This is a genomic window from Acinetobacter sp. YH12058 (assembly GCF_013419805.1).
GTDB lineage: Bacteria > Pseudomonadota > Gammaproteobacteria > Pseudomonadales > Moraxellaceae > Acinetobacter > Acinetobacter towneri.
On record NZ_VOZL01000004.1, the window covers coordinates 57672 to 115342 of the forward strand.

Annotated in this window: 49 protein-coding genes and 2 pseudogenes (1 of these 51 only partly in view); 27 read left to right on the forward strand and 24 right to left on the reverse strand. The window is 42.8% G+C overall.

What is annotated here, in order from left to right; genetic code table 11:
* Nucleotides 1-101 precede the first annotated feature (101 nt).
* The 8 genes from sdsA (at nucleotide 102) to FTU09_RS04175 (ending at nucleotide 10825) form a co-directional block, all read left to right on the forward strand.
* Complete coding sequence (gene sdsA, locus FTU09_RS04140; protein WP_104853134.1) at nucleotides 102-1079, forward strand: All-trans-nonaprenyl-diphosphate synthase; 978 nt, start codon at nucleotides 102-104, stop codon at nucleotides 1077-1079.
* A 12-nt stretch (nucleotides 1080-1091) separates the two neighbouring features.
* Nucleotides 1092-3152, forward strand: coding sequence for a site-specific recombinase (locus FTU09_RS04145; RefSeq protein WP_004972279.1), 2061 nt, complete (start codon nucleotides 1092-1094; stop codon nucleotides 3150-3152).
* Between the two features lie 142 nt (nucleotides 3153-3294).
* Nucleotides 3295-3912, forward strand: a complete 618-nt coding sequence (locus FTU09_RS04150) for a phosphatase PAP2 family protein (protein ID WP_004972280.1) — start codon at nucleotides 3295-3297, stop codon at nucleotides 3910-3912.
* A 21-nt stretch (nucleotides 3913-3933) separates the two neighbouring features.
* Entirely contained in the window at nucleotides 3934-5196 is a 1263-nt protein-coding gene (locus FTU09_RS04155; protein WP_180005767.1) for an efflux RND transporter periplasmic adaptor subunit, read from the forward strand.
* Between the two features lie 13 nt (nucleotides 5197-5209).
* Complete coding sequence (locus FTU09_RS04160) at nucleotides 5210-8389, forward strand: efflux RND transporter permease subunit (RefSeq protein ID WP_180079593.1); 3180 nt, start codon at nucleotides 5210-5212, stop codon at nucleotides 8387-8389.
* Nucleotides 8389-9834 (forward strand): multidrug efflux RND transporter AdeIJK outer membrane channel subunit AdeK, encoded by a 1446-nt coding sequence (gene adeK / locus FTU09_RS04165; RefSeq protein ID WP_180079649.1) that lies wholly within the window; start codon nucleotides 8389-8391, stop codon nucleotides 9832-9834. Before FTU09_RS04160 ends, adeK begins: the two co-directional genes overlap by 1 nt.
* A 141-nt stretch (nucleotides 9835-9975) precedes the next feature.
* Nucleotides 9976-10332 (forward strand): YbjQ family protein, encoded by a 357-nt coding sequence (locus tag FTU09_RS04170; protein ID WP_004972285.1) that lies wholly within the window; start codon nucleotides 9976-9978, stop codon nucleotides 10330-10332.
* 31 nt (nucleotides 10333-10363) lie between these two features.
* Nucleotides 10364-10825 carry a YbjQ family protein gene (locus FTU09_RS04175; RefSeq protein ID WP_004972286.1) on the forward strand — a complete coding sequence of 154 codons (462 nt, stop codon included), beginning with the start codon at nucleotides 10364-10366 and terminating at the stop codon, nucleotides 10823-10825.
* Nucleotides 10826-10852: 27 nt separating this feature from the next.
* On the opposite strand, the gene FTU09_RS04180 is transcribed toward FTU09_RS04175, so the two are convergent.
* From FTU09_RS04180 to FTU09_RS04190, 3 genes are read right to left on the reverse strand one after another with little or no spacing between them, the layout of a single operon-like run.
* Nucleotides 10853-11650 carry a hypothetical protein gene (locus FTU09_RS04180; protein WP_180072203.1) on the reverse strand — a complete coding sequence of 266 codons (798 nt, stop codon included), beginning with the start codon at nucleotides 11648-11650 and terminating at the stop codon, nucleotides 10853-10855.
* A gap of 56 nt (nucleotides 11651-11706) precedes the next feature.
* Complete coding sequence (locus tag FTU09_RS04185; RefSeq protein ID WP_004972288.1) at nucleotides 11707-12513, reverse strand: SDR family NAD(P)-dependent oxidoreductase; 807 nt, start codon at nucleotides 12511-12513, stop codon at nucleotides 11707-11709.
* Between the two features lie 42 nt (nucleotides 12514-12555).
* The gene (locus FTU09_RS04190; protein WP_004972289.1) at nucleotides 12556-13224 is read right to left on the reverse strand and encodes a hypothetical protein; all 669 of its coding nucleotides are present in this window, start codon (nucleotides 13222-13224) and stop codon (nucleotides 12556-12558) included.
* Between the two features lie 251 nt (nucleotides 13225-13475).
* Between FTU09_RS04190 and FTU09_RS04195 the strand changes: the two genes are divergently transcribed.
* Nucleotides 13476-16370: a valine--tRNA ligase gene (locus FTU09_RS04195; protein ID WP_179996903.1), complete on the forward strand. Its 2895-nt coding sequence runs from the start codon at nucleotides 13476-13478 to the stop codon at nucleotides 16368-16370.
* A gap of 64 nt (nucleotides 16371-16434) precedes the next feature.
* Nucleotides 16435-17010: a hypothetical protein gene (locus FTU09_RS04200; protein WP_136144609.1), complete on the forward strand. Its 576-nt coding sequence runs from the start codon at nucleotides 16435-16437 to the stop codon at nucleotides 17008-17010.
* A gap of 148 nt (nucleotides 17011-17158) precedes the next feature.
* Here FTU09_RS04200 and FTU09_RS04205 read toward each other — a convergent pair.
* Nucleotides 17159-17547, reverse strand: a pseudogene (locus tag FTU09_RS04205) (endonuclease domain-containing protein).
* A gap of 149 nt (nucleotides 17548-17696) precedes the next feature.
* On the opposite strand from FTU09_RS04205, the gene FTU09_RS04210 reads away from it, so the two are divergent.
* Nucleotides 17697-18374 carry a YetF domain-containing protein gene (locus FTU09_RS04210; RefSeq protein WP_131260696.1) on the forward strand — a complete coding sequence of 226 codons (678 nt, stop codon included), beginning with the start codon at nucleotides 17697-17699 and terminating at the stop codon, nucleotides 18372-18374.
* Nucleotides 18375-18644: 270 nt separating this feature from the next.
* Here the strand turns inward: FTU09_RS04210 and FTU09_RS04215 are convergent, their stop codons facing one another.
* On the reverse strand, nucleotides 18645-19928 hold the full coding sequence (locus tag FTU09_RS04215) for an MFS transporter (protein ID WP_179996290.1): 1284 nt from the start codon (nucleotides 19926-19928) through the stop codon (nucleotides 18645-18647).
* A 226-nt stretch (nucleotides 19929-20154) separates the two neighbouring features.
* On the opposite strand from FTU09_RS04215, the gene FTU09_RS04220 reads away from it, so the two are divergent.
* The 5 genes from FTU09_RS04220 (at nucleotide 20155) to putP (ending at nucleotide 24974) form a co-directional block, all read left to right on the forward strand.
* The gene (locus FTU09_RS04220; RefSeq protein ID WP_180079595.1) at nucleotides 20155-20808 is read left to right on the forward strand and encodes a 1-acyl-sn-glycerol-3-phosphate acyltransferase; all 654 of its coding nucleotides are present in this window, start codon (nucleotides 20155-20157) and stop codon (nucleotides 20806-20808) included.
* A gap of 62 nt (nucleotides 20809-20870) precedes the next feature.
* Nucleotides 20871-21788, forward strand: a complete 918-nt coding sequence (locus tag FTU09_RS04225; protein ID WP_096902052.1) for a patatin-like phospholipase family protein — start codon at nucleotides 20871-20873, stop codon at nucleotides 21786-21788.
* Between the two features lie 129 nt (nucleotides 21789-21917).
* Nucleotides 21918-22403, forward strand: coding sequence for an NfeD family protein (locus FTU09_RS04230; RefSeq protein WP_096902094.1), 486 nt, complete (start codon nucleotides 21918-21920; stop codon nucleotides 22401-22403).
* Between the two features lies 1 nt (nucleotide 22404).
* Nucleotides 22405-23262: an SPFH domain-containing protein gene (locus tag FTU09_RS04235; RefSeq protein ID WP_004972306.1), complete on the forward strand. Its 858-nt coding sequence runs from the start codon at nucleotides 22405-22407 to the stop codon at nucleotides 23260-23262.
* A 221-nt stretch (nucleotides 23263-23483) separates the two neighbouring features.
* A complete protein-coding gene (gene putP, locus FTU09_RS04240) occupies nucleotides 23484-24974 on the forward strand; it encodes a sodium/proline symporter PutP (protein ID WP_154320988.1) in 1491 nt (496 codons plus the stop codon).
* A 99-nt stretch (nucleotides 24975-25073) separates the two neighbouring features.
* On the opposite strand, the gene bfmS is transcribed toward putP, so the two are convergent.
* Together bfmS and bfmR are read right to left on the reverse strand one after the other, a co-directional pair.
* Nucleotides 25074-26741, reverse strand: a complete 1668-nt coding sequence (gene bfmS / locus FTU09_RS04245) for a sensor histidine kinase BfmS (protein ID WP_096902056.1) — start codon at nucleotides 26739-26741, stop codon at nucleotides 25074-25076.
* Nucleotides 26742-26803: 62 nt separating this feature from the next.
* Nucleotides 26804-27520 carry a response regulator transcription factor BfmR gene (gene bfmR / locus FTU09_RS04250; RefSeq protein ID WP_096902057.1) on the reverse strand — a complete coding sequence of 239 codons (717 nt, stop codon included), beginning with the start codon at nucleotides 27518-27520 and terminating at the stop codon, nucleotides 26804-26806.
* A 589-nt stretch (nucleotides 27521-28109) separates the two neighbouring features.
* Between bfmR and FTU09_RS04255 the strand changes: the two genes are divergently transcribed.
* The 3 genes from FTU09_RS04255 (at nucleotide 28110) to FTU09_RS04260 (ending at nucleotide 33016) form a co-directional block, all read left to right on the forward strand.
* Complete coding sequence (locus FTU09_RS04255; RefSeq protein WP_180051977.1) at nucleotides 28110-30932, forward strand: ribonucleoside-diphosphate reductase subunit alpha; 2823 nt, start codon at nucleotides 28110-28112, stop codon at nucleotides 30930-30932.
* A gap of 526 nt (nucleotides 30933-31458) precedes the next feature.
* On the forward strand, nucleotides 31459-31593 hold the full coding sequence (locus FTU09_RS13940) for a hypothetical protein (protein WP_004972322.1): 135 nt from the start codon (nucleotides 31459-31461) through the stop codon (nucleotides 31591-31593).
* Nucleotides 31594-31732: 139 nt separating this feature from the next.
* Nucleotides 31733-33016: a ribonucleotide-diphosphate reductase subunit beta gene (locus FTU09_RS04260; protein ID WP_004972324.1), complete on the forward strand. Its 1284-nt coding sequence runs from the start codon at nucleotides 31733-31735 to the stop codon at nucleotides 33014-33016.
* 326 nt (nucleotides 33017-33342) lie between these two features.
* Here FTU09_RS04260 and lysM read toward each other — a convergent pair whose 3' ends face one another.
* From lysM to FTU09_RS04290, 6 genes are all read right to left on the reverse strand, one after another.
* Nucleotides 33343-33816, reverse strand: a complete 474-nt coding sequence (lysM, locus tag FTU09_RS04265; RefSeq protein WP_167845825.1) for a peptidoglycan-binding protein LysM — start codon at nucleotides 33814-33816, stop codon at nucleotides 33343-33345.
* A 250-nt stretch (nucleotides 33817-34066) separates the two neighbouring features.
* Nucleotides 34067-34303, reverse strand: a complete 237-nt coding sequence (gene acpP, locus FTU09_RS04270; RefSeq protein ID WP_001279871.1) for an acyl carrier protein — start codon at nucleotides 34301-34303, stop codon at nucleotides 34067-34069.
* 83 nt (nucleotides 34304-34386) lie between these two features.
* Nucleotides 34387-35121 carry a 3-oxoacyl-ACP reductase FabG gene (gene fabG / locus FTU09_RS04275; protein ID WP_004972328.1) on the reverse strand — a complete coding sequence of 245 codons (735 nt, stop codon included), beginning with the start codon at nucleotides 35119-35121 and terminating at the stop codon, nucleotides 34387-34389.
* Nucleotides 35118-36104: an ACP S-malonyltransferase gene (gene fabD, locus FTU09_RS04280; protein ID WP_180079597.1), complete on the reverse strand. Its 987-nt coding sequence runs from the start codon at nucleotides 36102-36104 to the stop codon at nucleotides 35118-35120. Before fabD ends, fabG begins: the two co-directional genes overlap by 4 nt.
* Nucleotides 36105-36308: 204 nt before the next feature.
* A complete protein-coding gene (gene rpmF / locus FTU09_RS04285; protein WP_004972331.1) occupies nucleotides 36309-36491 on the reverse strand; it encodes a 50S ribosomal protein L32 in 183 nt (60 codons plus the stop codon).
* A 76-nt stretch (nucleotides 36492-36567) separates the two neighbouring features.
* The gene (locus FTU09_RS04290) at nucleotides 36568-37125 is read right to left on the reverse strand and encodes a DUF177 domain-containing protein (RefSeq protein ID WP_131260705.1); all 558 of its coding nucleotides are present in this window, start codon (nucleotides 37123-37125) and stop codon (nucleotides 36568-36570) included.
* Nucleotides 37126-37223: 98 nt separating this feature from the next.
* On the opposite strand from FTU09_RS04290, the gene FTU09_RS04295 reads away from it, so the two are divergent.
* The 6 genes and pseudogenes from FTU09_RS04295 to rluB all read left to right on the forward strand — a co-directional run.
* Nucleotides 37224-37886 carry an elongation factor P hydroxylase gene (locus tag FTU09_RS04295; RefSeq protein WP_004972334.1) on the forward strand — a complete coding sequence of 221 codons (663 nt, stop codon included), beginning with the start codon at nucleotides 37224-37226 and terminating at the stop codon, nucleotides 37884-37886.
* A gap of 91 nt (nucleotides 37887-37977) precedes the next feature.
* Nucleotides 37978-38595 carry an L-threonylcarbamoyladenylate synthase gene (locus FTU09_RS04300; protein WP_004972336.1) on the forward strand — a complete coding sequence of 206 codons (618 nt, stop codon included), beginning with the start codon at nucleotides 37978-37980 and terminating at the stop codon, nucleotides 38593-38595.
* Nucleotides 38596-38663: 68 nt separating this feature from the next.
* The gene (locus tag FTU09_RS04305) at nucleotides 38664-38936 is read left to right on the forward strand and encodes a hypothetical protein (RefSeq protein ID WP_180079599.1); all 273 of its coding nucleotides are present in this window, start codon (nucleotides 38664-38666) and stop codon (nucleotides 38934-38936) included.
* Between the two features lie 227 nt (nucleotides 38937-39163).
* Nucleotides 39164-39958: a ScpA family protein gene (locus tag FTU09_RS04310; RefSeq protein ID WP_180062397.1), complete on the forward strand. Its 795-nt coding sequence runs from the start codon at nucleotides 39164-39166 to the stop codon at nucleotides 39956-39958.
* Nucleotides 39955-40548 carry an SMC-Scp complex subunit ScpB gene (gene scpB / locus FTU09_RS04315; protein WP_180079601.1) on the forward strand — a complete coding sequence of 198 codons (594 nt, stop codon included), beginning with the start codon at nucleotides 39955-39957 and terminating at the stop codon, nucleotides 40546-40548. Before FTU09_RS04310 ends, scpB begins: the two co-directional genes overlap by 4 nt.
* Nucleotides 40549-40589: 41 nt before the next feature.
* A pseudogene (rluB, locus tag FTU09_RS04320) lies at nucleotides 40590-41510 on the forward strand (23S rRNA pseudouridine(2605) synthase RluB); the annotation flags it as partial.
* A gap of 368 nt (nucleotides 41511-41878) precedes the next feature.
* Here rluB and bioD read toward each other — a convergent pair.
* From bioD to bfr, 6 genes are all read right to left on the reverse strand, one after another.
* A complete protein-coding gene (gene bioD, locus FTU09_RS04325; RefSeq protein WP_096902081.1) occupies nucleotides 41879-42529 on the reverse strand; it encodes a dethiobiotin synthase in 651 nt (216 codons plus the stop codon).
* Nucleotides 42526-43335, reverse strand: coding sequence for a malonyl-ACP O-methyltransferase BioC (bioC, locus tag FTU09_RS04330; protein WP_179988531.1), 810 nt, complete (start codon nucleotides 43333-43335; stop codon nucleotides 42526-42528). Before bioC ends, bioD begins: the two co-directional genes overlap by 4 nt.
* An 8-nt stretch (nucleotides 43336-43343) precedes the next feature.
* Complete coding sequence (locus tag FTU09_RS04335; protein WP_180079605.1) at nucleotides 43344-44501, reverse strand: 8-amino-7-oxononanoate synthase; 1158 nt, start codon at nucleotides 44499-44501, stop codon at nucleotides 43344-43346.
* A complete protein-coding gene (gene bioA / locus FTU09_RS04340) occupies nucleotides 44498-45781 on the reverse strand; it encodes an adenosylmethionine--8-amino-7-oxononanoate transaminase (protein ID WP_180079650.1) in 1284 nt (427 codons plus the stop codon). Before bioA ends, FTU09_RS04335 begins: the two co-directional genes overlap by 4 nt.
* Nucleotides 45782-45880: 99 nt before the next feature.
* The gene (locus FTU09_RS04345; RefSeq protein ID WP_096902085.1) at nucleotides 45881-46612 is read right to left on the reverse strand and encodes an alpha/beta fold hydrolase; all 732 of its coding nucleotides are present in this window, start codon (nucleotides 46610-46612) and stop codon (nucleotides 45881-45883) included.
* Between the two features lie 188 nt (nucleotides 46613-46800).
* A complete protein-coding gene (bfr, locus tag FTU09_RS04350; protein ID WP_004972356.1) occupies nucleotides 46801-47265 on the reverse strand; it encodes a bacterioferritin in 465 nt (154 codons plus the stop codon).
* Nucleotides 47266-47589: 324 nt separating this feature from the next.
* Here bfr and FTU09_RS04355 point away from each other — a divergent pair, with 324 nt between their 5' ends.
* A complete protein-coding gene (locus FTU09_RS04355) occupies nucleotides 47590-48651 on the forward strand; it encodes an aldehyde reductase (protein WP_180079607.1) in 1062 nt (353 codons plus the stop codon).
* Between the two features lie 86 nt (nucleotides 48652-48737).
* Here FTU09_RS04355 and ligA read toward each other — a convergent pair whose 3' ends face one another.
* The 5 genes from ligA to FTU09_RS04380 form a co-directional block, all read right to left on the reverse strand.
* Nucleotides 48738-50774: an NAD-dependent DNA ligase LigA gene (ligA, locus tag FTU09_RS04360; protein WP_004972359.1), complete on the reverse strand. Its 2037-nt coding sequence runs from the start codon at nucleotides 50772-50774 to the stop codon at nucleotides 48738-48740.
* 184 nt (nucleotides 50775-50958) lie between these two features.
* Nucleotides 50959-52008 carry a cell division protein ZipA C-terminal FtsZ-binding domain-containing protein gene (locus FTU09_RS04365; protein WP_179988528.1) on the reverse strand — a complete coding sequence of 350 codons (1050 nt, stop codon included), beginning with the start codon at nucleotides 52006-52008 and terminating at the stop codon, nucleotides 50959-50961.
* A gap of 1 nt (nucleotide 52009) precedes the next feature.
* Complete coding sequence (smc, locus tag FTU09_RS04370; RefSeq protein WP_180079609.1) at nucleotides 52010-55474, reverse strand: chromosome segregation protein SMC; 3465 nt, start codon at nucleotides 55472-55474, stop codon at nucleotides 52010-52012.
* A gap of 10 nt (nucleotides 55475-55484) precedes the next feature.
* Nucleotides 55485-56180, reverse strand: coding sequence for a GntR family transcriptional regulator (locus tag FTU09_RS04375; protein ID WP_004972365.1), 696 nt, complete (start codon nucleotides 56178-56180; stop codon nucleotides 55485-55487).
* Nucleotides 56181-56399: 219 nt separating this feature from the next.
* Entirely contained in the window at nucleotides 56400-57209 is an 810-nt protein-coding gene (locus tag FTU09_RS04380) for a sulfite exporter TauE/SafE family protein (protein ID WP_004972366.1), read from the reverse strand.
* A gap of 28 nt (nucleotides 57210-57237) precedes the next feature.
* Between FTU09_RS04380 and FTU09_RS04385 the strand changes: the two genes are divergently transcribed.
* Nucleotides 57238-57671: the 5' portion of a biotin--[acetyl-CoA-carboxylase] ligase gene (locus tag FTU09_RS04385; protein ID WP_004972369.1), read on the forward strand. Its footprint extends 334 nt past the window's final position; 434 of the gene's 768 nt are visible here — the first part of the coding sequence; the start codon lies at nucleotides 57238-57240; its stop codon lies off the right edge, out of view.

Below are 57671 nucleotides of genomic sequence, written 5' to 3' on the forward strand. Positions count from 1 at the left end.
TTGCGTTATTTTCGCAGACTTAAGCAGTTTTCTTGGCTGTAACATAAGTTACAACTGATTCAACTAAGTTGTCATTCAATATTATTGAGGTTTCTCTTCACATGACCATCGACTTTAAGCAAGACATTCTCGCCCCTGTTGCTTCTGATTTTGCCGCGATGGATACATTTATTAATGAAGGGATTACCTCTAAAGTCGCGTTAGTGATGGCGGTTAGTAAGCATGTGGTCGAAGCTGGCGGTAAGCGCATGCGTCCAATTATGTGCTTACTTGCTGCCAAAGCTTGTGGTGCAGAAGATTTAGAGCGTCAACGTAAACTGGCTGCAATTATTGAAATGCTGCATACCGCAACTTTGGTGCATGATGATGTGGTGGATGAGTCTGGTTTACGTCGTGGTCGACCTACTGCTAACGCCACTTGGAATAACCAAACAGCGGTTTTAGTCGGTGACTTTTTAATCTCCCGCGCCTTTGACTTATTGGTCGATTTAAACGATTTGGTATTGCTAAAAGACTTTTCTACAGGGACTTGTGAAATTGCCGAAGGTGAAGTTTTACAATTACAGGCACAGCATCAACCTGACACTACAGAACAAATTTATTTAGACATTATTCACGGCAAAACTTCACGTTTATTTGAACTTGCCACTGAAGGTGCAGCAATTTTAACAGGCACGCCACAGTACCGTGAGCCGTTGCGTTTATTTGCAGGACACTTTGGCAATGCCTTCCAAATTATTGATGATATTTTAGATTACACATCAGACGCTGAAACATTAGGTAAAAATATTGGCGATGATTTAATGGAAGGCAAACCAACTTTGCCTTTAATCTCTGCATTAAGAAATACCACTGGCGAACAACATCAAATTATTCGTCGCAGTATTGCGACAGGTGGTACTTCTGACCTCGATCAGGTTATTGCCATTGTGCAGTCCTCTGGCGCTCTCGATTATTGCCGCCAACGTGCCACAGAAGAAACAGAAGCCGCTATTGCCGCTTTAGAAGCACTGCCAGACTCGGAGTATCGTCAGGCCTTAAAGAATTTAGCCTTATTGGCTTTACATCGCATTCAATAATTTAAGCAGCTTATGCATATAAAACTCAACGATTTATTTAGAAAAATGCAAGAACAGCTGGATACACCAAAAGCTGTTCTGGATGAAAATCTGCTGATTGAACTGGTCAATCGTATCCGTCCAAGTGACACTCAAGATTTAGAAGAAACTCATCAAAAGTTTCAAGCTTTCTTACAAGCCTTGCTGCTGACACCCGATGCCAGCTCAACCTTGCAACATTTTGTTTTACGTCTAATCAATCAATACAAACAAACCAGTTTATATGCCGACACGGGAATTTTATCGCTCGATGGTTTTTGGAATCAGTTGTTTCAGCGTTTGGGCGCGCACTTTTTACCGCTGATTAATGATGAAAGCCAACTGCAAGATTTAGTCCGTCGAGTTTTTCCACTACGTAGTGATAAATACTGGCTCGACAATATTGAAGATACCGAATGGCAGCAATTATTTACTTTACTGAATCGCGGACATGGCGGACAAACACAAAAACGCCTGATTCGCAGTGAAATTATTAAAGCTCTAACAGTGCTGTCATATCGGGTCAGCGGCATTGGTTTATATCCTGAATTTATTAGTGCCTATCCTGAACTAAGTGAATATGATTCACCTTTTTTGGCACAAAACCGCGAAATCAACGAGTTTATTCAGCTTTATAAAGTTGCCGATCAACAACACGATCAAATCAGTGCCATTCAACCACCCGATGCCTCTCAAGCTTTGGTGATGATTGACCAATGTCATGATGTCAGCAGTAAAATTCGTCGTGCCACCAAACGAACTGGCGTCAGCATCAGTCTGACCTACTTATTGTCTTTACTTGAACAATGTTTAGAGCGGATTGAACTGTTGCTGAATTTAATCGTGGCGCAAGACAAAGTCCGTTATGTTTCGGCAGGACAATTACTGGTAGATGTAACTGCGGCATTGTATAGCGAACGCAGTGTACGCTCCTTGCTTGCAGAAAACAGTGAGTTAATTGCCTTACAAGTCACTGAAAATGCCAGTAAAACGGGTGAGCATTATGTAAGTACCGACAAAGACGGCTTTTGGGGCATGTATAAAGCTGCGGCAGGTGCAGGTGTTTTAATTGCCACGATGGCGACTTTAAAAACCCTCGCCTCGCGTTTAGTGCTCGCTCCGATGATGCAGGCCATCATCAACAGCATGATTTATTCATTTGGTTTTATGCTGATTCATGTCTTGCACTTTACTGTTGCCACCAAACAACCCGCAATGACTGCTGCAGCATTGGCTTCTACGGTACAGCATCGTAAAGGCTCTAAAATGGCACAAATTGCCGAACTTGCTGCCTTAATTATTAATATTATCCGCACGCAGTTCGTCGCCATTTTGGGCAATATCTCGATTGCCATTCCAGTCGCAGCCTTAATTGCTTTTAGTTGGGATGCCATGTTGCATGAACCGTTGATGTCACATGCCAAAGCATCCAATATGCTGCACGACTTGAATCCGTTTACTTCACTTGCCATTCCACATGCCGCCATTGCAGGGGTATTTTTATTTCTGTCTGGTTTGATTGCAGGTTATTTCGATAACATGGCCGTGTATCGTAAAGTCGGGCCACGCCTAAAAGCCCATCTGCATTTAAAAAAGCTACTCGGGCAAGAACGTCTCAATATATTTGCCAATTATATAGAACGAAACTTAGGGGCTTTGGCAGGTAATTTCCTGTTCGGGATTATGCTCGGCAGTACCGCCACACTGGGTTATATTTTGGGTTTACCGATTGATATTCGCCACATTGCCTTCGCTTCTGCCAACTTTATTCAGGGTTTAATGAATATTAATGGCTCACCTGAAATTGGCCTGATTATTGTGTCCTTTTTAGGCGTACTGCTAATTGGTTTAACCAACTTATTTGTCAGCTTTACTTTAACCATTATTGTGGCATTGCGTGCGCGTCGGGTACGTTTTGAACAGTGGAAACCTTTGGCAAAATTGGTGCTGACTCACTTCTTAACCCGTCCAAGTGATTTCTTTTGGCCACCGAAACAACCAATTACAGTGGATGACGATTCATCCTCAAATACTGAACGAAATGCTAAAATTTAGTACACATTTACATTGCGCACAAAGTAACAAAAAAAGAAATTCTTCTCATTTACATTGGCTTGAAATAAAGTGTACTGACTAGTACACTTTATTCCATTCATCAACCGTGCTCAAATCGGTTAAACTTACAGGGATTTTTAGCATGCCTAAAATACTGCTTTATCTCGGTAGTTTACTATTTATAATCAGTGTGTTAGTGCTAAACATTCCAAGTTGGCAACAATTTGATGTTGCCAGTGTGGAGTTTTTAAGTACCCAGCGCACCGCACATTTGAATCAATTGGCAATCACACTTTCTGTATTAGGTGGCATGCCATTTGTATTATTTTTAACCTGCCTATGGTGTTTCTATTTGGCATGGTATAAAAAATACACAAAAATTGTTTTTATCAGTGTAGGACTGGTCGTAAGTATTGCGCTTTCATGGCTGCTCAAATACCTATTCGCGCGACCCCGCCCGCCTGAAGCATTGCATTTGGTGGAAACTTTTGGCGCATCATTTCCAAGCGCTCATAGTTTTTATGCTGCAACTTTAGGTTGTTTGGTGATTTACCTGAGTTTGCAACATCCAGCGCATAAAATTTTGTCTGTGTGCGCGTGGTTATGGATGTTGCTGATGGGCATTTCCCGTGTGTATCTGGGAGTGCACTATCCTTCAGATGTCCTCTCTGGTTGGAGCATAAGTTTTATTTGGATCACATTGTGGTATCTGTTTTGCGCTCAATATCTGCAAGACAAACCAATACATAAGTTTAGATAAAAATCTAATAGAGGTGAAAGAATGATGTCTGCAAAGCTTTGGGCTCCTGCCCTGACTGCTTGCGCATTAGCCACAAGTTTAGCACTTGTGGGTTGTAGCAAAGATCCAAAAGATGCACAGCAAGCAGGTGCAGCTCAGCAAATGCCACCGACTGAGGTTGGCGTACTGGTGGCACAGCCACAAAGCGTGGAACAGTCTGTAGAACTGTCTGGACGTACCACAGCCTTTGAAATTTCAGAAGTTCGCCCACAAACCAGTGGTGTGGTTCTGAAACGTTTATTTACCGAAGGCAGCTACGTGCGTGAGGGTCAGGCGCTTTATGAAATTGACTCACGTACCAACCGTGCCAGTCTAGACAGTAGCCGTGCAGCACTCACCCGCCAGCAAGCGCAATTGAATGTGTTACGCATTAAAGAAGGTCGTTACCGTCAGTTGGTAGGCAGCAATGCAATCTCTAAACAAGAATATGATGACATTGTGGCACAGGTAAAACTTGCCGAAGCCGATGTTGCTGCGACTCAAGCAGAAGTACGCAATGCCGAAATTAACCTAGGCTATTCGACTGTACGTGCCCCAATTTCAGGGCAAACTAACCGCTCTACTGTGACTGCAGGTGCATTGGTTACTGCGAGTCAGGCGGAACCGTTGGTGACGATTCAACGCTTAGACCCAATTTATGTAGACATCAATCAGTCCAGCGCAGAGTTACTACGTTTACGTCAGCAATTGAGTCAAGGTAGTTTAAATAGCAGCAACAACACCAAAGTAAAATTAAAACTTGAAGATGGCAGCTACTACCCTGTTGAAGGTCGTTTGGCTTTTTCTGATGCCAGCGTGAACCCAGAAACAGGCACCGTGACTTTACGCGCCGTGTTCCCAAATTCAAATCATTTATTATTGCCAGGTATGTTTGCCACTGCGCAAATTGTGCAAGGTGTGATTCCTAACGCAATCTTAATTCCACAAGCTGCGATTAGCCGTACCCCAACAGGTCAGGCAATGGCAATGATTGTGAATGCCAAAGGTATTGTTGAACCGCGTCCTGTGACCACAGTTGGTACGCAAGGCAGCAACTGGATTGTGACTGAAGGTTTGCAAACTGGCGATAAAGTGATTGTCGAAGGTATTGCCAAAGTAAAACCTGAACAGCAAGTGGTCGCTAAGCCGTATCAACCGCAAGGCGCTGCTCCACAAGCCGCACCTGCTGCACCAGCAAAATCGGGTGATGCCCAACCAGCCTCAGAAGCCCAAGCCACTGAACCAAAAGCTACTTCAAATGCATAAGGAGTAGACGTTAATGGCTCACTTTTTTATTCATCGCCCCATTTTTGCATGGGTGATTTCATTGGTAATCATGTTGGCGGGGATTATTACCCTCACCAATATGCCAATTGCCCAATATCCGACCATTGCACCGCCAACGGTCACCATTGCTGCAACCTATCCGGGTGCATCTGCTGAAACTGTGGAAAACACAGTAACGCAAATTATTGAACAACAAATGAACGGTTTGGATGGTCTGCGCTATATTTCATCCAACAGTGCGGGGAACGGTTCTGCATCCATTACGTTAAACTTTGAACAAGGTATCGACCCAGATATTGCACAGGTTCAAGTACAGAACAAATTGCAATCTGCTACGGCGCTCTTGCCTGATGATGTGCAACGTCAAGGCGTGAAAGTGACCAAATCAGGAGCGAGCTTCTTACAGGTTCTCGCTTTTTATTCACCTGATGAAAGCCTGTCTGCCGATGATATTAAAGACTATGTTAACTCTAACATTTCTGAACCGCTGAGCCGTGTTGCAGGTGTGGGTGAAGTACAAGTCTTTGGTGGCTCATACGCAATGCGTATTTGGATGGATCCTGCCAAAATGGCAAGCTTGCAAGTCACACCAAGTGATATTGCTCAAGCGATTCGTACCCAAAACGCACAGGTTGCGGTAGGTCAATTGGGCGGTGCGCCTGCAATTCAAGGTCAGGCTTTGAATGCTACGGTAACTGCACAAAGCTTGCTGCAAACACCTGAACAATTCAGCAATATTTTTCTAAAAAATACCGCTTCGGGCGCTCAAGTGCGCTTGGGTGATGTCGCACGAATTGAACTTGGTGCAGACAACTATCAGTTTATTTCTAAATACAACGGCAAGCCTGCGGGCGGTGTCGCAATTAAATTATCTACAGGTGCTAACGCCCTAGATACCGCTGCTGCTGTAGAAGAACGCCTTAAGCAATTACGTCCTAACTACCCTGCGGGTTTAAAGGATGAGTTGGCTTTTGATACCACGCCATTTATTGAACTTTCAATTAAGAGTGTTGTTAAAACCTTAATTGAAGCGATCATTTTGGTCTTTATTGTGATGTTCCTGTTCTTGCAGAACTGGCGTGCCACAATTATTCCAACCATGGCCGTGCCTGTAGTGGTACTGGGTACCTTTGCCGTGATCAACATGTTTGGCTTCTCGATTAACACCCTGACCATGTTTGCCATGGTACTGGCGATTGGTCTATTGGTCGATGACGCAATTGTCGTGGTGGAAAACGTAGAACGTGTCATGGTCGAAGAACATCTTGACCCTGTGGCGGCGACTGAAAAGTCGATGAAACAGATTTCAGGCGCACTGATCGGGATTACCTCGGTATTGTCTGCGGTATTCGTACCTATGGCATTCTTTGGTGGGACTACAGGCGTTATTTATCGTCAATTCTCAATTACGCTTGTGACTGCAATGGTGTTGTCACTGGTCGTAGCGTTGACCTTTACCCCTGCCCTATGTGCCACGATTCTTAAACAACACGATCCAAACAAGCCTGAAAGCAACGGTATTTTTGCGCGTTTCTTCCGCTGGTTTAACCGCAGTTTCGATAAGCTCTCGGTTAAATATCAAGGTGGTGTTAACCGCATGACGCATCATAAAATCTTCTCGGGGGTTTTATATGCAGTGGTACTGGGCATTATTGTGCTAGTGTTCCAAAAACTACCATCATCATTCTTGCCTGATGAAGATCAGGGCGTGGTGATGACATTGGTACAACTCCCACCAAATGCAACTTTGGAACGTACTGACGCCACCATGACCAGCATGACCAACTTTTTCAGAGAAAATGAAAAAGAGCATGTGCAGTCGGTATTTAGTGTTTCAGGCTTCTCTTTCTCAGGCGTTGGTCAAAACGCAGGTATGGCGTTCATTAAGTTAAAAGACTGGAGTGAGCGTACAAGCCCTGAATCTCAAGTTGGTGCAATTATCCAGCGTGGTATGGCACTGAACATGATTGTGAAAGATGCCACTTACATCATGCCATTACAGCTTCCTGCGATGCCAGAATTAGGTGTCAGCTCAGGCTTTAACTTGCAACTGAAAGATGCTGCGGGCAATGGTCATGAAAAACTCACCATGGCACGTAATATTGTGTTGGGTGAAGCGTCTAAAGACCCTCGCTTAATGGGCGTACGTCCAAATGGTCAAGAAGATACACCACAGTACCGTATTATTATTGACCAAGCGCAAGCAGGTGCGGCAGGTGTCAGCATTGCTGAAATCAACAGCACCATGGGCATGGCTTGGGGTGGTTCGTACATCAATGACTTTATTGACCGTGGTCGCGTGAAAAAAGTCTATGTGCAAGCCGAATCTGATTCACGCATGATGCCTGAAGACCTGAACAAGTGGTATGTCCGCAACAACCGTGGTGAAATGGTGCCATTCTCAGCCTTTGCAACAGGCGAATGGACTTATGGTTCACCTCGTTTGGAACGCTATAACGGCGTATCTGCCAAGAACATTCAGGGTGCGCCTGCGCCAGGTGTCAGCTCTGGTGAAGCCATGCAAGCGATGGAAGAAATTGTCGCAAAACTACCATCTGTGGGCTTAAACGGCTTTGACTATGAATGGACAGGTTTATCACTTGAAGAACGTGAATCGGGCGATCAGGCACCATTCCTCTATGCACTGTCATTACTGATTGTATTCTTGTGTTTGGCAGCCTTGTATGAAAGCTGGTCTATTCCATTCTCGGTGCTGTTGGTGGTACCGTTGGGTATTGTCGGAGCATTATTGCTTACCTTCGGGGGCATGATCTTGTTCAAAAACCCGAACCTATCCAACAACATTTACTTCCAAGTGGCGATTATTGCCGTGATTGGTTTATCTGCCAAAAACGCGATTTTGATTGTGGAGTTTGCCAAAGAGCTACAAGAAAAAGGTGAAGACCTGTTTGAAGCGACCTTGCATGCTGCAAAAATGCGTTTACGTCCAATCATTATGACCACTTTAGCCTTTGGTTTTGGTGTATTGCCGCTTGCACTTTCTTCAGGTGCAGGTGCAGGTAGCCAACACTCGGTCGGTTATGGTGTTTTAGGTGGTGTGATTAGCTCAACCTTGTTAGGGATCTTCTTTATTCCTGTATTCTATGTCTGGATTAGAAGTATCTTTAAATACAAACCAAAACAACAAAATAATCAGGAGCATGTATCGTGATGCAAAACTTATGGTCGCATACAGGCCGTGGTATTGCGGTTTCTGCCCTCGCGCTTGCTTTGACAGCTTGTCAAAGTATGCGTGGGCCAGAGCCCGTCGCTCAGGCAAGTATTCCAAGCAGCTATACTGCTGCTGCATCGGGTACTTCAGTGGCTGAACAAGGTTATAAAGATTTCTTTGCCGATCAACGCTTATTACAAGTTTTGGATATGGCATTGAACAATAACCGTGATTTACGCACAGCGACGCTGAATATCCAACGTGCCCAACAAGCCTATCAAATTACCGAAAACAACCAGTTACCCACAATTGGTGCTAGCGGTGGCGTACTACGTCAAGATCAAGGTACTGCTTTAGGAACTCACACACGCTATAACGTTGGTTTAGGTGTCACTGCCTACGAGCTAGATTTTTGGGGACGTGTACGTAGCTTAAAAGACAATGCCCTGGACAGCTATTTAGCCACTCAAAGCTCGCGTGATGCCACACAAATTGCCTTGATTGGTCAGGTGGCGCAAGCATGGCTCAACTATTCTTTTGCCAATGCCAATTTAAAACTGGCAGACCAAACCTTAAAAACACAGCTTGAGTCTTATAACCTCAACAAAAAGCGTTTTGATGTCGGCATTGATAGTGAATTACCTGTCCGTCAGGCACAAATTTCTGTTGAAACTGCACGTAATGATGTCGCCAACTACAAAACCCAAGTCGCGCAAGCACAAAACTTGCTGAACTTGTTGGTGGGCGAACAAGTTCCAAGTGCGTTATTGCCATCACAACGTGTGACACGTATTACCAAAACCACCGCAATTGGTGCAGGTTTACCAAGTGACTTGCTGAATAACCGTCCTGATATTCGTACTGCAGAGTATCGACTGTCGGCTGCGGGTGCCAATATTGGTACAGCAAAAGCACGTTTATTCCCAAGCATTAGCCTCACGGGCAATGCAGGCTATGCATCAACTGACTTGAGTGATTTGTTTAAATCGGGCAGTTTTGTTTGGGCAGTGGGCCCGAGCATCGACTTGCCAATTTTTGATTGGGGCACACGCCAAGCCAACATCAAAATTTCAGAAACGGATCAACAAATTGCTTTGGCTGACTATGAAAAATCAATTCAGTCTGCATTCCGTGAAGTGAATGATGCTTTGGCAGTTCGTCAAAATATTGGTGATCGTTTAGCGGCACAAAAACGCTTGGTTGATGCGACCAATACCACTTATAAATTATCTAATGCACGCTTCCGCGCAGGCATTGACAACTATTTAACCGTGTTGGATGCACAGCGTACGTCTTATGCAGCAGAACAAGGTTTATTGTTGTTGGAACAAGCCAATTTGAACAATCAGGTGGAGTTGTATAAATCTTTGGGTGGCGGTGTGAAAGCCAATACTTCAGATGCCACATCACAACCTGCATCATCGGCAGAACGTAAAGCGCAATAAGTCTTTGCGTCTACCTTAAATTTGCTGCTTAACAGCTCAGATATAAAGACTAAATCAGCTCACTTCGGTGGGCTTTTTTATTGCTTTTTGCAAGCACATTTCATATCTTCAATACGTCTTGTTTTTAAATATTAGAATCTTATGTTGCTTAGTAATCTTGAATCTGTACCAGGTCATCGTATTTCACGGCAAATTGATGTGGTCTATGGCAGCACCGTACGCAGTAAGCATGTGGGGCGTGACTTCTTGGCAGGACTCAAAAATATTGTCGGTGGTGAATTAACGGCTTATACCGAATTACTAGAAGAATCACGCCAAGAAGCGATGGATCGTATGATTGCTAAAGCACGTGGTTTAGGTGCCAATGCTATTGTTGGGATTCGCTTTTCTACTTCAAATATCGCTCAAGGTGCTTCGGAATTGTTTGTTTATGGTACAGCAGTGGTGGTCGAGGCAGATATTCCTAAACTTCCAGACCCATTTCCAGCATCACACTAAAGCAAAGATTATTGAACAGGAATAACATCACATGGATAATTTAATTCTGCAAATTGTTGTCTTTGCGATTTTATTTGCCGTAGGCTTTGGTTTTGGGCGACACAACGAACGCAAACATTTCAAATATTTAGCCGAGCAAGAACTGCGTTTAAGTTATATTCAGATTGATAATAACCGCTTCCAGACCAGTCCCAATTTTGGGCAATTGATACACAGCAATGTGGTCATTTCTCATGATTATTTTAAGTTTGTGATTGCCAATATTCAGAACTTCTTTGGCGGGCGCTTGACCAGTTATGAAAGTATTGTCGAGCGGGCGCGTCGTGAAGCCATCGTCCGTTTAAAATTAGAAGCTGAAAAAATGGGCGCAAATCATATTATGGGGCTGCGTTTAAGCACCACAGAATTGGGGATGCAAGGCGGCATGGTCGAAGTCTTTGCTTATGGAACGGCGGTTCAAAATAGCGTTAGTCAATTCTCTGCAAAACGCTGAGTACATCTTTCAGCGTTTGTAAAGAATTTAGTATAAATACTGATCTCGATAAGGCTGAGGAATTTGATATTGCCGACCATCAAATTTTAAAGTGAAACGCTGTTGAGTAGACACGCGTTTAGTTTCTTTGCAATTTTCTAAATCGCCCGACATTTCATAATGTTGAATACGATCACGTAATTGCATATCAAAATATTGTCGAGTTGTATTTCGCAAGATCATTAAAATAGCTTTGCTTTCTATTACTTTGGCATTACAACGTGTATCGGTTTCTGCCTGATAACGCGCTACGATTAAGCCGTTTAAAATTTTCTTGTTATGTTGTAAATCATATAAATCGAGTACTTGCGCCGAAAATGGATTGGCACTTGAACGTCCTGCATAATTCCTTCTTAAACCAATTGCCCTTAAGCTTTCAGAAACTTGATACGGCGCCAAATCTAATTGGATAGAACGCAGTTCAATTGCATCTGAAGGCAAAAGCTCTTTCACGTGATAGATTGAATGAAGCTTTTGCGTTTTACTATTTACGGTTAAAAAAGTCAGCTGATAATCATCTACAGGTTGATCATCTTTTGTCTGAGTTTCAGCATAAGCAATTAAAGTTTGTTCAGGAACATTGGGGAAATCCGCACAAGCCAAAAAGTCCTCATTCACTGTGGTTGTATTTGTGTGCTGTCGTAAAATCTTTTCAATATATTCAGGTTGTTTACACAACGAATCATCGTTTGTTTGTAATTTGGCAAATGTCGTTTGAGTCATCCCTAAGAAAGCGAAAAGCCACGCGCTGATAAATAAAAAAATACCTTTCATCATTAAACGCATGGCTCATCCTTCTTTTTGTTTTTATTATTTTATTTTGAAGTCACTTTGATTAAAAATTACTTCACTTTGGTTTTACGAATCATTTTATATAAAGTACTTGGCGATAAACGCGACACCAACACGCCCAGTTTTTCTTTAGCGCCCCCGACCACGATATATTCATCGCCTGCCATGAGTGCTTTAACTGTATTTTTAGCAAAAACATCAGCATCTAAACCATTTTCAATGGCTTCATCTTGATGTCCTTGTGGTTTGCCTTCACCATTCAACGCATTAAAAGACACATTGGTATTCACAAATCCTGGGAAAACAACTGAAACCTGTACGCCCTGCTCCGCTACTTCGGCACGCAAACTATTCGCCCACATGTGAATGGCACTTTTCGCTGCAGAATATGACGCGCGATATTGCGTACCCAATAATGCTGCAACACTAGATACAAAAATAATGCGACCATGTTTTTGCTGTAAAAAGGTCGGCAAGACAGTTTTGGTCAGAAAGACCTGAGAAAAATAATCCACTTCCATAATGGTGCGTTCAGTCTGCATGGTCGTATCAGCAATTAAAGCGCGCTGACTTAAACCTGCATTATTAATTAGCCAGTCAATGCGTCCTTTACGTGCCAAAACTTGTTCATACGCATGTAACACCTGACTTTCATTGGTAATATCTGCACATACAGAAAGATGACGTTCAGGATTCAGCAAACTCACGCGTACTTTTTCAAGTTCTTCATAACGACGTGCGGTTAAAATCACTTGTGCACCTTGTAAAGCACACTCTTTTGCCAATGCCTTACCAATGCCAGAAGATGCACCTGTAATCCACACCACTTTATGTTCCAAGTTTTCCCGTTTTGCCATAACCGTTTGTCCGCGTTATTTAAAAATTTAAGTCATCAAAATTTAAGTCTTAGGTTTTGCAGGATGCTGCAAAAACCCAAGAAAATGGTTTAAATATATCTCTGCACTTTCCAAATCGAATTGCGCACCCATTTTTTCTAGGCGTTTATACCCCAGTTGCGTAGTCAAATGAATCACGCCGTTTAAAGTTTTATCGACCACCAAATTAAATTTCAGCATTTTTTTCGGATCACGAATTAAATAACCCACGCCCTGATCAATAATTTGAGTAAACCCTTTAAATGCAGGCGCAATACATGCACTGTTGCCCTGCCGAATTTGCTCAATACAACCCAACGTTTCTTTCATAACAATACTATCGACAGGATAAGTCACAAAACCTTGCCCTTCCTGCTGATACATCATGCTTGCCAGATAATTCACCATAGGCGTTAAGCGTTCATTGCCAAAAAACGACACCGACCATGGCATATATTTTTGCATGGTTTGTATGACTTGCTGAATAATTTTTTCAGATTCACCATCCAGTGAATGACTAGAACGTGACAATTCACCAAAAAGTTGCTCAATAATTTCACAAGAAATATCGGTCAGTACCGCCCCCAAAGCTTTAGATAAACTTTCCGATTCACCTGCATTGAGTTGTTGATGAATGTGTTGAAATCTTTGATATGTTTCTGGTTTTAATTTTAAAGATACAGCATAAGTCATAACTGAACTTGCCTATTTTGACCGCATTGATGTGTTTTCATCTATTTTAAAATCCATTGCTTAAACCCAGTTTAAAACAGTGTTACAGGCAACGGAGAACTTGAAGTTTTTATCATACTTGTCGCCCATCATACGATGAGTTTGCCCAACTGCCAATTGCGATAAGTTTGGCTGAGTTGAATCTCGCTTAGCGGGCAATTTTTTTGCTACAATAGTTGCAATTTTTTATTCACTTTTAACCTGTTCTTACTATGACTGATTCAGCGCAAAATATTGCTACAACCTACGATCCTACCGAGATCGAGAAAAAATGGTACAAGACTTGGGAAGAAAACGGCTACTTTAAGCCGTCTGAAAAAGGCGAATCATTCTGTATCATGATTCCGCCGCCAAACGTCACAGGTAGCTTGCACATGGGTCATGGTTTTAACAACGCCATTATGGATGCCCTCACGCGCTTTAACCGTATGTCGGGTAAAAATACCTTATGGCAACCGGGTACAGACCACGCGGGTATTGCCACACAAATGGTAGTAGAGCGTCAATTGGGCGCGCAAAATATCAGCCGCCATGACTTAGGTCGTGAAAAATTCATCGAAAAAGTCTGGGAATGGAAAGAACAATCTGGCGGTAACATTACCCGTCAAATCCGCCGTTTAGGTTCTTCGGTAGATTGGTCACGTGAACGCTTCACTATGGACGAAGGCTTATCGAATGCGGTGAAAGAAGTTTTCGTGAAACTACACGAAGAAGGTTTAATTTACCGCGGCAAACGCCTTGTAAACTGGGATCCAAAATTACAAACTGCCCTTTCTGACTTAGAAGTTGAGTCGGATAAAGAAGAACAAGGTTCATTGTGGCACTTCAAATATTTCTTTGAAGATAAATCACTACGCACTCACGATGGTAAAGATCACATTGTAGTGGCAACCACTCGTCCTGAAACATTGCTGGGTGATACTGCGGTTGCGGTTGCCCTTGATGATGAGCGTTACTCGCACCTTGTTGGTCAAAACATCATCCTCCCAATTACAGGTCGTGCCGTTCCAATCGTAAAAGATGAGTATGTCGATAAAGAATTCGGTACAGGTTGTGTAAAAATTACCCCTGCACACGACTTCAATGACTATGAAGTGGGTAAACGCTGCGAATTGCCAATCATCAATATCTTCAACAAAAATGCTGAAGTATTGGCTGAGTTTGAATATATTGCGAAAGCAGGCGAACAAATTTCTAAAACCATTCCTGCACCTGCAGACTACATTGGTTTAGAGCGTTTTGAAGCACGTAAAAAATTAGTTGAACAAGCGGAAAGCGAAGGTTGGTTAGATCAAATCCAACCGTACACCTTGAAACCACCTCGCGGTGACCGTTCGGGCGTAATTGTTGAGCCATTATTGACCGACCAATGGTATGTCAAAATTGCACCGTTGGCGCAGCCTGCAATTGAAGCAGTGAAAGATGGTCGCATCAAGTTCGTGCCTGAGCAATACAGCAATATGTATATGGCGTGGATGAACAACATTCAAGACTGGTGTATCTCGCGTCAATTGTGGTGGGGTCACCGTATTCCTGCTTGGTACGATGCTGAAGGCAATGTTTATGTAGGTCGTAACGAAGAAGAAGTTCGTACGAAAAATAATATCCCTGCCGATGTTCAATTAAACCAAGACGAAGACGTACTGGATACATGGTTCTCCTCTGCACTTTGGACATTCTCGACCTTAGGTTGGACGGGTGATGCCAAGAAAGATGCAGAAAACTACTTCTTAAATACCTTCCACTCCACTGATGTATTGGTGACAGGTTTTGACATCATCTTCTTCTGGGTGGCGCGTATGATCATGATGACCATGCACTTCATGAAGAATGAAGATGGCACGCCACAAGTACCGTTCAAAACAGTTTACGTTCACGGTTTGGTACGTGACAGCGAAGGTCAAAAAATGTCGAAGTCTAAGGGCAACGTGCTTGACCCATTAGACTTGATTGACGGTGTAGATCTTGAAACTTTAGTACAGAAACGTACGACGGGTTTGATGAACCCGAAACAAGCAGCGAAAATTGAAAAATCGACCCGCAAAGAATTCCCAGAAGGGATTCAGGCTTATGGCACAGACGCGGTTCGTTTTACCTTCTGCGCATTGGCAAATACAGGTCGTGACATCAAGTTTGATATGAAACGTGTGGAAGGTTATCGTAACTTTGCCAACAAAATTTGGAATGCTACCCGTTTTGTATTGATGAATGTTGAAGGTCAAACGGTTGGTCAAGAGGCACGTCAAGACCTTTGGGAATTGCCTGAACAGTGGATTGTGAGCCGTTTACAAAAGGCAGAGCAAGCTGTTCATCAAGCGTTTGCAACTTACCGTTTAGACTTGGCTGCGCAAGCGATTTATGACTTTATTTGGAATGAATACTGCGACTGGTATGTAGAGCTAACCAAACCTGTTCTGAATGATGAGTCTGTTTCTGAAGAACGCAAAGCCGAAGTTCGTCGTGTATTGCTTGCGGTGATGGAAGCTTCTTTACGTCTTGCTCATCCAATCATGCCGTACTTAACTGAAGAAATTTGGCAAACCCTTGCGCCAATGATTGGCTTGGGTGGCGAAACCATTATGTTGGCAAACTACCCTGTTGCAGATGAAGCCAAAATCAACGAACAAGCCGAAGCAGATATGCAATGGCTACAAGGTTTGATTGGTGCGGTGCGTAACATTCGTGGTGAAATGGGTCTAGGTAATGCACGTTTATTGCCTGTACTTTTACAGAACACGACTGAAGCAGAAAAAGCACAAATTTCTCGTATTGAACCGTTGTTTAAAGCATTGGCGAAAGTTGAAAGCATTACCTTCTTGGCAGATGGTGAACAACCACCATTGTCTTCTTCTTCTGTAGTCGGTCACGTGTCTGTATTCGTTCCAATGAAGGGTTTGATTGACCCGAAAGCAGAATTGGGTCGTCTACAAAAAGACTTAGACAAGGTTCAAAAGCAGCATGACCAAATTGCAACTAAACTTGCAAATGAAGGTTTTGTGGCGAAAGCCCCTGCGGCTGTGGTTGAAGGCGAGAAAGTGAAACTTGCTGAATTTGCAGATCAGTTAGCGAAAATTAAAGCGAATATGGAGCAGATTGCAGCGCTTTAATGTGTTGTTAGCTTGATCTAATTTGTGTATAAAGGGCTGATTATTCAGCCCTTTGTTTTTCAATATGAGCCAAGATGACATCAATAAATATAAAATTCTATTTGAAGTTTCCAAGCATGAATATCAACTAGAGATCGATAGAAGTAAATCACTGGATGATAAAGCAATTAAATATTCAACAATGGTTGGTATTGTGATAGTTGCCTACTCAGCAGCACTAACCAAGTTAGAAACTTTTACTGCTTATGCTTGCACTTCATTAACTAAATGGATTTTATATATTTTATGTGTAATCTTGTTTATAGCAATTCTAAGCTGTTGGTATAAAATTGCAAAAGTACTTAGTCTTTCTGCACTAGAAAAAGTTCCGTTGGATGACACCAATTTAATTAACACTTTTATGGATAATGACGAAAGAACATGCCTGTGGTATATGGGAGAAATTTATCAGGATTTAATTTCTCGAAATGCCCAAATGCTTGAAGACAAAGTTATTGCTTTAGAAAAAGCTTATTCAGAGATTAATTGTGCAGCAGCTATTTTTAGCATATTATGTCTATATCTATTAATTTTATGGTTAACGGGAGAATGCAATGTCCAGACATACACAGAACTCTCAAAACTCTACATCAAGAAATAATCAAAATACTTTAACAACCCTAACAGCTTCTAGCCGTCCTAGACCTACATGGGTTAAAGATTCTGTTAATTTACCGTCAAATTACAGAGTAACTACGGAAAGTGCTGATCCCCGTGTAGATTTTGAATCAAGCAATCGTCGATAATTTTCAAAATACCTCTTTAATAAAAGAGGTATTTTTCAATTCAGAACACACCTGCCACAAATCCTCCAACACCACATCCACCCTTCCCAACACATCAGAATTCCAATACTGCACGACAGTTAAGCCCAAAGTCTCTAAAAACTGAGTGCGCTCGACATCATAAGCCTGACCATTTTCCGTATTGTGCTGACCGCCATTCAACTCAATGACCAAGCCAATCTCATGACAGTAAAAATCTACAATATACGGTTCAATCATCTACGGACGTCTAAATTTGAGCACCATAAAGCGTTTGCACTAAGTAGTTGCCACAGCAAATTTTCAGCATCCGTAGCAGCATGACGCATAGATTTGGCAAATTGTAATAGTTGTGAATTCATCTTCTGATTCATTATTTTTGTATTTATAGTTTTTAGGCAATATAACAAATTTCTATGTTTCTAAACCACTAAAATAATTGCAGTTCTTTACTCAAAACCACTATTTTACCCACTCAATTTAAGCATAGTATCAAGCATCAAAATAACAAAATAGACAATCTATGGATTGGTTCACCATCTTCATTCACGACACCACATGGACATTTGTTGCAGAATTAATGATTCGTGCTGCACTCATGTTTGGCATGATTATTCTATTTTTACGCCTCACAGGAAAACGCGGAGTACGCCAGCTTTCTATTTTTGAATTGGCCATTATTTTATCGCTCGGTTCTATTGCGGGCGACCCTATGTTCACTGAAGATTTACCCTTGGTACATGCCTTGGTGGTGATGACAGTGGTGATTGGGATGTATCGCCTGACCACATGGCTCATGATGAAATACCAACCCTTTGAAGATTTGATTGAAGGTAAATCGCTATATATTGTAGAAGATGGTGAATTGGTCTTAGAAAAAATTAAGTACGGTAAAATGTCGCATGATGAATTCTTTGCCGAAATGCGCCAACAAGGCGTGGAGCATTTAGGGCAAGTACGTGTTGGCTTACTAGAAAGTGATGGAAAATTCAGCATGTTGTTTTTTCATGGCGGTGCCACACGCTATGGTTTACCCTTATTCCCTAAAGCTTACCAACCCGTGAACCGCACAACTCCAAACACGTATTATGCCTGCATGTATTGTGGGCATGTCCGTTTACTTGAACACGCCAATGAAGTCTGTCCGCGTTGTAATCACCAACAATGGACACTGGCAATCAATACTGCATATCGCAGCTAGAATATGTTGATTTTAGCTGCAACACACCTCTATGCGACTTAAATTGTCGCAGGATTGTCATAATTTAACGTTATACTGCCTGCGCTGCCGAAGAGAAGCACTGAAAGCGCAAATAATAATTTTTGAAAATACAAAAACGAGGTCGGTATTGGCTTTAATGTGGATACCTTTTATACTCCAGCGACTCTTTAAAGGTCGCTTTTATTTTTTCCACGCAATGACTTTTTAACGTGGTTTAGGTCTGTCATCCTGTCTTGATGATCTACCTTGTTATTCAAGTGCTGATGATTGAACGCTTTTCGCAAGCTTTGCCCATTTCCAGATCAGTACAAAGCATAGAATCGCAACAATACAAATCAACAGTAAATAATTCGCGTAGCCTAAAGCATCGCCTAAGATTCCACTCAGGGTATAAAGTACCCCGCTCACAGTCGCCATAATCGCAACCTGAAATGTAAAATCAGTCCCTGCATATTGTTTACGACTGTACTGCATAATCAAGGTTAGCATCACTACAAGTAACATGGCAGAGCAAAAATCTTCCGCAGCATTAATGCTATAAATCAGCCAGTGTGCCACATCAACTTGCTGTTCATACAATTCAGCCAAATAAGCATAGGCCACTAAACTCAAAATTTTAAGCACAGAAAAAATGATGAGGGCATGCGCTCTAGACCACCATTTCAGCATCAACCCTGCGATGCCAGCACCCAACAAAGCGGCCATTGCTCCCAACATGGTCACATAAATGCCAATTTGAGAAAAGCTTAAGCCTAAATCTACCATTAAAGGTTTTAATAAAGGGCCAGCCAAACCATCGGCAATTTTAAAGCTGAGTAACACCCATAGCCATGCGTACAGTACAGGCGTTTCCACAAAATAGCGCAGATATTCACGAATCGCAGCAAGACGTGCGTGAAATGACATTTTACTTTGAGCTTGAACAAGCACTTGTTTAGCAGCATGTTGTGGCTCTTTAAACATTAAAATTGGCAAGGTATTTAAAAACACCAATCCCGCTAAAATTAAGAAAGTTTTTTGCCAATCTAGCCAATCCAATGCCCACAGAATTGCACCACCACCGACAATAAAGCCTAGTCGTGAACCAACCACCTGAAAGGTATTACCCCAATGTTGCTGTTTGGCTTGTAAAATATTGACCGCCAAACCATCGGTGGCAATATCTTGGGTTGCACCGACCAAGTTCATACCGAGCAAAGCCACAAAAAACACCCACAAATAGATAGGATGATTTAAGGACTCAATCGGTAAAAAAGACAGCCCTATCAGCACCAAAACACTCAGCCATTGGCACGGCAAAATCCAGCTACGATAATGCCCAAAATATGAATGTCCAAAGCGATCCACCAAAGGTGCCCAAAATACTTTAATTGACCACGGCAGCATTAACAAACCAAAACCACCAATGTGTGCCAAAGACACTCCTTGCGCACGTAAAATCACAGGCAAGGCATGGGTCATAAAGCCAACAGGCAAGCCCTGCGCCCAATACAGAGAAAATAACAACAAATAGGTTTGGCGCAAATTGGGCATGGCATCTCGGTTAAACAGGGACAAAAGATCAAAATAGCGCAGTACTACACTAATTTTTTGAATAATGGATTGTTATTTTTCATCACTTTCACATTCAGATTTCGACTATTTTGCCAATGAATCAGACAAAGCGAAAGTCTAATATCTTGAATAGATTTAGAGTCATGCGTCATGATATTGGGTCTTTCTTGTTGTTAATCACGCACGTCAGGATGACATCGCATTCATGAAAATCACCAATCCTTTTGCACGCAGTGCACGGCAATTTCCACAGTTACCCGACCAAGTTCCACAACGTGGAACAGCCAGCAGTCGTGCTTTATTTAAAAATATTTTTTTGGCGCAAGGCTGGCAAATGGTGGGCGAATTTCCCAACTTGCCCAAAGCAGTTGCTATTATCTCACCGCATACGTCAAATATTGATGCGTGGAATGGTTTTACCGCCCTACTCGGTTTAGGTATTCAAATTACTATTTTTGGTAAGCACACTTTATTTGAAACCCCACTCAAGCCACTTTTAAACTGGATTGGGGTAATTCCTGTGGTGCGCCATTCTCCTCAAGGACATACCCAAGATATTATTGAGATTGTACGAAAAAAAGAAAAAATCTGGATTGGTATGGCGCCCGAAGGCACACGTAAACAAGCCGAAAATATCCGCAGTGGCTTTTACCATATTGCCTACGGCGCCAATATCCCAATTGTGATGTTCTCTTTTGATTATGCACACAAAACCATTCATATTTTGGGCGTGTTTCATCCTACGGGCGATTATGCTCAAGATTTAGATGCAATTTATACGCAATATCACGGCAAGTTTTCGGCTAAAAATCCACATTGGTTGGCAAAACCGTTACAAAAGCTTTTGAAAAAGGGCTAGTCAAAGTTTCTATTTTTTGTTCAGATGGGCGCAATATTCTTTGATCTAAATTTAGATTTGATATGCAACTGATTCGTTATTCTTTAGTGGGCGTACTAGCTCTAACTTTGGCTGGCTGCGACAAAACAACAAAAACACCGCCAAGCACCACACCTATCCAAGCACGTGAACCTGTAATTGCACTGGCGCTGGGTGGCGGTGGTGCTAAAGGTTTTGCACATATTGGCGTCATTAAAGTTTTAGAGTCTCACGGGATTAAACCAAAAATTGTCACAGGCACCAGTGCAGGCAGCTTTGTCGGCAGTTTATACGCCAGTGGTAAAAGTCCTTATCAGCTCCAACATATTGCCCTAACCTTTAAAGAATCCGACATTCGTGATTTAACCTTAAACCGTCAGGGTTTTATTGCAGGTCAAAAGTTACAAGACTTTGTCAATCAACACGTAGCCAATAAACCGATTGAAAAATTTCCAATTCGTTTTGCTGCCGTTGCCACACGTTTAGATAATGGACGTAAAGCCGACTTTATTAAAGGCAATGCTGGTCAAGCCGTACGTGCCTCTTGCAGTATTCCGAATGTTTTTGTACCTGCCACCATTGGCGGAACACAATATGTGGATGGCGGCTTGGTCAGCCCAATTCCCGTACAGACGGCTAAAGCGATGGGTGCCGACTTAGTCATTGCAGTGGATATTTCTGCACGTCCGACAGGCAATCAACCTGTCAGCATGTGGGGCTTACTCGATCAAACCCTCAATATTATGGGGCAGCAAAGCATCAATCAGGAATTGGCGCAGGCCAATATCGTGATTCAACCTAAAGTTGGACATATTGGTACTCTAGATTTAAAAGCCAGTAACCAAACCATTTTAGAAGGTGAAAAAGCCGCACAATTACAGGTCAAAGCAATTCTGCAAGCCATCAATAACTTTAAAAAATCACCTGCCGCGCTGAAACCTGCACCGCGTCCGAAATTTTAGGATTCAGTGATTTTTTTAATATTCATAAACTTATTGATCTGTTAAAGTGATGAGAGCGCATCTTTTTAAGTCGATGCGTTTCTCTAAGCAATTAGAATTAACCAATCGTAAAAATACGCGAGTAGATGTATGGAATTCGTTCTTGAACCTTGGCACTGGTTTGTACTAGGCGTTCTGTTAATGCTTTCAGAACTGGTCTTGCCTGCGTTTGCCGCTTTATGGTTTGGTATTGGGGCAGTCATGGTCGGTATTTTATACTGGATGTTCCCCATGATGGGTACCACCACCCAATTGGTGATGTGGATTATCTTGTCGGTACTGTGTACCTTGGCGTGGTTTAAATTTATCAAACCCTTATCTACCGATAAAACCAAAGCAGGCTTGTCACGCGAAGCCACTATTGGACAAATTGGCATGGTTATTCAAACCAACTTGGAACATGATCAAATTAAAGTCCGTTTCCCGATGCCCGTACTTGGTTCAGACGAATGGAACTGCCGCACCACAAGCCCTGTGCAAGTGGGAGATCGTATTCGCGTGATTGATATTTTGGGTAATGATTTGGTGGTGCAGCCGCATCACAGCGCACATGACAACGAAAAAGTGAGAAATTAAAATGTCTGGTGGATCTATTATTGTTTTAGCGATTTTAGCCTTTGTTGGAATTACCATTTTTAAAGGCGTGCGAATTGTTCCGCAAGGTTATAAGTGGATTGTGCAACGTCTGGGTAAATACCACACCACACTTGCACCGGGACTTAACTTCGTCATTCCTTATGTCGATGAAGTGGCCTATAAAGTCACCACCAAAGATATTGTATTAGATATTCCATCTCAGGAAGTCATTACCCGTGACAACGCAGTTCTGCTCATGAATGCGGTAGCGTACATTAATCTCACGACTCCTGAAAAAGCAGTGTATGGCATTGAAAACTATACTTGGGCGATTCAAAACCTTGTTCAAACCTCATTGCGTTCTATTGTGGGTGAAATGGATTTGGATGATGCCTTGTCTTCGCGCGATCACATCAAAGCCAAACTCAAAGCAGCCATTTCTGATGATATTTCAGACTGGGGAATTACCCTTAAAACTGTAGAAATTCAGGATATTAAACCATCGCATACCATGCAGGCAGCTATGGAAGAACAAGCTGCAGCAGAACGTCAGCGTCGTGCTACCGTAACCAAAGCCGATGGTGAAAAACAAGCGGCTATTTTAGAAGCCGATGGTCGTTTGGAAGCTTCACGTCGTGATGCAGAAGCGCAAGTTGTATTGGCAGAATCTTCTCAACGTGCCATTGAAATGGTCAGCTCTGCGGTAGGTGATAAAGAAATTCCTGTGGCGTACTTATTGGGTGAGCAATATGTAAAAGCCATGCAAGATATGGCGAAATCCAACAATGCCAAAACTGTGGTCTTACCTGCAGATGTCCTGAATACCATTCGTGGTGTTATGGGTCGCAATAATCCATAAGCAAATCAGATAAACATCAAGATGATAGGCAGCTTTCAAGCTGCCTATTTTATGCCCATTCAGAAAAAAATCTGAAATATTTTTTAATGTATGGTTAAATTTCGCGTTTCTTGATGAAATCAGCACCGCAGATGAGATGTCTGCACTCACAAAATTGAGTGACTCACGTCTAGCAGCAGTCTGTATTTTCATCGACTGTCCAAAACCCAAATGGATACTGTATGAGCGCACTCAACCCCACCATTATTACTTTCCTGTTTTATATTGTCGCCATGATTGTCATTGGTTTATTAGCTTATCGCGCGACTCGAAATTTCTCGGACTACATTTTAGGTGGTCGTCGCCTTGGCAGTTTTGTCACTGCACTTTCTGCAGGCGCATCCGATATGAGTGGCTGGTTGCTGATGGGCTTACCCGGTGCCATTTATCTTTCAGGTTTGTCTGAAATGTGGATTGCCGTTGGTCTGATTATTGGCGCATGGCTAAACTGGCTTTTGGTGGCAGGTCGTTTACGAGTACACACCGAAGTACAGCACAATGCACTGACTTTGCCTGATTATTTTTCTAACCGTTTTAATGATCAAAGAAAAATTTTAAGGATTGTATCTGCCTGCGTAATTCTAATTTTCTTTGCGATTTATTGTGCTTCGGGCATGGTTGCAGGTGCGCGCTTATTTGAAAGTATGTTTGATCTGCCTTATAGCACTGCATTGTGGATTAGTGCTATTGCCACCATCAGCTATGTGTTTATTGGTGGTTTCTTGGCAGTCAGCTGGACGGACACCATTCAGGCTGGCTTGATGATTTTTGCGCTCTTGCTGACCCCTATCATTACCCTACTCAGCTTTTCTGACCTAAGCCAAGTCACACTTGCTTTAGAAGCGGCTCGTCCGCAGGCGCTGAATTTAGTCGGAGATTTAAGCTGGGTCGCGATCATTTCCCTCATGGCATGGGGCTTAGGCTATTTTGGACAGCCACATATTTTAGTGCGTTTTATGGCAGTTGATTCAGTCAAGTCTATTCCGAATGCACGTCGTATTGGCATGACATGGATGACCTTATGTTTAGGCGGTGCGGTGGCTGCGGGCTTTTTTGGTATCGCCTACTTCCAGCAACATCCTGAACTGGCAAGTGTGGTCAATGCCAATCCTGAAACAGTATTTATGGAATTGACCAAAATCCTGTTTAATCCGTGGGTGGCAGGTGTGGTACTGGCTGCAATTTTAGCTGCTGTGATGAGTACCCTAAGCTGTCAACTTTTGGTCTGTTCAAGTACTTTAACCGAAGATTTTTACAAATCGTTCCTGCGTAAAAATGCCTCACAAAATGAATTGGTGTGGGTCGGACGCGGCATGGTACTCATGATTGCGCTGCTTGCTATTTGGATGGCGGGTAATCCTGAATCAAAAGTCTTGGGATTGGTTTCTTATGCTTGGGCAGGCTTCGGTGCAGCATTTGGTCCACTAATCATTTTGTCTTTGTTCTGGAAACGCATGACTTTAAATGGTGCATTGGCGGGGATGGTTGTCGGCGCACTTATGGTCATTCTTTGGAAAAACCTTTGGGCAGATACGGGTATTTATGAAATTATTCCGGGCTTTGTCTGTTCTTGGATTGCGATTGTCGTGGTGAGTTTATTGGGTAAAGCGCCAAGTCATGAAGTGACAGACCGTTTTGAACAGGCCGATCAGCAATATAAAGAATCGCACTAAGCTGTAGATTGATCTGCATAGAGATAAAAAAGCGATAAAAAACCAGTGCCTTGAACTGCACTGGTTTTTATGTCTGAGAAAAGTTTTAGTACACTCAAATCAAGTCAATGAATCTGTAGTTTTCTCTTTCTCTGCTGCGACTTTTTTTCTTGCCTTACTAAACCGTTTGGCAGGCCAAACCATCATAAAACGTGCACCACCCAAGTTCGGACTCTGATCGACTTCAATTTTGCCACCAAACCAATAAGCAATGCGGCTTACAATAGACAAACCTAAACCATAACCACCTGAAGCACGGGTGCGGCTGTCATCTAAACGAGCAAAGGCTTCAAATACACGTTCTCGGTCTTGTTCGGGAATCCCCGGCCCATCATCTTCCACACAAACATAGGCCATGCCTTGTTCGTTAATACCGCCACTGATCAAGACTTTATGGTCACAGTAACGGACTGCATTGCCCACCAAGTTCTGTACCACACGGTGCAAGTAACGGCGTTCAGCTTCCACTTCCAAAGTCACAGGTGGGGCAAGCAATTGAATATCTTTTTGGGTTTTCAATGCTTCTGTTTCCGTAGCCACCTGCTCTAGCACTTCAACCAAAACGATCTTTTCAATTTCTAAAGATGGCATGCCCTGTTCAAGTTTGGCATAGGTCATGATCTCATCAATCAAGGTGTTTAAAGCCTCAATATCTTTATCAATCATTTCGACTTGCTGTAAGCGATATTCGTAATCATCTTCTTCTGCCAGCATTTCCATACCAAAACGAATACGTGCCACAGGCGTGCGCAGCTCATGCGATACAGCGCGCATCAGTTCACGCTGCGCTTCAATCAAACGCTGAATATGGTCAGACATGCTGTTATAGCTAGATGCCAAACTTGCCATTTCATCTGTGCCATCTACAGGCAAACGCATGTTTAAATCACCCGATTTGGTGCGGTTTAAGGCATAGTTCACTTGGCGGATCTTACGTTGCATAGGCAAGATCAAACCATAAACCCCCAAGCTCAACATAAACATACTGAGCAAGGTAATGCCTGCTGCCAACTGGAATGGCATCCAGTTAAATAACGGCACAGGCCCTAAAACCAAGACTTCTGAGGGTGAATTTGGCATCGGTGACACAATCGAGATGGTTGTACCACGCACGGTGGCATTGTCACGATATAAAATAATGCTGTGATCGAGTCTTAAACGCCCAATCTGTTCAGAATCGAGTGGCAGTTCCTGAATATTTTTAATATTGACTGGATAAGAAAAGTGCTGCTGAATTTTGGCTAGATATTCTTTTTCCTGACCCGGGTAATACACCAAATAATCTAAAACAAAAATCGGCAAAGCTTTCATTTGCCGTTCTGTAATTTTATCTGCCTTGATATATAAATAATGATTTGGATCATCTTTCATACCCAAAATAATATAGGCAATCATATTTTCGGCATTATAGCGCACAGCCGCTTTACGTTCTTTAATCCGTCTAAGCTCTGCGCGCGACAAATCTACTTTGTCTGCCTGCACATAGTAGATGGGCAATTCCAGCAAATCGGATGCATCAGAAATCCAGTCTTTCTTTTGCTGTTCGTTTTGCTGTCGTGCAATCCCTTCACTAATAATATAAGCCATACCATCAGTTAAAGACTCACGATATTCTTGCGCACGCTGATAGTTGATGATTTGCACCAATAAGTACGCCAAAATGGCAACTACTGCAACTAAGATCACCAATCCTGCATATATGCGCAAGAATATACTGTGTTTAAGCACAAAACCCGTCCTATGTGACTTATTTTATATTTGAGTCAGTATTTGACTCAGAAAAAAGCGTATTACATGCCGTTGGTTTCTTTAACGAACAAATAACCTTTACTGCGCACAGTTTTAATACGTTTTGGATTTTCAGGATCATCGCCAATTTTTGGACGAATACGTGAAATACGCACGTCAATTGAACGGTCTTGACCATCATATTCAATACCACGCAGACGCTCAAAAATATCTTCACGAGATAAAATACGCCCTGCATTTGAAGCCAATAACCATAACAAGTCATATTCTGCGCTGGTGAAATCAACCAGTTCACCATTTAAAGTCACAGAACGACCACCGTTATCAATCACTAAATCATCAAATTCAATGCGCTGTGCCACTTCATCTTCAGTCACTTTGTCGGTACGGCGTAATAAAGCACGAATACGCGCCAACAATACGCGCGGCTGCACAGGTTTTGCAACATAGTCATCTGCACCCATTTCTAGACCTAGCACCTGATCCATATCTTCAGTACGCGCAGTCAGCATTAAAATCGGTTGATGATAATGTGGACGAACCTCACGACAAATGGTTAAACCATCGGCACCTGGTAACATCACATCTAGCACCACAAGATCGGGTTGCTCGGCAATAATACGGCGAATCGCGCGGTTGCCATCTGGTTCTACCCCAACTTCTAAACCATTGCGAATTAAGTATTCCTGCGTAAGTCGTGCAAGGCGTTCATCATCTTCAACAATTAAAATTTTTGGTAACTTTTCTTCTTGACTCATAACCTGTCCCTTTATTGGATTCGACCTATCCTTTTAAAATCTGAGAGATAGGTCTTGATATAATTTGCAATATACACACGTTTACATTGTAAACAAGATACTGTTCACCAAACTGATACATCTGCGTATTATTTTGTTATATTTTTATTAAGCATTGAATTTATAGCACTTTTCTAGTTTTGGTGATTTTTAAACATATTTAAGAAATATAAAGTTACAAAATGGGTATTTTTTGCACTAGATCAAGCCTTTGCCGCCTTTGGAAAAATTATCTCCTAACTTTTCAAGTTATCCACAAGGTTATCTATAAGCAGTTTTTCCGAGCTTTGCTATGCTATGCCCTTGTCTGATAAGGCTTATAGCCCAAAGGACAAAATTCGGTATTTTTGAGATAAATTTGAATCCTAAAATAGTCAAAATTTAAAAGAAAAAGTCAATATTGATCTACCCTCAATTTTCCCGTATCTTGTGTTCAATTCAATTTTAAACCACTAAGTCTTGTGTTTATCCCTCAATCACTGCGGCCTAAGTTTTGCCCAGTTTAATGGTCCATAAACATAACAATAGATGACAATGGAGCTATGCTGACATGAGCGTAATCACCTCAACCCCTGGTCAATTACAAGTGATTAAACGCACTGGTGATGTTGCCGCTTTTGATGCTGAAAAAATTGCAGTTGCAATTGGCAAAGCGTTTTTGGCTGTAGAAGGTCAACAAAGCGCCGATTCAAGCCGCATTCATGATCGGATCGAACAACTGACTGAAATGGTGTTGAACACATTCAACCGCCGTTTACCGTCTGGCGGAACTATTCACATTGAAGAAATTCAAGACCAAGTTGAACTTGCGCTCATGCGTACAGGCGAGCAAAAAGTTGCTCGTGCTTATGTCATCTACCGTGAACAACGCTCAGAAGCGCGTAAGCAAGCAGGTGAAAACCATCACCCAACTTTACAAGTGACTGATGCAAACGGTCAGCTTAAACCACTAGATTTAGGTGCGTTAAAAGCAACCGTGAATAAAGCGGCAGAAGGTTTAGAAGGCATTGATGTAGATGCCATCATTGATGAAACCGTGAAAAACCTCTACAACGGTGTAAAAGAGTCTGACATCTCAACCACCATGATGATGGCGACTCGTACCCGTATTGAGCAAGAGCCGAACTATACCTATGTGACTGCGCGTTTATTGCGTAATGACTTGGTAGCAACAGGCTTAGAATTTTTAGGTTTGGCAACAGATACACCTGAAGGCGAAGCATTAGAAACTTTCCTGAAAAAAGGTGTAGAACTTGATTTGCTTTCTGCAGACTTACTTGAGTTTGACCTTGCCAAACTTGCTGCAGCGATTCAGCCTGAACGCTCAAACCAGTTTACCTATTTAGGTCTGCAAACTTTATTTGACCGTTATTTCATTCACTCAGATGGCGTACGCTTTGAACTTCCACAATTGTTCTTTATGCGTGTGTCAATGGGTCTGGCGCTTAATGAAGATGACCGTGAAGCACGTGCAATCGAGTTCTATAACTTATTGTCTAGCTTCGACTACATGGCTTCTACGCCTACCCTGTTTAACTCAGGTACACTACGTCCACAGTTATCAAGCTGTTACTTAACTACAATTTCAGATGACCTTTACAACATTTATGGCGCAATGCGTGACAACGCGATGCTGTCTAAATGGGCAGGTGGTTTAGGTAATGACTGGACGCCAGTACGTGCCTTGAACTCATACATCAAAGGAACAAACGGTAAATCTCAAGGTGTTGTTCCGTTCCTTAAAGTTGCGAACGATACAGCTGTTGCGGTCAACCAAGGTGGTAAGCGTAAAGGTGCGGTATGTGCGTACTTAGAAACTTGGCACTTAGACATCGAAGAATTCCTAGAGCTGCGTAAAAACACAGGGGATGACCGTCGTCGTACCCATGACATGAACACAGCGAACTGGGTGCCTGACTTGTTCATGCAGCGTGTCTTTGAAGATGCAGAATGGACACTGTTCACGCCATCTGAAACACCAGACTTGCACGACTTGACGGGCGAAGCTTTTGCCGAGCGTTATGCGTACTACGAAAGCATTGCCAAAGAAACCAACATGCTGCATAAGAAACTTCGTGCGAAGGACTTATGGCGCAAAATGTTGTCAATGTTGTTTGAAACAGGTCACCCGTGGATCACATTCAAAGACGTATGTAACTTACGTTCACCGCAACAACACGTTGGCGTAGTGCACTCATCTAACTTGTGTACTGAAATTACCCTCAATACTAACCAAGATGAAATCGCGGTATGTAACTTGGGTTCTATCAACCTTGTACAACACGTTCAAGGTGGTGTGTTAGACCGTGAGAAATTGGCACGTACTATTAAAACTGCAGTACGTATGCTCGACAACGTCATCGACATCAACTACTACGCTGTACCACAAGCACGCAATTCAAATTTGAAACATCGCCCTGTGGGCATGGGCATCATGGGCTTCCAAGATGCGCTTTATGAAATGAACTTGGCTTATGGTTCAGACGCTGCAGTTGAATTTGCCGATGAATCTATGGAAGTGATCAGCTACTACGCGATTCAAACGTCTAGCGACTTAGCGGTTGAGCGTGGTACTTACGAAACATTTAAAGGTTCATTGTGGGATCAAGGCATCTTACCAATTGACTCTTTAGACATTGTGGCGAAATCGCGTCCAGAACGTATGTTTGAAGTAGACCGTACACAGCGTTTGGATTGGGACAGCTTACGTGCCAAAGTTCAAAAAGACGGTATGCGTAATTCAAACGTGATGGCGATTGCACCGACTGCAACCATTTCAAATATTTGTGGCGTTTCTCAGTCTATTGAGCCGACATTCCAAAACTTATATGTGAAATCGAACTTGTCTGGTGAATTTACAGTAATCAACCCTTACCTCGTTCGTGCATTGAAAGAGCGTGATTTGTGGGATTCTGTGATGGTGAATGACCTGAAACACTTTGAAGGTTCAGTACAAAAAATTTCACGTATTCCTGAAGAATTGAAAGCGATTTTTGCGACTGCGTTTGAAGTTGAACCACGCTGGATTGTAGATGCAGCATCACGTCGTCAAAAATGGATTGATCAGGCGCAATCGTTGAACTTGTATATTGCAGGTGCAAACGGTAAGAAACTTGACCTGACTTATAAAATGGCATGGTTACGTGGTCTGAAAACGACTTATTACCTACGTGCATTGGGTGCAACGTCTGCAGAGAAATCGACCATTAACACGGGCGCATTGAACGCAGTAAAACCTGCAACAGTAACAGCAGCCCCTGTGGCAGCCGTTACACCAGAAGCGTCTGCAGCTGTTGATGAAGATTTTGCTCAAGCAGCACCAGTGCCAATGGCATGTAGTATTGATAATCCTGATTGTGAAGCTTGTCAGTAATATGCGACTTGACCTCCCCTAACCCTCCTAAAAGGAGGGGGATTCCTCGAAGCAAATGGCGGGATGCAAATCCCCCCTTTGCTAAAGAGGAATTTAGAGGGATTCCAAGCAAACTAATACAAATAGGAGATGTGGATATAGAAAAAAGTAAGTTGTAAGCAATAAAAAATGGCCTATCACAAGTGACAGACCATTGATTTGAAAACCCAAGCTTTCAGAGGTTGAGAAACACTCTAGAAAGTAGCAAGGGTAATCATTGTTAAATTTGCAGATCTAACGAAGATTACTTTAGCAAAATTTAGAGTATGAGTCACTCCTCTGGAAGCTCCTTTTTGTAATCAGGAGCTGATCGATGAGTAATTGTACTTATCCTCGAGGCGTTAGTGTTCGTGCTTATGTTCGATACCGATTTAATCGGTGGGAAAATGTTTGTGCACACTGTCGCAGCTATCCAAATCAATTAAGTTTTTGGTAGCAAATAGAGAGGCTGAAAAGCCTCTCAACTTAACAAACAAAGGAATCCACCATGCCACACATGACCCACAACTATATGTTAGGACTCGCGGTCTTGCTGGTTTCCTTTGTAGTATTGTTTTACGCACCAATAGCTTACTTTTGGGTACAAGCGGCAAAACAACAGCGAAAGCAAAATAAGTCGTGAGCAAATTGGTCGGAATGTACATTTTTCAGACCAAGATGAGCAAAACTTAATTTTGCTTTCACAAATTAAGCGTATATTAAGACATCTCAGCGTAGCTGGATGTCCATAAAAGATATAAAGCAACGAAGAGAGAATTGATATGTCTATCCTAAGTTGGGACGATTTCGAAGATGATTCGCAAAAACCGGCTGCTCCTGAACACAAGTCTGCGCCCGTCGAGCCGCAAAAAGCGCATGATACGCAGATGGTATCTCATGCAGAGCAACCACAGACGCCTGTGGCAGCTGCACAACCCGCTGCAGCCCCTAGAAGTAGAGCAACAGATTCAACCGATCCGTTGGCAAGAGCATCTAACGCTCTAGATCAATTGGACGTTGCACCTGGTCTTGAAGAACTAGAAATGGGTGCATCTCGCGTACAGGTTGATGATAAAGCCATGATCAACTGTCGTGCAGACTTAAACCAGCTTGTACCGTTCAAATACGAATGGGCATGGCAAAAATATCTAGATGGTTGTGCAAACCACTGGATGCCGCAAGAAGTGAACATGAACCACGACATCGCGTTGTGGAAGTCTGAAAATGGTTTAACTGAAGATGAGCGCACCATTGTTATGCGTTCACTTGGTTTCTTCTCTACTGCAGACTCATTGGTTGCTAATAACTTGGTATTGGCTATTTATCGCCACATTACCAACCCAGAATGCCGCCAGTACATTTTGCGTCAAGCCTTTGAAGAAGCGATTCACACTCACGCTTACCAGTACTGTATTGAATCGTTAGGTATGGATGAAGGCGAAGTCTTCAATATGTACCGCGAAGTACCATCGGTTGCGCGTAAAGCAGCATGGGGCTTGAAGTATACGCAATCTTTAAGTGATCCTACTTTCAAAACAGGTACACCAGAAAACGACCAAATTTTGCTACGCAACTTAATCGCATTCTATTGTGTACTTGAAGGTATTTTCTTCTACTGCGGTTTCAGCCAAATCTTGTCGATGGGTCGTCGTAACAAAATGAACGGTGTTGCAGAGCAATTCCAGTACATTTTACGTGATGAATCTATGCACTTGAACTTTGGTATCGACATGATTAACCAAATCAAGATTGAGAACCCGCACTTGTGGACTTCAGAATTCCAGCAAGAAGTGATTCAAATGATTCTTGAAGGCACGATGCTTGAAATTGAATATGCGCGTGACACTATGCCACGTGGTGTGTTGGGCATGAATGCAGGTATGATGGAAGAATATTTGAAATTCATCTGTAACCGTCGTTTAAGTCAGCTCGGTTTACCTGAACAGTTTGTTGGCGTAAACAACCCGTTCCAATGGATGTCTGAAATGATGGACTTGCGTAAAGAGAAGAACTTCTTTGAAACGCGTGTGACTGATTATCAGACGGGCGGTGCGTTGAGCTGGTAATATCGCGACACATAAAATATCGTTGTGAGACACATGAGTTGTCATTGAGAAAACCGCCATTCATGGCGGTTTTTTTAAAGATACGATCGAGTATTTAATGGCTAGGTTGTGCAAATACCTAACAATTTGATTTTTTTAATTTATTTATTATTAAAACTTCCATAAACCTTTAAAAATCGTTATCTTACAAAATATTTATACAACAATGCCGTTTTTTTACTTCTTTTGTTCATTATGAGAATAGGACAATAATCCAACAGCCCAAAAACGACAAAAAACAAAATAAATAAAGGCGCATCACGCGCCTTTATTCAGGCTGCTCACATTTATGCAGGAATACGCAACACCTGTCCTGGGAAAATGTCATCGGCATTTTTTAGTAATGGACGGTTAGCTTCAAAGATTTTGTTGTATTGGTTGGCATCCCCATAAAATTCTTTAGAAATTTTAGATAAGGTATCGCCTGATTTTACTGTATAGAACTTGCTTTCTGGTTCTGGGGTTGAAACTGTGAGTTGATCATCTACTTGTGCAACATGGTCAATATTACCCACTGCAAGAATAATTTTTTCACGGTCTGCCTGACTGTTGACCTGTCCACGCACTGTCGCTAAGTCAGTAGTTGCGTTATAACTCACCGATAAACCTGTCACAGGTAAGCCTAAACTTTTCACATGCCCCAAAAGTTTATTGGCAATTTCTTGTGCTGATGGTTCTGCAGGTGTGCTTGGTGCAGCTTGTGGCTCTGCAGGTGCTGTATTTTTCTTACCAATCCCTTTTACAAAATCAAAAAGACCCATGAGGTACTCCTATTTTTTTCTGCTGTTATAAAGCGTCGCTCACTTACATAAGCACGTTTCTGTTCTCATTCATTTATAACTAAAAAAATAAGCGACTTCGGTTGTGATTAGACACTAGCCTGGTAACAAAATGTAAGCTACATCACACATTTAACAAAATGCGCCTTTTTCATATTCGATTGTAAAAACGACAGCGCATAAAAAAGCCACCTTGCGGTGGCTTTCATTTCAGCAGAGCTGAAATCAACAATTAACCAAGTTTTTTAGTTACGTAGTCGATTGCTGATTGAACTGTTGTGATTTCGTTAGAATCTTCGTCTGGGATTGTGATGTCAAAATCGTTTTCGAAAGACATTACAAGCTCTACTAAGTCTAAAGAGTCAGCACCTAAGTCATCCATAAAAGATGCTTCGTTTTTGATTTCTTCAGCTTTAAGACCAAGTTGTTCTGCAACCGCTTGTTTAACGCGTTGTTCGATATCGCTCACAGGAATTCTCCTCATTGCTTGTGGCGTTTTTAATGCCGTTAGTTTAATTGAATCTATAAAATTTTGAAAGTTTATACTTGAGCTTAGCTCATGTATAAACCACCATTTACGTGTAACACTGTACCAGTGATGTAACCAGCTTTGTCAGAAGCCAAGAAACTCACTGCATTTGCGATATCTTGTGGATCACCTAAACGGTTTAATGCCACTTGCTCACTCATTTTTTTGCGAATTTCTTCACTTAGCTGATCTGTCATTTCAGTTGCAATAAAGCCCGGAGCAACCGAGTTTACTGTAATTTGACGACTGCCCATTTCTTTGGCAAGGCTACGGCTGAATGCTTCAATACCGGCTTTTGCCGCAGAATAGTTCGCTTGTCCTGGGTTCGCAAAATGTGCTACCACAGAACTAATATTAATAATGCGTCCAAAACGTGCTTTGGTCATGCCCTTCAAGACACGTTTAGATAAACGGTAAACTGCCTTTAAGTGAATGTTGAGAATGTCATCCCAATCATCTTCTGACATACGCAGTAACAAATTATCTTTGGTAATGCCCGCATTGTTAACTAAAACCAAAACTGAACCATAGCTTTGTTCAATTTCAGAAACCAATGCATCAATGGCTGCACCATCACGGACATCCAATACTTTACCTGCACCGTTTTCTGCAAAACTTGCCGATAATTTTTCTGCGCCCGCTTCAGAAGTGGCAGTACCTACCACAAAAAAACCGTCTTGAATGAGTTGCTGAGCGATGGCTGCACCAATCCCTCGGCTTGCACCTGTGACTAATGCAACTTTACGTTCTTGTGTCATGCAATTTTCCCTTCTGCCACTAAAATGGCATTTAGTGCATCTTCCATACGACTTTGTGTGTCGAGTGGGAATGCTTTTTCGATATTCGGTAAACGCTTCGCAAGATTCGCCAATACGTTGCCTGGGCCACATTCCACGATATATTCAATACCCTGATCTTGTAGGTATTGCATGGTTTGTGTCCACTGCACCGATTGGTACAATTGCGCAGTGAGTGCCTGACCTAATTGCGCAACATCTGCCGCGATTCCAGCGTTGACATTTTGTATTACAGGAATACGCGGTAGCTCAATGGCAGTTTGTTCCAAAGCTTGTGCAAACTGTTCGGCAGCAGGTTTCATCAATGAACAGTGTGAAGGTACAGATACAGGCAGGGCAATGGCTTTACCGCCATTTTCTTTGGCCAATGCCATTACTGCTTCGACTAAAGTTTTATCGCCTGCAATAACCACTTGCCCTTGTGCATTGTAGTTGGCTGCTTCTACCGAGCCACGACCTTGCACATTCACTTGTTCACATAGCTCAAGCACTTTGGCATCTTCAAGGCCTAAAATGGCAGCCATTGCGCCCTGACCTTGTGGCACAGCGTTTTGCATTAATTTGCCGCGCAAGTTTACCAGTTTAACGGCATCGCCCAAGCTCAAGCTTCCTGCAGCTACTAATGCGCTGTATTCGCCCAATGAGTGTCCTGCCAAATATTTTGGTGCAACACCACCCAACTCTAACCACACATGCCATAAAGCGATACTTGCAGTGAGTAATACAGGCTGAGTAAATTCTGTTTGGTCTAAACCTTCACCACTTTGTGCAATGTGCCATAAGTCAAAGCCAATCGCTTCAGAGGCTTCTGCAAATGTTTCGCGCACACCGCTAAACTGTTCTGCAAGCTCAGCCAACATACCGGCTTTTTGTGAGCCTTGACCAGGAAAGACAAATGCAGTTTTAGTGGCTTGAGCTACTTGCTCGAGTCGTTTAGCAGACATAAAAAATCCTTTAATTAAGATGCGCAAATTGTAGTTTTTTGCAGCTACAACCCACACCTTCTCATGTAAGCTCAGTTATGGAGCGGAAATTTAACACTTAATTTTGTTTTTAGTAATTGCCAAATACAACAAAAATCGGGCACAAAAAAAGGGAGCTTACGCTCCCATTTTTTCTACTAAGCTTGACGCTTAATACATCACCAATTATTCAGCATCTGCTTTAGCGAATAATTGACGACCACGGTAGAAACCATCTTTAGTTACGTGGTGACGACGATGAGTTTCACCAGTAGCTTGGTCTACAGTTAATGCATTCTCGGTTAAAGCGTCATGTGAACGGCGCATGTCACGGCGAGAGCGACTTTTACGGTTTTGCTGAACGGCCATGATGGCTCCTTACAAAGATCGAAAAAATGGATCAGAACAAATTGAGTTGTCTTAACTAAAAATTATAACATAATTTTCAGTTAAGTTTACCTTTCAAACTTGCCAAAACATCAAACGGATTATCACGTTTTTCTTCGGCAATGTTCTGAATGGCAGGTTGATGCTTATGCTCGCAAGCGTCATGCTTAGGAGATAAAGGCAACAACAATAACAATTCATCTTCTATAAGTGACAGTAAATTAGCCGTCGCAGGCGAATCATAATCGCCTTTGGTGGTGGCTTCACTTTCACCTAATACAATGAAATCAGCATCCTCATCCAAGCGCTCTATCAGTGACTCATCATCCACAAGAGCTAGATGAAAATCTGAAACGAGGTCTATTTCTACAGAACCCAAGCAGCGCTGGCATTCCATTGGAACTCTCGTTTCAATATGACCATCTAGCCATACAATGCGATGATACGCATCCATTGATAGCTTACAGTCTATGTTAACCAATTGATCATCAATTGATCCAACAGCTTCACGGGCGATACGAGCAAAGCGAGACAATGGCAGGTTACCTGACCATGTAAAGCCCTGTTCAGCCCATTTAAACGGCTCAATCTGTGCCGGAAAGGTATTTGCTGACATAATTAAGGCGGCAATTCTACAAATTCATCAGTACTCTGTCAAAGATTAAGATACAATTTTGTACTTATTTAGACAGACCAATTTTGGGTAACACAGTCATGCATCTGTTGCAGCCGCAAACAGAAGTGAATTTTTCATCACTTGTGAGCACACTTCCAACCACCAATTCTGACACTTCGCACCCCCAAGTGCAACTCTCGGACTGGGCAAAACTCAATACAGAAACGGAACAGGTGGACTGGCTCATCTTACACTTTAATCACTGGTTTTCCCACCTAAATGTGAACTTGGTCAAAGGTGATTTTGAACCTGAGTACTTTCCTGCCACGGTAACACAGCCTGCACGAATTCAATTTGCACATGGTTTCTTTAATAGTGCCTTGCATGAAATTAGCCATTGGTGCATTGCAGGCGAACAACGACGTTTATTGCCAGACTTAGGCTATTGGTATGCTCCCGATGGTCGCACTCAGGAACAACAAGCCTTATTTGAACAGGTTGAAATTAAGCCTCAAGCCATTGAATGGCTATTTGCTCAAGCGTTTGGACGTAAATTCCGTGTATCTTTAGATAACCTGACCGGTGAAGGTGGAGATGGCCGCACATTTAAAGACAATGTCTTTGCCCAAGTACAGCGTTATTTTAACGGAGAAGCCAAATTACCACGCGATGCAAAACGCTTTATTGAATGTATTTGTTACTGCACCCGAGGTGGCAAAACATTACAAATTGCAGAGTTTGAACGAAAAAATTTGGATTAAATGCAATAAAGCACAAGGCAATGATTGCAACTGACATCAATCCCCTTTCATAATGAGCCTAACGTCACATTTACGCTACTGAGGAATTCATATGTTGCATTTAAGAGTACATCCTGAAAATCCACAGCCGCGTCTAATCAGCCAAGCGGTTGAACGCATACGCGCAGGCGATGTGGTGGTCTATCCAACCGATGCTGCTTATGCGATTGGTTGCCAAATTGGTAATAAAAACGCGATGGAGCGCATTTCACAAATTCGTGGTTTAGGCGCAAAACACCAATACGCCATTATTTGTGCCGATTTATCGGATATTGCCACCTACGCCAAAGTGGACAATGCCATGTATCGTCTGCTGAAAAACAATACGCCTGCGGTCACCACATTTATTTTACCTGCGACCAGTGAAGTTCCACGTCGCTTGATGCATCCCAATAAAAAAACCATTGGTTTGCGTATTCCAAGCAACCCTATTTGTCGCATGCTGCTTAAAGAATTAGGCGAACCGTTACTGACCAGTACCCTGATTTTACCGGGGCAAGAAGACCCTTTAGATGATCCATACGAGATTGATCTACAACTCAACAAACGTATTGATGTACTGATTGATGGTGGCTTAGGCACACTTAGCACCACCAGTATTATTGATTTATCGGGCGACAACCCGCAAATTGTGCGTCGTGGTGTGGGAGATGTGAGTGCTTTTGAATAAGCATTCACTACCTGCAAAGTGATTGACAGCACTACGGTTTAAAAGCCTTACTTGCACGAATTAAACCGATGACTTTATTTCAGGTATTGTTAAATTTGCAGCAGTTTTCGGATGAGATGCACATTTATGTGCAACATCCGTGGACGCTAGATTCCGATGCAATCGTGTGTTCCCAAACTGCATTCACAGCAACAATACCTGAACCTCCCGATTCTTATACTTACTTTTTAGATGCAGCACTATGTAAAGCACTTTTAGCGCAATCGCAAACTCGTAATCTGTGTTTACAAGACAGCTGCATGGCAATGATTGAATACGCATTACAGAATAAACAGAAATAAATACTTAAAGATTGAATGAGTTAATTTTTACAACTTGCCTTAAATCTCCCTCAATCCCGATTTATTTTAGGCTTTTTTTGATATTTGGTCGTAGAACAGATTTATTTCAATCACGATATCCTTTAGACTAGCCGCTATTAATTCTGAGCTATTTCTCCATCTCCTTCTTATCTGAAGCGGAAATAGCATTTGCATGCTTTTGAAAATTCGCGTGGCCCAACACTGTAATGAATCAATCCCTCCACAATGCGATGGAACCTGCCCAACACATTCGTGTGTTAGATGAGTGGCAAGAGTCGATTCCTGAGGATTTGTATATTCCTCCTGCAGCATTTGAAATTCTGTTAGAGCATTTCGAAGGACCACTCGACTTTTTAATTTACCTGATTCAAAAAAATGGCTTCGATTTACTTCAGTTAGATATTGCCCCGATTGCATCGCAATATTTGTCGTATATGGATGCCATGAAATCGCTAAATATTGAACTGACTGCCGATTATATGGTGATGGCGGCATTACTGGCCGATTTAAAATCCCGCCTGTTGTTGCCTAAACCTGCAAGTATCAGCAGCATTGAAAAAGACCCAAAACAAGAGCTGATTGACCGTTTAGAAACCTATTTAAGAGTCAAGCAAGCAGCTGAACGCTTGGGGCAAATGTCTGTTTTGGAACGCGATACCTTTGCTACCAATCTTAGCTTAGGGCATACCGCAGTCAATAATGTTGGCTATGCAGCCGATCAATTACGTGATGCCTTGTTCTGTATTTTTAATCGTCCTGAACCTGTCACCCATCAAGTTTTGCAAGAACCTGTTTTACTTGAAGAACGGATTGCATTTATTGAAGCCAAACTCGCATCGGGTGAAGTACTAAGTTTTGACGCGTTGCTTAAACCAAGTCAGGGACGCATGGGCATGGTGGTGACCTTTATGGCGATTTTAGAACTGACCCGCCAGCAAAAAGTGTGCATTATCAGCAGCGGTATTGAAGCACCATTGAGCATTCAAGGGGCGCAGACATGAATCCAGAACCAATAATTTCAAGCTTGTCTGAAGGCGAACAACAGCATGAAGTGCTGATGCAACTCGAAGCAATTATTTTTGCCAGTGACAGTGCTGTGTCTTTAGCACGTCTGAAAGAAGCGTTTCAAGATAAGTACAGCAAAGCGCAATTGCGCCAGTTTTTACAACAATTGGCCATGTTACAACATGGTCGCTCGATTGAACTGATCGAAACCGTACAAGGTTTCCGTTTTCAGGTGCGGGCAAAGTATCGTACAATTATTACACAGGTATGGCCTGAACGTCCGACCCGACTTTCACCCTCACTGCTAGAAATACTGGCTGTGATTGCCTACCACCAACCTGTGACCCGTGCAGATATTGAACAAATTCGCGGAGTATCAAACAATAGTCAAATTTTACGTACATTGTTTGATTGGAACTGGATTAAAGAATCAGGTTTCCGAGAACTCCCAGGAAGACCTGCGTTGTTGGTTACAACGCCTCAATTTTTAAATGCGTTTGGCTTGAATTCCTTAAGTCAATTGCCTCCCCTACAGGATGCCAAGGAAGCTTTCATGGCACTCGATGCATCTGCGTCTGTGTCTTGAATAGGTAAACTGTTGATGATCATTTCTAAGGTTATGCTGTCATGAGTGAAAAGTTGCAAAAGGTACTCGCACGAGTAGGCTTGGGTTCTCGCCGTTATATGGAAGAAGTCATTGCCGCTGGTCGTGTGAGTGTCAACGGCCAAGTTGCCCAAGTGGGTGAACGTATCGAACCAGGTGATGAGCTTCGCATCGATGGTCGTAAAGTTCAGTTCCAAATTGAAGATGAAATTCGTCGTCGTGTTCTGATTTACTATAAACCAGAAGGCGAAATTTGCTCACGCAACGACCCTGAACAGCGCCCAACTGTATTTGATAACCTGCCTGCAATTGCCAATGATCGTTGGGTAATGGTTGGTCGTCTGGACATTAACTCGACAGGTTTATTGCTATTCACCAACGATGGTGAATTAGCCAACCGTTTAATGCACCCATCGAACGAAATTGAACGTGAATATGCAGTTCGTGTGATGGGTGAAGTGACACCACAACTGAAAAACAACATGCTGCGCGGCGTAGTGCTAGATGATGGCCCTGCCAAGTTTGAATCTTTCTCTGAAATTGGCGGTGATGGTATTAACCGCTGGTATCAAGTGGTGGTAAAAGAAGGTCGTAACCGCGAAGTTCGTCGTATTTTTGAATCACAAGGTCTGAAAGTCAGCCGTCTATTGCGTACCCGTTACGGCACGGTAATTTTACCGCGTGAATTGCGTACAGGTCGCTGGATGGAATTGGATAAAAATGACATCGACAACCTTGCCAAAGCAGTTGAATTAAAACCACGTCAAGGCACAGGTTTGTACGGCATGGCAAAACGTCGCAATGAGCGTATGCAAGAAAAACCATTGGCAGCACGTCGTGGTGGTTTCTTGCGTCAGCAACGTCGTGACACCGAAGAAGCTGCACAAAACACAGGTTTTGCACCGCGTGAACGTCGTCAGGACGGTAACAGTTACGGCAACCGCGAACCACGCCAAGACGGTAACAGTTACGGCAACCGTGAGCGTCATCAAGATGGTAACAGCTATGGCAACCGCGAACGTCGCCAAGATGGCAACAGCTATGGCAACCGTGAACGTCGCCAAGATGGTAACAGCTATGGCAACCGTGAACGTCATCAAGATGGCAATAGCTACGGCAACCGAGAACCACGTCAGGATGGTAACAGCTACGGCAACCGTGAACGCCGTGACGAAAATGCACCACGCAAACCGTTTGGCAATAAAAGCTTTAAAAAATTCTAAAAGCTGAAATACGCCAAATTGATAAAAAGCCACACGTTCATGTGTGGCTTTTTTATTGGGCAAATTGGTTGGACAAAAAATAATAAAAATTAAATATTTGGCAATACAGGAATTTCAATCCACTGTGCTTTTGGAAAGCTTTTTGACAAATAATTTTTTAAATATTTGGCAGTATCCTGCGAAATTAAAGGGTCTTGTGATTCATCGTTCAAATTATATGCCAATGCATGTAAATTCAAACCACGTGTTTTTAAAGCTTCCAAACTGAGCAAAGTGTGGTTAATACTGCCCAAACGCCCAGAACTCACCAAAATAACAGGATATTGTTTTTGCTCAATATAGTCGATGGTGAGTAGGTCTGTGGTCAGCGGCACCATGAGTCCACCCGCACCTTCTAATAATACTGCATCATACTTTGCTGCCAGTTGCGCAGTCGCAGCCTCAATTTTAGCAAAGTCAATCTCACGACCATCAATTTGTGTAGCCAAATGCGGTGAAGCAGGATAGCTAAAAATTTCAGGCATGGTGAGTTTGTCATCATCTTCAGGCAACCATTCACTGCCCATAATTTTACGATGCTGCTCAATATCTTCTGAAACGTCTTGATTGCCCGTTTGAATCAGTTTTTGGGTAATGGTCTGAATACCCTGTTCATTCATGGTCTTGGCTAAATAACCCGTGGCATAGGTTTTGCCAATCCCTGTATCAATACCACTCACAAAATAGACTTGAGCTGTCATGGCATTCTCCGTGCAAGACAATAAATAGGATGATACGTGAGCGTATAACTTTTTTGCTGTGAGCTATGCTGCTGACTAAACTGTTCATAGCCCCGATAAAATTCGGTTAAAGTCGTTTTGTTCCAACGCTGCCCTTGTGCTGTACCCGTGACACCTGTGGCTTTTAAATGCTGCAAAATCTGTTTGGGATGTTCAAAACTTAATGATTCAAGCTGCTCTGAACAGTGTAATACTTCAAAGCCCTGCTGTTTAAGCTGTTGTTGTAACGCATCCATACTCAAATAATGTAAGCCTTGACCTGTTAATTGCTTAATTTCAGTCAAGTTTTGAGGGCCAAACGTCGAAAAGCACAAATACCCTTGCGGCTTTAACGCTTGATTCGCCTTGCGCAATAATGCTCCAAAATCTTCCACCCATTGCAAAGCCGAACTCGAACAAATTAAATCCAAAGACTGCGGAAAATCGAGCTGTTCTATATCGCCAATTAAGCCATGAATTTGCGTACTAGTTGTTTGAGGATGATGCAGATACGCATGCAACACTTCGGCATATAAATCATTTAAAGTCAGCTGTTGAATTTGAAATTCACGCAGTAGCAAGTCGGTTAAATTCCCTGAACCACAGCCGATTTCCAAGACGTTTTCAAAGCAAGGCTGAGGTTGATCTGACAACTTTTGCTGCACAATATATTGCTGCATTTTTGCCATTAACTGCTGACAAATTTGCTGCTGTACCACGGCATGCGTTTTATAACTCTGATGAGCGCGGGCAAAACGCTGTGCCACTTGTGCCTTATCTATACGCATACGCACACTCAAAGCAAATCCAGTAACTGTGTTAAATCTGCCGTTTCAAATTGCGTATTTAAACAAATCCGCAGTCGTGAGCTGCCTTGCGGTACAGTCGGCGGACGTACAGGCATCACATAAAAACCTGCAGTCTGTAACTGTTGGGCTTTGCTTACAGTTGCAGTAGAGTCGCCAATAATCACAGGTACAATTTGCGAAGTCGATGGGCAGGTAAAACCTTTGGCCTGAATCCCCTGCTGCATATATAAGCTCAAAGCAGCCAAATGCTGACGCTGTGTCTGCATGTGCACAATCTGATTCAGCATAAACTGCGTCCATGCCATACAAATAGGTGGCTGTGCGGTACTAAAAATTAGCGGGCGCATTCGATTAATCAGGTAATCGCGGATAATCGGATCACAGATCAAATATCCCCCAACTGAAGCAACAGCTTTACCAAACGTCCCGACCAGAAAATCAATGGCATCAATCACGTCATATAGTTCGGCACAGCCCAAACCTTGCTGCCCACGCACACCAATCGCATGTGCTTCATCGACATATAACATAACTTTGGCAAACTGCTGTTTCAGCGCGACCAATGCGGCTAAATCAGTTTCATCACCATCCATACTAAAAATGGATTCAGTCACCACAATAATGCGTTCATAATTGTCATCAGCATGATATTGCATCAGCAATTGCTGCAAATGTGCCAAATCATTATGCCGATAACGCAAATATTTGGCAGATGACAAACGAATGCCGTCAATCATGCTGGCATGTACCAGTTTATCGGCCAAAATTAGGGTTTTCGCATCTGCCAATGCAGGTAAAATACCAATATTCATGTGATAGCCGCTATTAAACAGCAAGGCAGCTCGCCCATGAAATAATTGCGTTAATGTGGCTTCAAGCTGTTCACAGGCAGGGAAATTTCCAGTCAGTAAACGTGATGAAGATGCACTCATTAAACGCTGTGCATTCGGTGTTTCATCAAAAAACTGTTCACGTAAGCGCAAATCAGAGGCTAAACCCAAATAATCATTGGAAGATAAATTCAGCATCTGCTGTTGCTGAATTTCAATCGTTTTACCTTGCTGTTGATTGCTGCGAAACTGACGAAAATTACCCTGTTGGCGAAGCTGATCAAGCTGTTCTGCATAGTGATCGAGTAAACTCATGCGCTCGCTCCTTGCATGCCTGCCACCACCTCAGCCAATTGCTGCAATAAAGTATTTAGTTCTGCTGCTGTAATCACATACGGCGGCATCACATAAACCAATTTACCAAATGGACGCACCCAAATACCGCGTTGCACAAATTCTTGTTGCAAGCTTTGCATATCGACAGCATGTTTAAGTTCTACCACACCAATTGCACCTAAAACCCGCACATCCTGCACCCATGCCAAATTAGCCAATGGCGTTAAATGCTGTTCAAGTTGCTGCTGAATGCGTTGAATATTGGCTTGCCAGTCTTGTTCTAATAATAATTGGGTACTTTTTACTGCAACCGCGCAAGCCAGTGGATTTGCCATAAAGGTCGGGCCATGCATAAACACACCTGCCTCACCCTGCGAAATCATTTCTGCAACATGCTTCGTGGTCAATGTGGCAGACAAAGTCATATAACCGCCTGTCAGCCCTTTGCCGATACACATAATATCGGGTTCGACCTGAGCATGTTCCCATGCAAACAACTTGCCTGTACGCCCAAAACCTGTGGCAATTTCATCAAAAATTAACAACACATCATATTGCTCACAAAGCAATTTGGCTTGACGCAAATATTCAGGATGATAAAAACGCATGCCGCCTGCACCTTGCACAATTGGTTCAATAATCATGGCGGCAATCTGCTGATGATGCTCTACCAAACTTTGCGCCAATTCTACAATATCGGCAGGATTCCACTCTTGGTCAAAACCTGTTTGTGGTGCAGATACAAAATAACGACGCGCCAAACTTGAGCCAAAAACCTGATGCATCCCTGTAACAGGATCACAAACCGACATGGCATTCCATGTATCGCCATGATAGCCAGAACGGGTGGTAATAAAATTGGTTTTCTCGGTTTTGCCTTGTGCTGTCCAGTATTGCACCGCCATTTTCAGCGCCACTTCAACAGCAACTGAACCTGAATCTGCATAAAAAATTTTATCTAAACTCGGTGGGGTAATTTCGAGCAGCAAACGCCCTAACTCAATAGCAGGACGATGGGTCAATCCACCAAACATGATATGCGCCATACTGTCGAGTTGCTCGGTCACAGCACGGTTCAGTTTAGGATGGTTGTAGCCATGAATCGCACACCACCACGATGACATGCCATCAATCAACTGGCGACCATCTTCAAGTTCAATGGTGCTGCCAAATGCCCGCTTAACCTTAAAGGTTGTTAAGGGCTGAGTCATAGAGGTGTAAGGATGCCAAAGATGTTCACGATCAAAAGCCAAATCCATCTGTTCTGTCATCCCACCATCATCCTTGATCTTGTAAAAAACTTGATGTGCTAAATCTTAAACCTGTCTACAGATAAAATAAATTGCGAGATTTGTCACTTATGGACCTGTTGGCGGGTTTTTCTGTAAATATTGGCAGATTTTGCTAGTCAACTCATCGGCATGGAACAATGGCAGCCCATGCGAGCCTTGCAAAACATCTACGCTTAAAAACTTTGCAGCTAAATTTTGCAGTTTAGCTGCAACTTTGCAATCAACTAAAACATCCTGCTCGGCAAAAAGATGATACTGCAGACCTGTATAATTTTTAAGCTTAGTCACCAAGTTTAAGTTTTCCAATAAATCCAAACCGTGTTGAAGCAAAGATTGCGGCTGTGGCTGAACCAAACTTTGTAATTGTAATAGGTCGGTTTTACTACTAGTGACACCCTGACACACCATAAAACCAAAACGCTTTAGGGTCAGAATTGGGTCTTGTGCAAAAGATTGTTTAAACTGGGCAAACGTGGCTTGTGGCATAGCGGTATCCCAATCGGCTTGTGCAACAAAACACGGATTGGATGCAATGGTAATTAAGGTTTTATATCCTGCATATTGGCTGGCAATCGCATCGACCAGTAGCGTTGCCAATTGCCCACCCAGTGACCAGCCCATAATTACATCAAACTGACGTGCAAATTCAACCTGTTGCTGCATGACTTGAGCATCAGTAGCGTTAAAAATATTGATGAGCTCAACCCGAAAACCTTGTGCAGTTAAGGCTTGCTGTAACGGATTTAAGAGTGCAGTACCACCGCCCCAGCCTGTAATCAATAAAATCTGTTGTTGCACGTGGCTTGCTCTCAAGTTAGAAAATCACCTCAGTATAATACTGAATCGGCTCAATCGACATCTGCAAAGCACCAAGATACATCCTTAAAAAAACCAATTGATATAAAAAAGCCAATCTATAAAAACCGATCTATAAAAAAACCCGACTTATCATAAATCGGGTTTTGGTCTATTTTGCTTTGATCAGATTACATTTGCGATTGAATGTAGTTTTGTAAACCAATCAATTCAATTAAACGTAATTGTTTTTCCAACCAGTACGTATGATCTTCTTCTGTGTCGGTCATTTGCTGACGCAACATATCACGGCTGACATAATCGCCTTTTTCTTCACACAATTTTACGCCTTGCGCCAATTTTTCACGTACTTCGTATTCCAGTTTTAAATCGGCTTTTAAGCAAGACACCACATCTTCACCCACGTCGATGTCATCGCGCTGCATATTTGGAGTGCCTTCAAGGAACAATACACGACGAATTAAAGCATCGGCATGCTGCGCTTCTTCCTGCATTTCATGGTCAATGCGCTCAAAAATTTTGCTTAAACCCCAATCTTCATACATACGCGAATGAATCAGGTATTGATCGCGAGCAGCCAGTTCGCCACCAATCAACATATTTAAATAGTCTACGACTTCTGGATTGCCACGCATTTGCTGTACTCCCTTTCTTAATCCAGTCATTATGGACACATTCAGGCAAAATTGCAAAAGTTAATTATTGTAAACCCATGATTTTTATAAAATTAAAATGAGAAACATACGCATTTGCAATATAACTTAAAAATTCCCATATATAAAACAACTGCTTGGCAAAACTTAGCTTTAAAAATGACAATACAATGATTTTGCATCATTTTGTAAATATTGAAAGAAACCATACTTTGACGCTCAAGTATCGTAAAAAACGCCTAAAAAGCGGATTTTAAAACCCAGCTGCTTTATGATAGTCACGAGTTCCATCACTTTCTTAAAATAATGACAAATCTAAATACATCTGCACCCATTTTAGTCACAGGCGCAACAGGCTATATTGCCAGTTGGGTCATTAAAAACCTGCTTGAACAAGGACATACCGTACACGCGACGGTGCGTGATCTGAATAAAACCCACAGTTTTCAACATCTGACTGATATCGCGGCAAAAAGCACAGGCAACTTACAATTATTCCAAGCCAACTTACTTGAAGAAGGTGCTTTTGATGCCGCCATGCAAGGTTGTGAAATCGTGCTGCACATGGCCTCGCCTTTTGTGGTCACCAATTATAAAGATGCAGTTAAAGACATTATTGAACCTGCCGTCATAGGCACCGAAAATGTATTAAACAGCGTTAATCGTACTGCATCGGTAAAGCGTGTAGTGGTGACTTCAAGTATTGCTGCAACCTATGGCGATGCGATTGATATTTTAAATACGGCCAATAATCGCTTTGATGAAAGTCACTGGAATACCAGCAGCAACCCTGAGCATCAGCCTTATCCTTATTCAAAAGTGGCAGCTGAACGCAAAGCTTGGGAAATGGCAAAGGCACAAAACCGCTGGGATTTGGTCTGTATCAACCCTGCTTTGGTGCTTGGCCCATCGTTGACCAAAAACACCCAATCGGGCAGCGTGGAAGTGTTATTGCAGTTTGCCAACGGTATGACCTTGGCTGGTGTCCCTGCTATGTGGAATGGCATTGTCGATGTGCGTGATGTTGCCGATGCTCACATTCAGGCCGCATTCAACCCTGCTGCTGAAGGTCGCTATATTATTAGCGGTGGCACACTCAGCTTATTGGAAATGGGCAAAATTTTAGCGCAGCACTTTGGACGTAAATACCCTTTCCCACGCAATCAGTTACCTAAATTTGCCTTTAAAGCCTTTGGCCCTCTACTTGGTTTTTCCCGTAAATTTGTGGAACTGAATATGGGCTACCCAATTTATTTTAATGCGGAAAAAAGTCAGCGTGAATTGGGTATGCACTACCGCAATATTGAAACCAGTCTAGTCGAACATTTTCAGCAACTCATTGATGATGGCATTGTGAAGAAACGTTAAACCTTCGACTTCTCTCAGTAAAAACCAAGGCACTTCATCGTTGAAGTGCCTTTGTACCTATTAGTGGATAAAATGTAGGATGATGCTTATTCAAGCACACCATATTCCTGCATCAGCTGAATAAACTCAGCTTCATTCATGACCTGCACACCCAACTTCTCGGCTTTTTCCAGCTTTGAGCCAGCTTTCTCACCCGCCACGACACATTTGGTTTTACCCGAAACACTACCACTCACCCGTGCACCCAAAGCCTGCAACAACTGAGTCGCTTCATCGCGTCCCATTTGGCTCAACGTCCCTGTAATCACCCAACTTTCACCATTCAAAGGCTGACGTGTCGGTGCAATCGGAGCATCCCAATGAATGCCTGCAGCTAATAAACGATCCAACACTTCTAAATTATGCGGCGCTTGGAAAAAGTCCAAAATCCATTCTGCCGTAATATCTCCCACATCTGGAGTTTTCTTTAACGCTTCTAAATCAGCTTCACGCAAAGCCTCTAAAGTCTGAAAAGTATTGGCAAGCATCCGCGCGGTGGTTTCGCCCACACCACGAATTCCCAAGGCATAAATAAACGCAGCCAAAGTAGTTTTTTTGCTGTTTTCAATCGAGTCAATCAAGTTTTGAACCGACTTCTCACCCATTTTTTCAATGCCGAGCAAAGTGTCGCGGTGTTCGTGTAAATGATAAATATCAGCCACATTTTGTAGCAAGTTCAGATGCAGTAATGACTCCACCCAACGATCACCCAAACCTTCAATATCCATGGCTTTACGTGACACAAAATGACGAATCGCTTCAATACGCTGTGCCGCACAATACAAACCGCCTGAACAACGCGCCAAAGCCTCACCTTCAGGCATCACCACAGGCGAATCACACACAGGGCATTGTTCAGGTAAATGCACTTCTTGCGCATCGGCAAGGCGAAATTCAGGCCAGACTTTTTCAACTTTGGGAATCACATCACCACTACGGTAAACACTGACCGTATCGCCTAAACGCACATCCAAACGGTGAATTTCACCAATATTATGCAAAGTAACATTGGATACCGTCACACCACCTACCGCAACGGGGTTTAAACGTGCCACAGGCGTCAACGTACCTGTGCGCCCCACTTGCCAATCAATATTTTCAATGGTGGTTAAAGCGGCAACTGCAGGGAATTTATAGGCAGTCGCCCAGCGCGGCTCACGACTTAAAAAGCCCAATTGCTGTTGCTGTTTCAAGTCATTGACCTTGACCACCATGCCATCAATTTCAACGCTTAAATTCGGACGCTCAAGGTTAATTTGCTCATAGGCCGCCTGAACATCTTGAATGCTCTTGCAGACAAAATGACGTTCGCCAATTTCAAAACCAAACTGCCCCAACCATGCCAAACTGTCGGACATGGTGCTTTGTCCATGAGGCGGCACACATTGCGCAATGCCATAAGCATAGAATGCTAAAGGACGTGAAGCCGCAATATTCGGGTCTAACTGACGCAAACTGCCTGCTGCTGCATTGCGTGGATTGGCAAAGGTTTTTTCACCTTTGGCTGTATTGGCCGCATTGAGTTTTTCAAAACCAAGTTTTGGCATCAACACTTCACCACGCACTTCCAAAAATTCAGGAATAGCCGTTTCTGTCGCACTCAAAACTTTCGGTAAATTGCGGATAGTTTTGACGTTGTGGGTAATGTCTTCCCCTGTTTCCCCATCACCACGGGTCACACCACGCACTAAAACACCATGTTCATACCAAAGTGAAATCGCCAAACCATCAAATTTGAGTTCGACATCGTATTCAATATTTTGGTTGGGCAAACGCTCTTCGACACGTCTTGCAAAGGCAAATAATTCTTCCTGATTAAACACATTGCCTAAAGACAACATTGGCACAGCATGTGTAACCGTGGTGAACTTTGCCAAAGGTGTGCCACCGACTTTATTGGTCGGTGTATCGGGTTGAACTAAATCTGGATACTGTTGTTCCAACGCTTTTAGTTGATGGAAAAGCTGATCATATTCACTGTCTGCAATTGTCGGTTGATCCATCACATAATAGGCATGATTGTGCTTGGCAAGCAGTTGAATCAATTGACGCATTTGCGCCACGACGGTTAAATCTACAGACATATTTTCCACCATAAAAAAGGGCGGTCTTGTTCCGCCCTTCAATTTTTTCTATGTAGCGCATGCTACAGCTTGTATTGCTGCGCACATTATAAAAATGCGGCTGCAAAGTTGCAATTTATCCTACTGCACTCAGTTCATTTGCCAAACACTTGACGTAGCTTATACCCAGTACGAGATCGCAATTCTAGACATGACTTGCCTGACCAGCACGATAATCTATCGCCTGATGACGCCAGTGTTCACGTAATTGTGGAGTAAACTCTAAATGGTTTTGGTCATAGACCGTTCCATCAATTTCACGTGCAATCAGTCCTGAAATGCTGACCATGGTATCAAAGGCATTTTGCACATCGCTGTGCGGCAAAGCGAGGAAGAACGCTAAACCTTTAACTTGTTCGCTCGATAAAGTTTCTAAATCAAAACCATCTGCGCCTTCATCATTAATTTGTAAAACTGAAAATAATAATTTAGTGCCATCTTCGTTATAGCGATGGAAACATGACATTTCACCGAAACGTAAACCATATTTCATCAAGACTTTTAAGGCTTTATCGCCCGAAAGTATGCGACGTTCAGGGAAGACATTCAGCGCGATAAAAGATTCAGCGGTTGCCAAGGCACTTTCTTCATCCATGATTTTTTGTTCATGCAAATGCGAATCTAAAATGCTGCTTTCTTCATTAAATTCTGAAATTTCGGCAGTTTCAATGTGTTGATTCAGACTGTATTCAGTCGAAGCTTTGTTTTGCTCGACAGTCTGCGCATTCGGTTCAGTTTCTACAATCACTTGCTGAATTTCATCCGATAATGAATATTCTGAAGTTGTCGCTGTCGGGCTTGGCGTGTCTTGTGCAACTTCAGACTTCGATATCGTTGTGGATGGATCAAGCTCAGAATTTTCTGTATTTGCCTGCAAACTCGGTTCAACTTTGTCAGTTTCTGTGCTTGAAGAAGCCACGACATCATCCGTTAAAGCCTGTGGTTCAGACTTGGCAGGCGCATCTTGCGTAACTTCATCTACCGTTAAAGTCGGCTCCACACGCGGTGGCGTAGCGTCGCTTTGCAATTGGTCACGTACATGGCGTGGAATAATCGGTTTTTGGCTTTCTGCATTAAATTGCAGTTCCGAATCTAAGGATGGCGCTGAATCTACAGGTTTTTTTAGAATCATTTTCAAACCAAACGCCATGATCACAATAGCGATGACAATTCCAACGATTGTGGTGATTTCCATATTATGCCTCCGCGACTAGGCCGTATTCTGCGGCTTCTTCTAAATTTACGGTTACTAATTTTGAGGTTCCCGGTTCAGGCATGGTAACACCTAAGAGGTCGGTTGCCATCGTCATAGCAAGTTTATTATGTGTAATGTAAATGAATTGCACTTGTTCAGAAAGTTCTTTTACTAAATTACAAAAGCGCCCCACGTTAGCATCATCTAACGGTGCATCAACTTCATCGAGTACGCAAAATGGCGCTGGGTTTAAACGGAAGATTGCAAAAACCAAAGCCAAAGCTGTCAGTGCTTTTTCACCCCCTGAAAGTAAGGCCAAAGAACTGTTGCGCTTACCCGGTGGACGCGCCATCAATTTCACCCCAGATTGCCAGTCATCTTCCAAGCTCAGACTCGCTTCACCGCCATTAAAGACTTTAGGAAACAACTCCTGCAATTCGGTATTCACCTGATCAAAAGTATTCATAAACAGTTTACGAGTTTCCTGATCAATACTTTTCATTGCCGCCTGTAACTGCGAAACGGTATTTTCCAAGTCTTCAATTTGATGGCTTAATTCTGCAAAACGGGCAGATACTTCTTCATATTCTTCCGAAGCCGCCAAATTGACCGCACCCAATTTATCAAACTGTTGCTGCGCTTTCGCCAGTTTTTGTTGATGCGCAGCGACATCAATCTGCAAACCTGTGATGATCTCGCTGTTTAAATCTTTTAACTGTTCAGAATAATGCTGATAGTCCGACTTTGCCGATTGCCATGCCAAGCGCTTTTCTTCGAGTTTGGCACGTAATTGTTCATCTTGCTGCTGTTGCTGCTGCCGTTGCTCGGTCAGTTGCTGCTGTTTGGACTGCACACTGTTCAATTCCACTTGCCATTCCTGCCAAGTTTTTTGCAGCTTTTTAGTCTGCTGCTGCTGCTCTGAAAACTGAGTTTCCAAGTCAGGCAATTCCAACTGAACAGGATCGACAAACTTTTTGGCTTGTTCCATTTGCGCCACAATTTGTTGATATTGTGCTTTTAAGAAAGTGGCATCTTTTTCTAACAGTTCAATTTGCTGCTGAGTTTGTACCGCTTGACGACGTAACAGATCCACTTCTTGTTGCTGCTGCTGAAACTGTTGCTGTGAACTATCCAGCTGCTCATTCAGCTGCTCGACCTGAAATTGCAAGATTTTATACTGCGGTAAGGCTTGCTCAAGTTTAAAAGCCAAAGCATGCAAATCAATTTCCAGATCATCTTTTTGCATGGCATCTTCTTCAAGCTGCTCATCTAATTGTGCCAATTGATGCTGTAATTGCTGTTGCTGTACTGCAAAAGCCTGTGCCGCACTTTCGGCTTTCGCCATTTGCACATCTAGCGTTTGCAAGGCTTGCTGTTGCTGTTTGAGCTGTTGCTGTTGTTGCTGCAATTGCTGCTGCAACTGTTTTACCTGTTGCTGCAATTCAGGCAGTTGCTGTTCTGCTTGCTCATATTGTGGCAGTTGCAACGCCAACGCCTGTTCAATTTCATCCAAGCGAATCCGATGGCTTAATGCCCCTTGCCCTGCCTGTGCCGCTTCATCATAAAACAGCCCGATTACCCAGTCTGCTCCCACATGATAACCATCTAAACTAAGGATAGACTGCCCTGCTTGTAATTGCACTTGCAATGCCAAAGCCTGCGATAAACTTTCTGTAATTGCGACACTTTGCCACAAGCTACTTTGCGGTGAAGCAATCCAGTCACTGAGCGACTCACACCCCGAAAGCTGTATTTTTGATGTTTTTGAATCTACAGCCAAATGAATTTTTAGCTGACGTGCGCAGCTGTCCTGAAATTCAATATCTGCTTCTACCACCTGCGCAGATAACCATTTAGCCAAGAACTTTTCAATTAAATTGGCATGTGGTTTCGCCACATCTGCAAGTTGTAATACTTGCATCAACTGCACCACATCGGTTTGGGCTTTTGGACTTTGCTTAATGAGCAATTGATTGAGGTTTTTCTGTTCTGACTGCAAAATCTGAATCTCAGATTTTAAGGTCGCACACTGTGCTTTGTGCTCATTATAGTTGGTCTGCAACGTGGCGAGTTGCTGAGTGCTGTCTTGAATATTCTGTTCTAGTGTTAGCATTTCAGCCTGCAAGCGGGTCTTTTCGTCTTGCAGTTGTTGCATTCCCTCTTGCTGATCTTGCGGCTGAATTTGTGCAAACTGCTGTGTCAGGGTTTGTTTTTGCTGTTCAATACGGCTGATATTTTTGGCTAACTGCTCACTTTGCGCCTGCATGTGCACATGCTTTTGTTGTTGCTGTTCTACTTGCGCTTTGACTTGGGCATATTGTGCAGCTTGGGTTTGTTGCTGTGCTTTTAAATCCTGAAATTGCTGGCTCTGCTGCTGCGCCAAATGATCTTGCTGCTGTAGATTTTCCTGTTGGTTTTCTTGCTGATCGACCAAACTCTCTAGCTGCAATTCAATCAACTGCAAACGCTCTTTGGTTTGTGCTTTTTGTTGTTCCAATTGCGATAAGGTTGCAGTATTTTGCTGAAACAAACTTTGTTTTTGTTCCAGTGTCATTTTCAATTCAGCCAGTTTTTTTTCTGCCTGCTGCCATTCTTGCTGCAACGGCGTCGATTGCTGAATCAAACGCTGAAACAATTCACTGGTTGCAGTTAAATCATGTTCCAATGTGGTCAGCTCCGAGCGTACCAGTTTAAAGCTTTCCCCAAGTTCATTCATACTCAAGGTATATTCTTGCTGTAAACGTGCACTGTGTTCGCATTGAAAAGACAGCACTTCGACTTTAATGGTACGAATTTCACTCTCAAGTGCTTTGTACTGAATGGCTGTTTCGGACTGACGCTTTAAAGTTTTCAGCTGTGATTTGAGTTCAGCTGCAATATCTTCCAAACGCGCAAGGTTTTGTGTGGTGTGATCCAAATGCAACATGGTTTCACGACGACGCGCCTGATAACGTGACACACCTGCGGCTTCTTCAATAAACACCCGCATTTCTTCAGGTTTGGCATCGACCAAACGGTTGATCATGCCCTGTTCAATAATTGCATATGAACGTGGGCCTAGACCTGTGCCTAAGAAAATATCGGTAATGTCACGACGGCGGCATTTGGTACCATTTAAAAAATATTCTGACTTGCCATCACGGTTGACCTGTCGACGGACTGACAGTTCATTATAGGCATTATAGGCACCGCCTAATTTGCCGTAGGTATTATCAAAACGCAGTTCTACACTGGCCACGCCCACTGGTTTACGCTTGGCGGTGCCCGTGAAAATGACATCCTGCATACTGCCGCCACGCAACTGGCGCGCACTAGATTCGCCCATCACCCAACGAATGGCGTCAATCACATTGGATTTACCACAACCATTCGGCCCCACCACAGCGGTACGGTTGGCTTTAAAATGTAAGGTCGTACTGTCGGCAAAAGATTTGAAGCCAGAAAGTTTTAAACTGCTTAAACGCATAATGTCCCAATTAACGGCGTGAACGTCTTGCCCATGCAAGCTCGATCTGTTTCATACGGGTCAGAGATTCCAACACCAAGTTGCGCAAGTGTCGGCAAAAATCTTCCATAAATAAAGTGGCTTGTTGTGATTTTCTGCTTAAAATTGCATCACTCACCAGTTTAAATAATTCAAAAGATTCTTGTAACTCCCGACGCGAAGTATTTAAGGTCAAAAAGTAACTGCGTCTTAACGATGGCAATAACTCTTGATAGAACTTCATTAAATATAAATTTCCCACCATATCAGGCTGCCGTGCCAGATATTGAAAAATTAAATCATAAAACTTTTCAGTATTGCCCAAGCGACATTGCTCTGCCAGTTGCAGCAAAAGTTGTTGTAAGGCTTCGGCTTCATGCATTCGCCACGTGTCCGCAATACGCTGCACAATATAACCCAATAACAAACTGCTGCTGTCAAACAAAGCTCGGACTTGCTGTGCCGACATTTCCGACACAATTGCACCACGACGTGGAAAAATTTCAATCAGATGAGTACGTTGCAATAACAACAGCGCTTCACGTACCGAACCACGACTCACGTCCAGTTCTTTGGCGATGCGCAATTCCTGAATACGCTCACCTTCAACCAAATCACCGCTAATAATCTGTTCTGCGATGTGTCGGGCAATTTGTTCCGATAAACTTTCTGATTCTTGTTGTTGCATACTGTTCCTATCTTGTTTTTATAAGATGCAGTGATGAAAATTCGGAGCTACTCTCATTTAAGACATCTCAGGATCATCCTTCGACTGCAAGCATAGCTCCGATACAAGCATCTTTCTTTTTACTGCGAAACAGATCACAACGCCATGACATTGTCCGACAATTTCATGGCGCTAGAGCCAATTTTACATGGCTTAAAACAAAGAAAATAGCGACTCAACTTAGAAAAATACTCGCATACCCTGATATACAAAATAACAGCCAACGGTGGTCAACAAGCAGGCAAAACATTTTTTCAACATCGCTGGCGATAACAAATGTGCCACTTTCGCACCAACTTTGGCAGTAATAAAGCTCATCACACTAATGCCTATAAATGCATAAATGTGGATATAACCAATGGTATTGGGTACTGCAACTTCGGCTTGCTTACCAAACCACATAAAGCCTAATGCGCCCGCCACCGCAATTGGCAAACCACAAGCGGCTGAGGTTGCTACCGCTTTTTGCATGACCACGCCGTAACGGTTTAAGTACGGCACTGTTAAACTGCCACCGCCAATCCCAAAAATTGCAGAGGCAATGCCAATCCCACCGCCCGCCATGACTTGCTTTGCAGTTGAAGGCAAATGATGTGAAGGATCAACCGCAATATTTGCGCCTCTAAACATCTTAAAAGCCACCCACAGTGCAAAACCGCCAATTAATAATTGTAAGCCTTGCCCCGAAAGGAAATCGGCAATACCTGCACCAACAAATGCACCCACAATTAAACCAGGCGCAAGATTACGAAATACAGGCCACATCACCGCACCTTTTTTATGGTGTGCCGTAACTGAGCTGATCGAAGTTACAATAATGGTTGCCAATGATGTCCCCACCGCCATGTGCATTAACACCGATGGGTCATAATTGAGTTGAGTGAACACAATATATAAAATTGGCACAATAATTAAGCCGCCGCCCACGCCAAACAGCCCTGCTGCAAATCCAGCAATTGCACCAATCAATAAATATATGATTAACTCCATAAATATATTCCACTATTTGTAAATTCGTATGGATGTAGAAACCCGACAACTGCAACAACAACTCACAGAAGCAGGACAGCTTCCAGAAGTACTCATCCTGAAGCCGATTACCACTTCCACCAATGATGATGTACGGGAAATTGCACAAAAAGGTGTGCAGAGTGTCTTGGTATGCAGTACCAGACAAACGCATGGTCGAGGACAACGTCAACGGCAATGGGTATCACCCGAAGGGAACATCTATTTAAGCACATTGCTAAATTTACGAACACCTGTAAATGGGCGTTTGGCTTTAGAAATTGCGTTAAATATCTTGCAAATGCCGAGTCTACAGGCGCTGAATCTACAAGTAAAATGGCCAAATGACTTATACAGCCCGCAAGGCAAATGGGGCGGCATCTTAATTGAGCCAATTTCTGCACAGCAAGTCATTGTTGGGGTTGGGCTTAATCTTGCACCTGT

Coding starts and splice junctions, on each gene's coding strand:
- sdsA (WP_104853134.1), top strand. CDS start 102: ATGACCATCGACTTTAAGCAAGACATTCTCGCCCCTGTTGCTTCTGAT.
- FTU09_RS04145 (WP_004972279.1), top strand. CDS start 1,092: ATGCATATAAAACTCAACGATTTATTTAGAAAAATGCAAGAACAGCTG.
- FTU09_RS04150 (WP_004972280.1), top strand. CDS start 3,295: ATGCCTAAAATACTGCTTTATCTCGGTAGTTTACTATTTATAATCAGT.
- FTU09_RS04155 (WP_180005767.1), top strand. CDS start 3,934: ATGATGTCTGCAAAGCTTTGGGCTCCTGCCCTGACTGCTTGCGCATTA.
- FTU09_RS04160 (WP_180079593.1), top strand. CDS start 5,210: ATGGCTCACTTTTTTATTCATCGCCCCATTTTTGCATGGGTGATTTCA.
- adeK (WP_180079649.1), top strand. CDS start 8,389: ATGCAAAACTTATGGTCGCATACAGGCCGTGGTATTGCGGTTTCTGCC.
- FTU09_RS04170 (WP_004972285.1), top strand. CDS start 9,976: ATGTTGCTTAGTAATCTTGAATCTGTACCAGGTCATCGTATTTCACGG.
- FTU09_RS04175 (WP_004972286.1), top strand. CDS start 10,364: ATGGATAATTTAATTCTGCAAATTGTTGTCTTTGCGATTTTATTTGCC.
- FTU09_RS04180 (WP_180072203.1), bottom strand. CDS start 11,650: ATGCGTTTAATGATGAAAGGTATTTTTTTATTTATCAGCGCGTGGCTT.
- FTU09_RS04185 (WP_004972288.1), bottom strand. CDS start 12,513: ATGGCAAAACGGGAAAACTTGGAACATAAAGTGGTGTGGATTACAGGT.
- FTU09_RS04190 (WP_004972289.1), bottom strand. CDS start 13,224: ATGACTTATGCTGTATCTTTAAAATTAAAACCAGAAACATATCAAAGA.
- FTU09_RS04195 (WP_179996903.1), top strand. CDS start 13,476: ATGACTGATTCAGCGCAAAATATTGCTACAACCTACGATCCTACCGAG.
- FTU09_RS04200 (WP_136144609.1), top strand. CDS start 16,435: ATGAGCCAAGATGACATCAATAAATATAAAATTCTATTTGAAGTTTCC.
- FTU09_RS04210 (WP_131260696.1), top strand. CDS start 17,697: ATGGATTGGTTCACCATCTTCATTCACGACACCACATGGACATTTGTT.
- FTU09_RS04215 (WP_179996290.1), bottom strand. CDS start 19,928: ATGCCCAATTTGCGCCAAACCTATTTGTTGTTATTTTCTCTGTATTGG.
- FTU09_RS04220 (WP_180079595.1), top strand. CDS start 20,155: ATGAAAATCACCAATCCTTTTGCACGCAGTGCACGGCAATTTCCACAG.
- FTU09_RS04225 (WP_096902052.1), top strand. CDS start 20,871: ATGCAACTGATTCGTTATTCTTTAGTGGGCGTACTAGCTCTAACTTTG.
- FTU09_RS04230 (WP_096902094.1), top strand. CDS start 21,918: ATGGAATTCGTTCTTGAACCTTGGCACTGGTTTGTACTAGGCGTTCTG.
- FTU09_RS04235 (WP_004972306.1), top strand. CDS start 22,405: ATGTCTGGTGGATCTATTATTGTTTTAGCGATTTTAGCCTTTGTTGGA.
- putP (WP_154320988.1), top strand. CDS start 23,484: ATGAGCGCACTCAACCCCACCATTATTACTTTCCTGTTTTATATTGTC.
- bfmR (WP_096902057.1), bottom strand. CDS start 27,520: ATGAGTCAAGAAGAAAAGTTACCAAAAATTTTAATTGTTGAAGATGAT.
- FTU09_RS04255 (WP_180051977.1), top strand. CDS start 28,110: ATGAGCGTAATCACCTCAACCCCTGGTCAATTACAAGTGATTAAACGC.
- FTU09_RS13940 (WP_004972322.1), top strand. CDS start 31,459: ATGCCACACATGACCCACAACTATATGTTAGGACTCGCGGTCTTGCTG.
- FTU09_RS04260 (WP_004972324.1), top strand. CDS start 31,733: ATGTCTATCCTAAGTTGGGACGATTTCGAAGATGATTCGCAAAAACCG.
- lysM (WP_167845825.1), bottom strand. CDS start 33,816: ATGGGTCTTTTTGATTTTGTAAAAGGGATTGGTAAGAAAAATACAGCA.
- fabG (WP_004972328.1), bottom strand. CDS start 35,121: ATGACACAAGAACGTAAAGTTGCATTAGTCACAGGTGCAAGCCGAGGG.
- fabD (WP_180079597.1), bottom strand. CDS start 36,104: ATGTCTGCTAAACGACTCGAGCAAGTAGCTCAAGCCACTAAAACTGCA.
- rpmF (WP_004972331.1), bottom strand. CDS start 36,491: ATGGCCGTTCAGCAAAACCGTAAAAGTCGCTCTCGCCGTGACATGCGC.
- FTU09_RS04290 (WP_131260705.1), bottom strand. CDS start 37,125: ATGTCAGCAAATACCTTTCCGGCACAGATTGAGCCGTTTAAATGGGCT.
- FTU09_RS04295 (WP_004972334.1), top strand. CDS start 37,224: ATGCATCTGTTGCAGCCGCAAACAGAAGTGAATTTTTCATCACTTGTG.
- FTU09_RS04300 (WP_004972336.1), top strand. CDS start 37,978: ATGTTGCATTTAAGAGTACATCCTGAAAATCCACAGCCGCGTCTAATC.
- FTU09_RS04305 (WP_180079599.1), top strand. CDS start 38,664: ATGACTTTATTTCAGGTATTGTTAAATTTGCAGCAGTTTTCGGATGAG.
- FTU09_RS04310 (WP_180062397.1), top strand. CDS start 39,164: ATGAATCAATCCCTCCACAATGCGATGGAACCTGCCCAACACATTCGT.
- scpB (WP_180079601.1), top strand. CDS start 39,955: ATGAATCCAGAACCAATAATTTCAAGCTTGTCTGAAGGCGAACAACAG.
- bioD (WP_096902081.1), bottom strand. CDS start 42,529: ATGACAGCTCAAGTCTATTTTGTGAGTGGTATTGATACAGGGATTGGC.
- bioC (WP_179988531.1), bottom strand. CDS start 43,335: ATGCGTATAGATAAGGCACAAGTGGCACAGCGTTTTGCCCGCGCTCAT.
- FTU09_RS04335 (WP_180079605.1), bottom strand. CDS start 44,501: ATGAGTTTACTCGATCACTATGCAGAACAGCTTGATCAGCTTCGCCAA.
- bioA (WP_180079650.1), bottom strand. CDS start 45,781: ATGGATTTGGCTTTTGATCGTGAACATCTTTGGCATCCTTACACCTCT.
- bfr (WP_004972356.1), bottom strand. CDS start 47,265: ATGCGTGGCAATCCAGAAGTCGTAGACTATTTAAATATGTTGATTGGT.
- FTU09_RS04355 (WP_180079607.1), top strand. CDS start 47,590: ATGACAAATCTAAATACATCTGCACCCATTTTAGTCACAGGCGCAACA.
- ligA (WP_004972359.1), bottom strand. CDS start 50,774: ATGTCTGTAGATTTAACCGTCGTGGCGCAAATGCGTCAATTGATTCAA.
- FTU09_RS04365 (WP_179988528.1), bottom strand. CDS start 52,008: ATGGAAATCACCACAATCGTTGGAATTGTCATCGCTATTGTGATCATG.
- smc (WP_180079609.1), bottom strand. CDS start 55,474: ATGCGTTTAAGCAGTTTAAAACTTTCTGGCTTCAAATCTTTTGCCGAC.
- FTU09_RS04375 (WP_004972365.1), bottom strand. CDS start 56,180: ATGCAACAACAAGAATCAGAAAGTTTATCGGAACAAATTGCCCGACAC.
- FTU09_RS04380 (WP_004972366.1), bottom strand. CDS start 57,209: ATGGAGTTAATCATATATTTATTGATTGGTGCAATTGCTGGATTTGCA.